46 protein-coding genes and 1 pseudogene (1 of these 47 running past the window's edge) are annotated in these 57,671 nt (G+C 58.8%); 30 read left to right on the top strand and 17 right to left on the bottom strand.

All coding sequences use genetic code 11. The features are described from left to right. The 7 genes from DVJ77_RS20430 to DVJ77_RS20400 form a co-directional block, all read left to right on the top strand. Nucleotides 1-379, top strand: partial view of a methyltransferase gene (locus DVJ77_RS20430; RefSeq protein ID WP_114847381.1) — the end only. The gene continues 647 nt to the left of window position 1, outside the view; 379 of the gene's 1,026 nt are visible here — the last part of the coding sequence; its start codon lies off the left edge, out of view; its stop codon occupies nucleotides 377-379. Nucleotides 380-563: 184 nt separating this feature from the next. Further along, nucleotides 564-968 (top strand): antibiotic biosynthesis monooxygenase family protein, encoded by a 405-nt coding sequence (locus tag DVJ77_RS20425; RefSeq protein WP_114847380.1) that lies wholly within the window; start codon nucleotides 564-566, stop codon nucleotides 966-968. Nucleotides 969-1,206: 238 nt separating this feature from the next. Next, on the top strand, nucleotides 1,207-2,490 hold the full coding sequence (locus DVJ77_RS20420) for an FAD-dependent monooxygenase (RefSeq protein WP_114847379.1): 1,284 nt from the start codon (nucleotides 1,207-1,209) through the stop codon (nucleotides 2,488-2,490). A gap of 35 nt (nucleotides 2,491-2,525) precedes the next feature. After that, entirely contained in the window at nucleotides 2,526-4,151 is a 1,626-nt protein-coding gene (locus tag DVJ77_RS20415; RefSeq protein WP_114847378.1) for a flavin-containing monooxygenase, read from the top strand. Between the two features lie 820 nt (nucleotides 4,152-4,971). Then, nucleotides 4,972-5,694, top strand: a complete 723-nt coding sequence (locus tag DVJ77_RS20410) for a helix-turn-helix transcriptional regulator (protein ID WP_162791622.1) — start codon at nucleotides 4,972-4,974, stop codon at nucleotides 5,692-5,694. Nucleotides 5,695-5,868: 174 nt separating this feature from the next. Further along, on the top strand, nucleotides 5,869-6,060 hold the full coding sequence (locus DVJ77_RS20405; protein ID WP_114847376.1) for a hypothetical protein: 192 nt from the start codon (nucleotides 5,869-5,871) through the stop codon (nucleotides 6,058-6,060). A 266-nt stretch (nucleotides 6,061-6,326) separates the two neighbouring features. Next, on the top strand, nucleotides 6,327-7,724 hold the full coding sequence (locus DVJ77_RS20400) for a serine hydrolase domain-containing protein (protein ID WP_114847375.1): 1,398 nt from the start codon (nucleotides 6,327-6,329) through the stop codon (nucleotides 7,722-7,724). Here the strand turns inward: DVJ77_RS20400 and DVJ77_RS20395 are convergent. Beyond that, nucleotides 7,703-8,632, bottom strand: a complete 930-nt coding sequence (locus DVJ77_RS20395) for a LysR family transcriptional regulator (protein ID WP_114847374.1) — start codon at nucleotides 8,630-8,632, stop codon at nucleotides 7,703-7,705. The genes DVJ77_RS20400 and DVJ77_RS20395 overlap by 22 nt on opposite strands. Nucleotides 8,633-9,080: 448 nt before the next feature. Between DVJ77_RS20395 and DVJ77_RS20390 the strand changes: the two genes are divergently transcribed. From DVJ77_RS20390 to DVJ77_RS21570, 3 genes and pseudogenes are all read left to right on the top strand, one after another. Then, entirely contained in the window at nucleotides 9,081-13,475 is a 4,395-nt protein-coding gene (locus DVJ77_RS20390; RefSeq protein WP_114847373.1) for an RHS repeat-associated core domain-containing protein, read from the top strand. Further along, a complete protein-coding gene (locus DVJ77_RS20385) occupies nucleotides 13,475-13,888 on the top strand; it encodes a DUF4279 domain-containing protein (RefSeq protein WP_114847372.1) in 414 nt (137 codons plus the stop codon). Before DVJ77_RS20390 ends, DVJ77_RS20385 begins: the two co-directional genes overlap by 1 nt. 562 nt (nucleotides 13,889-14,450) lie before the next feature. Continuing rightward, nucleotides 14,451-14,693, top strand: a pseudogene (locus DVJ77_RS21570) (OB-fold nucleic acid binding domain-containing protein); the annotation flags it as partial. Nucleotides 14,694-14,751: 58 nt separating this feature from the next. Here the strand turns inward: DVJ77_RS21570 and DVJ77_RS20375 are convergent. Further along, nucleotides 14,752-15,525: an AraC family transcriptional regulator gene (locus tag DVJ77_RS20375; protein ID WP_225428120.1), complete on the bottom strand. Its 774-nt coding sequence runs from the start codon at nucleotides 15,523-15,525 to the stop codon at nucleotides 14,752-14,754. A gap of 960 nt (nucleotides 15,526-16,485) precedes the next feature. Between DVJ77_RS20375 and DVJ77_RS20370 the strand changes: the two genes are divergently transcribed. Next, a complete protein-coding gene (locus DVJ77_RS20370; RefSeq protein ID WP_114847371.1) occupies nucleotides 16,486-19,557 on the top strand; it encodes a TonB-dependent receptor in 3,072 nt (1,023 codons plus the stop codon). A 125-nt stretch (nucleotides 19,558-19,682) separates the two neighbouring features. Here the strand turns inward: DVJ77_RS20370 and DVJ77_RS20365 are convergent, their stop codons facing one another. From DVJ77_RS20365 to DVJ77_RS21265, 3 genes are all read right to left on the bottom strand, one after another. Then, nucleotides 19,683-20,336, bottom strand: a complete 654-nt coding sequence (locus tag DVJ77_RS20365; RefSeq protein WP_114847370.1) for a glutathione S-transferase family protein — start codon at nucleotides 20,334-20,336, stop codon at nucleotides 19,683-19,685. A 405-nt stretch (nucleotides 20,337-20,741) separates the two neighbouring features. Then, nucleotides 20,742-23,375 (bottom strand): collagenase, encoded by a 2,634-nt coding sequence (locus tag DVJ77_RS20360; protein WP_114847369.1) that lies wholly within the window; start codon nucleotides 23,373-23,375, stop codon nucleotides 20,742-20,744. 831 nt (nucleotides 23,376-24,206) lie between these two features. Next, entirely contained in the window at nucleotides 24,207-24,362 is a 156-nt protein-coding gene (locus tag DVJ77_RS21265; RefSeq protein ID WP_162791619.1) for a hypothetical protein, read from the bottom strand. Nucleotides 24,363-24,515: 153 nt separating this feature from the next. Here DVJ77_RS21265 and DVJ77_RS20350 point away from each other — a divergent pair, with 153 nt between their 5' ends. Beyond that, the gene (locus tag DVJ77_RS20350; RefSeq protein WP_114847367.1) at nucleotides 24,516-25,904 is read left to right on the top strand and encodes a metallophosphoesterase family protein; all 1,389 of its coding nucleotides are present in this window, start codon (nucleotides 24,516-24,518) and stop codon (nucleotides 25,902-25,904) included. Nucleotides 25,905-26,046: 142 nt separating this feature from the next. On the opposite strand, the gene DVJ77_RS20345 is transcribed toward DVJ77_RS20350, so the two are convergent. Next, nucleotides 26,047-26,604, bottom strand: coding sequence for a sugar O-acetyltransferase (locus tag DVJ77_RS20345; protein WP_114847366.1), 558 nt, complete (start codon nucleotides 26,602-26,604; stop codon nucleotides 26,047-26,049). 213 nt (nucleotides 26,605-26,817) lie between these two features. Here DVJ77_RS20345 and DVJ77_RS20340 point away from each other — a divergent pair, with 213 nt between their 5' ends. Next, the gene (locus DVJ77_RS20340; RefSeq protein ID WP_114847365.1) at nucleotides 26,818-27,171 is read left to right on the top strand and encodes a RidA family protein; all 354 of its coding nucleotides are present in this window, start codon (nucleotides 26,818-26,820) and stop codon (nucleotides 27,169-27,171) included. 20 nt (nucleotides 27,172-27,191) lie between these two features. Here the strand turns inward: DVJ77_RS20340 and DVJ77_RS20335 are convergent, their stop codons facing one another. Together DVJ77_RS20335 and DVJ77_RS20330 are read right to left on the bottom strand one after the other, a co-directional pair. Continuing rightward, nucleotides 27,192-27,824 carry a hypothetical protein gene (locus tag DVJ77_RS20335; RefSeq protein WP_114847364.1) on the bottom strand — a complete coding sequence of 211 codons (633 nt, stop codon included), beginning with the start codon at nucleotides 27,822-27,824 and terminating at the stop codon, nucleotides 27,192-27,194. 81 nt (nucleotides 27,825-27,905) lie between these two features. After that, on the bottom strand, nucleotides 27,906-29,198 hold the full coding sequence (locus DVJ77_RS20330; RefSeq protein WP_114847363.1) for a hypothetical protein: 1,293 nt from the start codon (nucleotides 29,196-29,198) through the stop codon (nucleotides 27,906-27,908). A 285-nt stretch (nucleotides 29,199-29,483) separates the two neighbouring features. Here DVJ77_RS20330 and DVJ77_RS20325 point away from each other — a divergent pair, with 285 nt between their 5' ends. Continuing rightward, the gene (locus tag DVJ77_RS20325) at nucleotides 29,484-30,401 is read left to right on the top strand and encodes a LysR family transcriptional regulator (RefSeq protein ID WP_162791617.1); all 918 of its coding nucleotides are present in this window, start codon (nucleotides 29,484-29,486) and stop codon (nucleotides 30,399-30,401) included. Nucleotides 30,402-30,628: 227 nt separating this feature from the next. Here the strand turns inward: DVJ77_RS20325 and DVJ77_RS20320 are convergent, their stop codons facing one another. Next, a complete protein-coding gene (locus tag DVJ77_RS20320; protein WP_225428119.1) occupies nucleotides 30,629-31,240 on the bottom strand; it encodes a hypothetical protein in 612 nt (203 codons plus the stop codon). A 197-nt stretch (nucleotides 31,241-31,437) separates the two neighbouring features. Here DVJ77_RS20320 and DVJ77_RS20315 point away from each other — a divergent pair, with 197 nt between their 5' ends. The 3 genes from DVJ77_RS20315 (at nucleotide 31,438) to DVJ77_RS20305 (ending at nucleotide 32,588) form a co-directional block, all read left to right on the top strand. Next, nucleotides 31,438-31,812, top strand: a complete 375-nt coding sequence (locus tag DVJ77_RS20315; RefSeq protein WP_114847361.1) for a glyoxalase superfamily protein — start codon at nucleotides 31,438-31,440, stop codon at nucleotides 31,810-31,812. Nucleotides 31,813-31,878: 66 nt separating this feature from the next. Continuing rightward, on the top strand, nucleotides 31,879-32,073 hold the full coding sequence (locus DVJ77_RS20310; protein WP_114847360.1) for a DUF1737 domain-containing protein: 195 nt from the start codon (nucleotides 31,879-31,881) through the stop codon (nucleotides 32,071-32,073). A gap of 287 nt (nucleotides 32,074-32,360) precedes the next feature. Further along, nucleotides 32,361-32,588: a hypothetical protein gene (locus DVJ77_RS20305; protein ID WP_114847359.1), complete on the top strand. Its 228-nt coding sequence runs from the start codon at nucleotides 32,361-32,363 to the stop codon at nucleotides 32,586-32,588. Between the two features lie 376 nt (nucleotides 32,589-32,964). Here DVJ77_RS20305 and pcaD read toward each other — a convergent pair whose 3' ends face one another. Continuing rightward, on the bottom strand, nucleotides 32,965-33,771 hold the full coding sequence (gene pcaD, locus DVJ77_RS20300) for a 3-oxoadipate enol-lactonase (protein ID WP_114847358.1): 807 nt from the start codon (nucleotides 33,769-33,771) through the stop codon (nucleotides 32,965-32,967). Nucleotides 33,772-33,835: 64 nt separating this feature from the next. Continuing rightward, nucleotides 33,836-34,816, bottom strand: coding sequence for a zinc-binding dehydrogenase (locus DVJ77_RS20295; protein WP_114847357.1), 981 nt, complete (start codon nucleotides 34,814-34,816; stop codon nucleotides 33,836-33,838). Nucleotides 34,817-34,919: 103 nt separating this feature from the next. Here DVJ77_RS20295 and DVJ77_RS20290 point away from each other — a divergent pair, with 103 nt between their 5' ends. Beyond that, the gene (locus DVJ77_RS20290; protein ID WP_114847356.1) at nucleotides 34,920-35,888 is read left to right on the top strand and encodes a LysR family transcriptional regulator; all 969 of its coding nucleotides are present in this window, start codon (nucleotides 34,920-34,922) and stop codon (nucleotides 35,886-35,888) included. Nucleotides 35,889-35,915: 27 nt separating this feature from the next. Here DVJ77_RS20290 and DVJ77_RS20285 read toward each other — a convergent pair whose 3' ends face one another. Together DVJ77_RS20285 and DVJ77_RS20280 are read right to left on the bottom strand one after the other, a co-directional pair. Further along, the gene (locus DVJ77_RS20285) at nucleotides 35,916-36,635 is read right to left on the bottom strand and encodes a DUF899 family protein (RefSeq protein ID WP_114847355.1); all 720 of its coding nucleotides are present in this window, start codon (nucleotides 36,633-36,635) and stop codon (nucleotides 35,916-35,918) included. A gap of 476 nt (nucleotides 36,636-37,111) precedes the next feature. Continuing rightward, on the bottom strand, nucleotides 37,112-37,561 hold the full coding sequence (locus DVJ77_RS20280) for a hypothetical protein (RefSeq protein WP_114847354.1): 450 nt from the start codon (nucleotides 37,559-37,561) through the stop codon (nucleotides 37,112-37,114). A gap of 620 nt (nucleotides 37,562-38,181) precedes the next feature. On the opposite strand from DVJ77_RS20280, the gene DVJ77_RS20275 reads away from it, so the two are divergent. Both DVJ77_RS20275 and DVJ77_RS20270 read left to right on the top strand, forming a co-directional pair. Beyond that, complete coding sequence (locus DVJ77_RS20275; RefSeq protein WP_114847353.1) at nucleotides 38,182-39,000, top strand: energy transducer TonB; 819 nt, start codon at nucleotides 38,182-38,184, stop codon at nucleotides 38,998-39,000. Nucleotides 39,001-39,088: 88 nt separating this feature from the next. Further along, entirely contained in the window at nucleotides 39,089-42,895 is a 3,807-nt protein-coding gene (locus DVJ77_RS20270; RefSeq protein WP_114847352.1) for a M48 family metallopeptidase, read from the top strand. Between the two features lie 92 nt (nucleotides 42,896-42,987). On the opposite strand, the gene DVJ77_RS20265 is transcribed toward DVJ77_RS20270, so the two are convergent. The 3 genes from DVJ77_RS20265 to fliK all read right to left on the bottom strand — a co-directional run bounded on the left by DVJ77_RS20265 (nucleotide 42,988) and on the right by fliK (nucleotide 46,148). Further along, complete coding sequence (locus DVJ77_RS20265; protein ID WP_114847351.1) at nucleotides 42,988-44,331, bottom strand: hypothetical protein; 1,344 nt, start codon at nucleotides 44,329-44,331, stop codon at nucleotides 42,988-42,990. Between the two features lie 390 nt (nucleotides 44,332-44,721). Further along, the gene (locus DVJ77_RS20260) at nucleotides 44,722-44,976 is read right to left on the bottom strand and encodes a flagellar biosynthesis protein (RefSeq protein WP_225428118.1); all 255 of its coding nucleotides are present in this window, start codon (nucleotides 44,974-44,976) and stop codon (nucleotides 44,722-44,724) included. A gap of 5 nt (nucleotides 44,977-44,981) precedes the next feature. Beyond that, complete coding sequence (gene fliK / locus DVJ77_RS20255; protein WP_114847349.1) at nucleotides 44,982-46,148, bottom strand: flagellar hook-length control protein FliK; 1,167 nt, start codon at nucleotides 46,146-46,148, stop codon at nucleotides 44,982-44,984. Nucleotides 46,149-46,334: 186 nt separating this feature from the next. Here fliK and DVJ77_RS20250 point away from each other — a divergent pair, with 186 nt between their 5' ends. The 10 genes from DVJ77_RS20250 (at nucleotide 46,335) to DVJ77_RS20200 (ending at nucleotide 56,749) form a co-directional block, all read left to right on the top strand. Next, entirely contained in the window at nucleotides 46,335-46,658 is a 324-nt protein-coding gene (locus DVJ77_RS20250) for an STAS domain-containing protein (protein WP_114847409.1), read from the top strand. Nucleotides 46,659-46,671: 13 nt separating this feature from the next. Beyond that, nucleotides 46,672-47,034, top strand: a complete 363-nt coding sequence (locus DVJ77_RS20245) for a response regulator (RefSeq protein WP_114847348.1) — start codon at nucleotides 46,672-46,674, stop codon at nucleotides 47,032-47,034. A gap of 4 nt (nucleotides 47,035-47,038) precedes the next feature. Beyond that, entirely contained in the window at nucleotides 47,039-49,012 is a 1,974-nt protein-coding gene (locus DVJ77_RS20240) for a chemotaxis protein CheA (RefSeq protein ID WP_114847347.1), read from the top strand. Nucleotides 49,013-50,110: 1,098 nt separating this feature from the next. Further along, complete coding sequence (locus tag DVJ77_RS20230) at nucleotides 50,111-50,638, top strand: chemotaxis protein CheW (RefSeq protein WP_114847345.1); 528 nt, start codon at nucleotides 50,111-50,113, stop codon at nucleotides 50,636-50,638. A gap of 11 nt (nucleotides 50,639-50,649) precedes the next feature. Continuing rightward, on the top strand, nucleotides 50,650-52,362 hold the full coding sequence (locus DVJ77_RS20225; RefSeq protein WP_114847344.1) for a methyl-accepting chemotaxis protein: 1,713 nt from the start codon (nucleotides 50,650-50,652) through the stop codon (nucleotides 52,360-52,362). 3 nt (nucleotides 52,363-52,365) lie between these two features. Then, the gene (locus DVJ77_RS20220; protein WP_114847343.1) at nucleotides 52,366-53,262 is read left to right on the top strand and encodes a CheR family methyltransferase; all 897 of its coding nucleotides are present in this window, start codon (nucleotides 52,366-52,368) and stop codon (nucleotides 53,260-53,262) included. Continuing rightward, entirely contained in the window at nucleotides 53,259-53,924 is a 666-nt protein-coding gene (cheD, locus tag DVJ77_RS20215) for a chemoreceptor glutamine deamidase CheD (RefSeq protein ID WP_225428117.1), read from the top strand. The genes DVJ77_RS20220 and cheD overlap by 4 nt, the downstream gene beginning before the upstream one ends. Before the next feature lie 138 nt (nucleotides 53,925-54,062). Next, nucleotides 54,063-55,160, top strand: a complete 1,098-nt coding sequence (locus DVJ77_RS20210) for a protein-glutamate methylesterase/protein-glutamine glutaminase (RefSeq protein ID WP_114847342.1) — start codon at nucleotides 54,063-54,065, stop codon at nucleotides 55,158-55,160. A gap of 15 nt (nucleotides 55,161-55,175) precedes the next feature. Beyond that, nucleotides 55,176-56,387 (top strand): methyl-accepting chemotaxis protein, encoded by a 1,212-nt coding sequence (locus DVJ77_RS20205; RefSeq protein ID WP_114847341.1) that lies wholly within the window; start codon nucleotides 55,176-55,178, stop codon nucleotides 56,385-56,387. A 56-nt stretch (nucleotides 56,388-56,443) separates the two neighbouring features. Beyond that, the gene (locus DVJ77_RS20200; RefSeq protein ID WP_191983729.1) at nucleotides 56,444-56,749 is read left to right on the top strand and encodes an STAS domain-containing protein; all 306 of its coding nucleotides are present in this window, start codon (nucleotides 56,444-56,446) and stop codon (nucleotides 56,747-56,749) included. A gap of 288 nt (nucleotides 56,750-57,037) precedes the next feature. Here the strand turns inward: DVJ77_RS20200 and DVJ77_RS20195 are convergent, their stop codons facing one another. Beyond that, the gene (locus DVJ77_RS20195) at nucleotides 57,038-57,400 is read right to left on the bottom strand and encodes a hypothetical protein (RefSeq protein ID WP_114847340.1); all 363 of its coding nucleotides are present in this window, start codon (nucleotides 57,398-57,400) and stop codon (nucleotides 57,038-57,040) included. Nucleotides 57,401-57,671: the final 271 nt, after the last annotated feature.

Genomic DNA, 57,671 nt, shown 5'->3' with positions numbered 1-57,671 from the left:
ATTAGCCCTCGCCGGGGTGGCAGAGCGCTGCAGTACGGTCGGTGGCGATTTCTTCGTCAAGGTTCCTGCAGGTGGCGATGCGTATGTGCTTTCCCTGTTGCTGCACGATTGGGACGACGAGCGCAGTGTGACTATTCTGCGACACTGCCGCGAGGCGATGCCCGCGCACGCGAAATTGTTGATCGTCGAACTCGTGTTGCTGCCGGGGGAGGAGCCATTCTTCGGCAAATGGCTGGATCTGCACATGCTCGTACTGTTGGGTGCGCGTGAACGGACGGTCAGTGAATTCGAGGCACTCTTTCATGCCTCTGGATTCGAGCTGTCGCGCATTGTCCCGACCAGCAGCGGCCTAAGCGTGGTGGAGGCAGTGCCGGTCTGAAATCGGTGATGGGGCTGTTAGCGATGCAGTGACCTTTCGGCGCGGGCATGGAATATGCCTGCGCCGAATGGCTTGGTGCATCGGAATGATTTTTGCTTTTACGTAATGCATGGTTTTCTGCAAAGACCGCCGATCTATCGTAGAAAATACAGATGTGCCGATGATTGCTCCGCAATAACTTTGCATGGAACGGCATCGTAAGCGGGTCTGGCGTGCCGTGAACCTGTTGTATGACATTTACGATCACGTAGGAGTATTCATCGTGCCAAAGAAGGAAGCAGTCATTCGCGCCGACGACACAGTGACTTTCATTAATGTTTTTGATGTTGAACCATCGAAACAGCAGGAGCTGATTAATGTCCTGAATGAAGGTGTCGAAAAAGTAATACGCAAGCGTCCGGGTTTTATTTCGGTGAGCATCCTCGCCAGCAAAGACGGCACCCGAGTCGTCAATTATGCTCAATGGCGCAGCTTGGACGATATCAAGGCAACGCGTGAGGACCCTTCCGCCGCGCCTTATGCACAAAAGAGCGCCGAACTGGCGAAAGCGACGCCGCACGTTTATTCGGTGGCCTCGATCCATAGCTGACGTTTGCTGCGGCCTGGCGACGGATCCAATGTTCCGGCAAGCGATGCCTCTGCTGCTTAAGTAGTGGCGGCATTGCTTTTCGCTTGCGAACCCTGCGAGGCCAGCGTCGCGCAAACCCGGTACTTCGCAAACACAGCATGAAGCGGATGAAGGGTCCCGCGGCAGTCAAGCGAGGGCTCTCGCCCGTCATCGGTTCGACCATCGTTGCGCAACCTGCATTGGGAGCTTAACCGTCGCTATGAGCACCGTTACTCATGCTGATGTCGTGATCGCCGGCGCAGGCATCGGAGGCCTGACTGCCGCATTGGCCTTGCACGCGCAGGGGGTCAAGAAAATTCTGGTGCTGGAGGCCGCGAGCGAAATCCGTCAGCTCGGGGTGGGTATCAATATTCAGCCGCCTGCCATTGCAGAGCTGACCGCATTAGGGCTGGGTGGTGCGCTAGCCGCTATCGGTATCGCTACCCGTGAGCTGCGTTATCTCGATCACGCCGGAAAAACACTTTGGACTGAGCCGAGAGGCATCGCTGCCGGTAATAAGTTTCCGCAGTATTCGATTCATCGCGGCAAACTGCAGATGCTTTTGTTCGATACCGTGCGCGAGCGGCTCGGCGTCGACGCGGTTCGCACCGGCATCCGCCTGCATACCTTTGAAGAGATGCGCGACGGCATCCGCGTCTACGCGCACGACCGGGTGGCCGACGCGACGGTTACCTTCGATGCCGGCGCATTGATCGGCGCCGATGGCATGCATTCGGCGGTGCTCTCGCAACTCCATCCCGAGCGGACTCAGTTGTCGGCGGCGAAAGTACGGATGTGGCGCGGCGTGACCGAGACGGGCGCTTTCCTCGATGGGCGCACGATGATTGTGGCGAACGACGAACACTCGTCCCGGCTGGTTGCCTATCCGATTTCGCCCAGTCATACCAAAGAAGGGCGCGCGCTGGTCAATTGGGTTTGCCTGGTTCCCGATGCCACCCATGGTTTGCCGGTCGACACCGACTGGAACTATACGGGGCGGCTGGAGGATGTGTTGCCGCATTATGCGAACTGGGATTTCGGCTGGCTCGACGTCGCCGATCTGCTTATGCGCAGCAACTTGATTCTGCAATATCCGATGGTCGATCGCGATCCGCTGGGCAGTTGGGGGACGGGCAGGGTGACCCTGCTCGGCGATGCGGCCCACCTGATGTATCCCGTTGGCGCCCACGGTGGCTCGCAAGCCATTGTCGACGCGATCACTCTCGCCGCCGAGCTTGGTCGGGCCGAGCTGACCCAGGCCGATGACACGGCAGCCGCGCTGCGCCGCTACGAAAACGTCAGGCGCCCGGCGACCAGCGAGGTTATCCACGCCAACCGCAACAGAGATAGCGCCGAGCGAGCTGTGGCCAAACGCACCGACCCCGACAAAACCGCTGCTTTCGAGGCGATCACGAGCACCTATAGCACCATCGTTGAACGCCCGAGCGCATCGGGTGAACAGGTGGTTTCCAGAAACTACTCCAACACCGCGTCTGCCGATTGACCAGGCGCGGAGAAGGAGCATCAAGGAGTCAAGCTGTGGCCACTAATATAAAGACCGACTTCGACGCCATCGTTATCGGCACCGGGATCGCCGGTATCTATATGTTGCACAAGCTGCGCAATGAGCTTGGTTTGAAAGTGCGGGCCTTCGATAAGGCCGGTGGCGTCGGCGGCACCTGGTATTGGAATCAGTATCCGGGCGCCAGGTCGGACACCGAGAGCTTTTTCTATCGGTACTCGTTCGACAAGGAAACATTCGACGGCTGGGACTGGCGCAACCGCTACGCCCATCAGCCCGAGATGCGTGCTTATCTGAATGCCATTGTCGAGCGGCACCATCTTGGTGGGGATATTCAGCTCAATACCGGCATTCATTCGGTGGTATTCGACGATGCTCGCCATATTTGGACCCTGACCACGGATAAAGGCGAGGTATTCACCGCGCGCTACGTGGTCAGCGCGGTGGGTGTGCTGTCGAAGACCAACTACCCGGAGATCAAGGGGCGGGAGACATTTCGCGGCGAGCTGGTACACACCAGCGGCTGGCCCGCGGATCTCAAGCTGGAGGGCAAGCGCGTAGGCATCATCGGTACCGGGTCCACTGGCGTCCAGTTCATCTGCGCGGCGGCGAAAACGGTCAAGCAATTGACGGTATTCCAACGCTCGGCGCAGTACTGCGTCCCGGCCGGGCCGGATAGGGTCAGCGATGAGTATGTGGCCGACTACAAGGCTAATTACGAGCAGATCTGGGACAAGCTGCGAACCACGCGCATCGGTTGCGGTTTCGATGAGGGCGCCGTCTCTGCGATGAGCGTATCGGCTGAAGAGCGCCAGCGCGTGTTTCAGGAGCACTGGGATATCGGCAACGGCTTCCGCTTTATGTTCGGCACCTTCTCCGACATCGCGGTGGACCCGGCCGCCAATGATGCTGCCGCCGATTTCATCCGCGCCAAGATCAAAGAGATCGTGAAAGATACCGAGACCGCGCGAAAGCTGACGCCGACGGATCTCTACGCCAAGCGCCCGGTGTGCATCAACGGCTATTACGAGACCTACAACCGCGATAACGTGACCCTGGTCAGCCTGAAGGAGAATCCGATCAAGGAGATGACGCCGAACGGGGTGATTACCGAGGACGGTGTCGAGCACGAGTTGGATGTCCTGGTATGCGCCACCGGATTCGAATGTGTCGAGGGCAGCTATGGACAGATGGACATTCGCGGCCGGCGTGGCGAGAGTTTGCAGCAGCACTGGAAGGATGAGCCGAGCAGTTACCTGGGCATCGCCACCTCCGGGTTTCCGAACTTGCTGATGATCCTCGGTCCCAACAGCGTCTTCAGCAACTTGGCGGCGGGCATCGAGACTCAGGTCGAATGGGTTGCCGAGATGATCGGGGCGGCCGAGAGCGGGTCCAAGTCTTTGATCGAGGCCACTCGGAGTGCCGAGGACGAATGGACTGCCACCTGCAAGGAAATTGCCAATTACACGCTTTTCCCGCAGGTCAAATCCTGGATCTTTGGCGCGAACATCCCCGGCAAGAGCAATAGGGTGCTGTTCTACTTTGGCGGGCTCGGTGCGTATCGCCAAAGGCTGCGCGAAATAGCCGACGCCGACTATGACGGTTTTGTTATGGACAGCAAACCTTCGTCGATGGTTGCTTAAGTGCTGCAATGATGGCGCCCGGCATCGGCCGGGCGTCATCCATGCCTTATATAACTTGATCGCTATCGCTTGGGTCGCCCGATTCGTCGGGTCGGCCCTTTCGTGCGTTCTGGCGGTCGCCGGAATGCAGTCCGGCCGTCAGCGGCATGGCAAGGGTAATGATTAATAATTTAATCTGCTTATCTGCGGTTAATTATTTTATATAACTTAACGGGTGTTTGCGGATGGACGTTTTGTTCACGGCCTTTTCATGCGATCGTCAAACGAATGGTATGAACGATGACGAATTAACCAAAATTTGGTAATTGCTTGGCATGTGCGACACATTTTTTATAACTTTGCCCTGATAAGCTGCGCTCGCTTATGCAGTTGTCTGCACTGGTGCAAGGTAATGGGTATTTGTAAATAGATCGTTTGCTGTTAACGCTTCACTTTGGCGTCACGCTGCTTTCGATCTTATTGCGGGCATCAGGCAAGCGTTGCTTGCGAGCACGGTTTATTTAAAGCGTGCCTGCGTATCGACAGCGTCCCCATGTGCGATACGGCCGTGAATGGTTCAGGCGTTCAGCTCGGGCAATGTGGCCTGGTAAGTCATCTGCGCGCCCCTTTAAGAGGTGCTGCAAAGTCCGGCTGATGGTCTTGTTCGCGCAATATAAATAATGATGAATAAGCCTTCTTCATCGATATGTCAGTTTGATTTTCACCTATATGAATGAACGTGTTAAAGGCGGGTTTTTACGGATCAATTCGATGGAAGGAGTCAGGCACGTTCCGTCACATAAATTTGACGATTACTATGACTTTGCAAAGGGTGTTAAAGATGACAGTACCTATCAGTTCAGCGCTTTCATCCATGATCGATCAAATGCCTGGCGCATGCGCATGTAAAGACCAAAATTCCAAATTTTTGTACGCCAATGCCGAATTCAAAGAGCTGGTCGGCATTGATGCCGATAAATCGGTCGAGGGCCTTACGGATTTTGACCTTCCGGGCGAAATCGCTTCGCACGGAAAAGTATTTCGCGATCAGGACAAATATGTCATGGAGAGGCAGATTTCCATAAGGACGCTGAACGTGCATCGCGTCAAGTACGCGAAGTGGAGAGCTTTTCTGGTGGTTAAAAAGCCGTTCTTCGATGAGGGCACCAATATCCGGGGCGTCCTTTTTCATGGCACGGATATTACGGCGATCAATGCGGGCGCGCTCAGATCCTACTTCAGCAACATGCGGCCGACGCATGGATCAAGCAACAAGATCTCCGAAGGAAGCTTTGTCATCGACAGCGCCGGGTCTCATGTCGATATGACGCGTCGTGAGTATGAGGTTTTGTTCTTCTTGCTACGAGGTGGGACAGCGAAACGCATAGCGGATTTCTTGTCTATTTCATCGCGCACCGTCGAACAGTACATCAACGTATTAAAGGATAAATTTGATGTGTTTACGAAGCCCGATCTTATAGAGAAGGCCATGCACATGGGCTATTTCTATGTGATACCCGACTCGCTTTTCATGAAGAGCTTTTCAAAAATGATCGATTCATGATCCGAGGACTGTCGGCGATTGAGAGTACGATCGCCGCAGAGGGGTATCCGTGGGAGGAGGGAACGTATGATGCGTCACGTCACGTTATCTGTATGCCTGGCAGTCACCGCGATGTTGGGGGCGGCGGGTACTGCTCGCGCCAACGTGTAGCCTTGCTCGTTTTGCGAGGCCGGCGTGCAGGCTTGTGTCGCCGATGGCGACAGCCTGGCCAATTGCCGGGCTGCCTATGCCAGTTGCTTCCGTATATGTACCAATGAAGTGCGAAATGAGGGTGCGGAGTTGGCGCTGACTCCAGCGCCGGTGCGGCCGATTCATCCAGCCATTTCGCGTGAGGCGCGCCTGACGGCGGTACTCAAGGCGCCATAAGACTGCGTAGTGATTTCAAGAAAGCCTCGCTCAGCCGGGGCTTTTTTTGCGCTTGCTCCTCCCCCTGCGGGCAGGGGAGGGGGCCTAGTGACGTGAGCTTGTGCGTGCGTGGTTTTGCCCCTCCCCCTGCTTGTAGGGGGAGGTTGGGAGGGGGTACGCCCTGCGGCAGATGTCATCTCTCCCTGTAAGTAGGAACATAGCGGATCACATCGGCACTGCTACCAGACGCCAACGTGACCGAACCAACTCGCAGGGGGAGCATCAGCATGGTTTCTCGCACTATCAAGATAGTCAGCGCCGCCGTGTTGGCGTTGGCCGTTGCCGGCAGCGGTTTTATAGCGGTATCGGGCAAGGATCTTTTTCATGTCGCCACCCATTCGGTGAGTCGCTCGCTTTGCGCGGCGGCATTCGTTTCGCAGGTTGACCCGGACCGGATGTTCAAGGACGAGCAACTGCCCAATATGCGCAGCATCGGATGGGCCGTGCACTATCAGGTGGACCGCGAGAAGCGCGAGGTGCGCACCACGGTGCTGGGCGCTTTCGCCGCACGCGCCGTCTATCGAGAGGGTATGGGCTGTGTGCTTGTGCATGACGGTGACCCGGTACCTGAGCTTGCAGGTTTCAAGGACGCTCCCATACCGGGTGCGTTCCCTGAGTCGGGTGTGGTGGAGCCCGCCGATCCGGCATTGCGCCAGGCCCTTGATCTCGCTTTTGCCGAACCGGACCCGGCGACCCGGCGACTGACCAAGGCCGTTGTCGTTTTGCACGATGGCAAACTTATCGCGGAGCGCTACGCCCCTGGCTATGGGCCGGAAACGCCGATCTGGGGTCATTCGCTGTCGAAGTCGATCACCAGTGCCTTGATCGGCATCCTGGTGCAGCAGGGCAAATTGCGCTTGGATCAGCCGGCACCGATCGCGGCGTGGGCCGCGCCGGGCGATCCGCGTCACGCCATTACCATCGATCAACTGTTGCGGATGGATAGCGGGCTACCTTTCGATGAGACCGATGGGCCGGTCAATCCGATGACGCGCATGTTTTTCCTTGAGGGCGACATGGCCGGTTATGCGGTGAAGATGCCGCTCGCCCATCCGCCAGGTACCGTTTGGGCTTATAGCAACCTTGGCTATGTGCTGCTTTCCCGCATCGCCATGAACACGGCTGGTAGCGATGGTGCCGTTGCTGCCGAACGCTTCGTACGCAGCGAGCTGTTCGCACCGCTGGGCATGCGCAATGCCGTCATCGAAACCGACGCCGTCGGCACGCCGGTCGGCTCAAGCCATGTCTATGCATCGGCACGCGATTTTGCCCGCTTCGGCCAGCTCTATCTTGACGATGGTGTCGTCAACGGACGACGCATTCTTCCCGAAGGGTGGGTGGACTACAGTCACTCGCAGACACTCAAGACCGGCTACGGTGCAGGCTTCTGGACCAATCGGGTGAGCGACAGCAAGGTGCCGGTATGGGACGCGCCCTGGGGTATCCCACAATTACCTAAGGACATGTTCTACGCCCGCGGCGCACTCGGCCAATACATCATCATCGTGCCGTCCGAGCGACTGGTGGTCGTGCGCCTTGGCATCAGCCTCGACTATGGCACGGCTATCGGCGATGTCGCCGCGCAAATCATCGCGGCACTGCATCACCCATCGGCACCGTCGTGACTCTTTGCTCCCTGCACATGCGCGCGCAAGGCATCGATGAAAACCTTGACCTTGAGCGCGCGTTGCGTCGACGCCGGGAATACCGCGTAGATACCGCCTACCGGCAGCTTCCATTGCGGCAGCACGCGGATCAGCCTGCCGGCTTCGATGTCCTGGCTCACGGCGAAATCAGTCATCACGCCAAACCCGGCGCCGGCCAGTACCACTTGGCGCAGCGCAACGACCGAGTCGGCGGTGAACATCGGGTCGAAGCGAACGTCCTCGGTTTCTCCCTGCGGCCCAGCGAAGGTCCAATGAACCGGTTTGTCGAGTACCGAGAACGCGGCCATCGGGCGTCCCGACAAATCTCGCGGGCGCTGCGGCACGCCGCCGGCGCGCAATAACGCCGGGCTGGCTACCAGCCACAGCGCAAAGCTGCCCAACTTGACCGCCTGATGGCTGGAATCAGCCAGCCAACCGAGGCGGATGCCCACATCGACCCGTTCGGCGACCAGGTCCAGTACGCGGTCCGCGGTGACCAGATCGATGCGCAGCGATGGATGCAACTGAGTCAATGCGGCAGCCACTGGTGCTATCACCGCCCCGGCATAGTCCATCGGTGCGGTGATGCGCAGGGTGCCGGTGGCTTCGCCGCCATGACAACGTGCGGATTCGATAGCAGCCTCGGCTTGCTCGACGATCGAGCGACTCGCCTCAAAGAACGCTTTGCCCGCTTCGGTCAGATTCAAGCTGCGAGTCGTGCGCACCAGCAACGTGGCGCGAAGCTCGGTCTCAAGCTTTTGGATATGCGCCGTGACCAACGCCTTGGCAACGCCAAGCCGTCGCGCGGCTCCGGCCAGGGTCCCCGCTTCGACCACGGCGACAAACACCACCAGCCGATTGAGGTTGATATCGCCGACTTCTTTCATCTCATCGTTCGCTTATGGTGATGTCTGTATCCAGCGCCGGCATCTTACGGCCATTGCGCATACTCACCACCATCCCAACACCTCAATTTGCGCGGTCGGTAGGTTGGGCTGAACGAAGTGATGCCCAACGTTGCGCAACGTTGAGGCTCGCCCTGATACCCAACATGGCACAACGTTGAGGTTGCGTGCGCTCACTCCAACCTACGATCCGTGGCGTCCACTAACAGGCAAGCCTGCTTGTCATGATCTCGCTATGGTGAGTCACATCGGCTGATGGACTTACGTCTCTGGTATAAAGTCGCTCATCAGTGGGTTTGCGGTACTCGCTAGCAGACGACAATCAAACAAGCGCTCATGCGCGCCATTACGCCTGTTTAGCCGCACCAGCCCTGAGAGCCTCAAAGTCCCACTCTCCAAGTAGTGCATTCCAATGTTTAGGGATTGAACGATGATGAAGTATTTTTTCTGGCTGGTAGCCATTTACTTGCTGAGTGCGACCTGTCCGCGTCTTAATGAAGCCCAGGCGACGACACATCAAGAAGCATCCAATGGCTGTGCTCAATGGTGGAGCGTTGTTAACGGGCATCAGGGCTGGACGGGCTACTGTCAGGATCGTTACACCCCGGCCTTTAGCTGGCAGCGCGTCGTCTACATGTGCAGTTCAACTCAGACGGACGGTGCCGGTGGGACTTGTGAGATTCAGGGTGGCTACTTTCCTGGCAATGTGGGGCCGTGGCTTTGGGACATTGACCCGGCCAGCCCGGATCCGGGAAAGAATCTTGGCGGCGGCCTATGTGGCTGCATGATCGGAAATCCCATCAGCCTGGGTATTGGCAATAAGTTTCAAAAAGAGCAGGACATCGATCTTGGCCTGCTGACGTTCTATCGCTACTACAACAGCGACATGACGGTACTTGAGCGCGGCTTTGGGCATCATTGGCGCAGTTCATACAGCCGGCAGGTGAGCTTGGCGGGAAACGGTCGCCAAGTGAGCGCTTATCGTGACGATGGCCGTGTCATTACCTTTTCAACCCTCGACGGTATCGCCTGGGTCACCGATGCGGGTGTGGGCGACACCTTTAAACGGTTGTGGGACAGCAACGGAAATTATGCCGGCTGGGCTTACATCGTCTCCAGCTCAAGAGATACCGAATACTACGATGTGAGCGGCCGTTTGCAGCGCATCGTCGATCGCGATGGACGGCTGATGACGTTCGCTTATAGCGATGCGCAGACACCCGTGGGCATCGCCCCCGCACCTGGGCTTTTGATTTCTGTAACGGATGCTTTAGGGCGAGCGTTATCGATCATCTACGATGCCAGCCAGCGCATTAGTCAGGTCGTGCTACCGGATGGCACTGCGCTTCAGTACAGCTACGACGCTGCCGGCAACCTTGCCACGGTGACTTATCCCGGTGGAGCCGGCCGGACCTATGTCTACAACGAAACCCCTTTAGTCGCTGATACTCATCAGCCCTCGGCCTTAACGGGCATCGTGGACGGATTGGGTGTCCGCTATGCCACGTTTGCCTACGACATTAACTGGCGCGCGATCTCCACATCGCATGCTTTAGATACCAACCATTTCTCGGTTCAGTACAACGGCGATCAGGGGCGACAAATCCTATTTCCCAGTGGACTGACGGCGTCATATAGCCTAACCATCGTCAATGGAGTGGCCCGGATGGGGGCGGTGAGCAGTCCCTGTGGGTCCGCTTGCGGTTCGCTGCCGGCCAAGTCGACTTACGATGCCAATGGCTACCCCGCCTCGACCACCGACTTCAGCGGCAACGTCGCGACAACGACCTACGACGCCAGCGGCCTGCTCAATCAGCAAGTCGACGCGTCGGGCACCAGTAACCAACGCACGACCCGGACGACGTGGGACACCGGGCTGCGCACGCCACTGACCCGCACGGTGCTCGACGCCAGCGGCACCACTGTCGCCCAAAGCGCCTGGGTCTATAACGCCATCGGCCAGACACTGGCCCGCTGCATGGTCGACCCAGCGATTCCAGCGGCTGCGTCGTATACGTGTGCGGCGACCGGCACCCCACCGGCCGGTGTGCGCCGCTGGACTTATACGTATTGCAGCGCTGTCGATAGTACTCAGTGCCCCTTCGTCGGCTTGCTGCTTAGCGCCACCGGTCCACGTACCGACATCAGCGACATCACCAACTACCGCTACTACCTCACTACCGACGAATCCGGCTGCGGCACCGCCGGTGGCGCCTGCCATCGCGCCGGTGATCTCTATCAAGTCACGGATGCCCTCGGTCATGTGGCTACCACGGTGGCCTACGACAAAAACGGTCGCGTGATTCGCCAGCGCGATGCTAACGGCATCATCACGGACCTCACGTATCACCCGCGCGGTTGGCTGCTCACCCGTACTGTGCGCGCCAATGCCGATGGCTCGGCCTCCGCACAAGATGCCGTCACCCAGATCGCCTACGACGCCACGGGCAACGTCACCAAGGTCACCGACCCCGACGGCGTCTTCACCAGCTACACCTTTGATGCGGCGCATCGCCTCACCGACATTACCGACGCCCTGGGCAACCGCATCCACTACACCCTCGATGCCGCCGGCAACAAAACCAAAGAAGACACCTACGACAGCACCGGCACCGTGCGTCGCACACTGTCGCGCAGCTACAACACCCTGGGTCAGCTCACCGCCATTACCGATGCGCTCAACCGCACCGTCTTCAACGCCGGCTATACCGATAGCTACGACGCCAACGGCAACCTCGTGCATACCGCCGATGCCTTGGGTGTGCAGCGCAAGCAAAGCTACGACGGGCTGAATCGTCTGGTGAGCACGCTCGACAACTACAACGGCACCGACACAGCAACACAGAACACCCCCAGCGTGTTCGCCTACGACGCCCGCGACAACCTCGAAGGCGTCAGCGACCCGGATGGCCTCAACACCACCTATAGCTACGACGGTCTCAACAACGCGACCACCCTGCAAAGCCCCGATACCGGCACCACCAGCTCCACCTACGATGCCGCCGGTAATCGCCTCAGTCAGACCGATGCCCGTGGTGTCACCACCAGTTTCAGCTATGACGCGCTCGGAAGGCGCATCGCACAGAGCTATACCGACACCACGCAGAACGTGAGCTACATCTACGACGAGGCGGATAGCGTCACCGGCTGCACCGGCTCGTTCTCCATCGGGCGGCTAACGCGCATCGTCGAAGGTAATGGCACCAACACGGTGTATTGCTATGACCGCTTGGGCCGACTGGCCTCGAAACAGCTCACCGTTGCCGGTACCCCGGCCACCACCCGCTACAGCTACACATCGGCGAGTCGCCTTGCCGGGATCACCTATCCCAGCGGTGCCCAGGTCAGCTACACCCGCAACAGTGGCGGCCAGGTCACGGCGGCTACGCTGACTCCGGTCGGTGGTGGTGCGGTGCCGCTGGTCACAGCGGTGACGTATCAACCGTTCGGCCCCATCGCCAGCTACACCCTGGGCAACGGTCACGCCGTTACCCGCAGCTTCGATGCCAACGGCCAGATCAGCGGCGTCACCAGTCCCGTGCTTAATCTGCAATGGACACGCGATGCGGCAGGCAATATCACGGCACTCGCCGGGGCTAACAGCGAGAGCTACAGCTACGACCCGCTGCAACGCCTTGCCGGTATCAACGACGCCACGGGTAAAGCGGTTGAGGCTTATACCTATAACAAGACCGGGGATCGGCTGAGCAAGACGGGTGGGCTATGGGCTACGGGTGCGTACACCTATGCCAGCGGCACCCATCGCCTCACCGCGACCGGTGATGCATCACGTACCTACGATGCGGCCGGGAGTACGGTGACCAGTCAGCTGGGTGGCGATCAGTACGTGTATCGCTACAACGCACGTCACCGGTTGGAAACGGTCAACCGCAATGGTCAGGATGTGGCGAGTTATGTCTATGACGCTAACGGGCAGCGGGTGCGCAAGACAGCGACCCTTCCAGCGGCTGTCGATCTGCGCTTTGGTTATGACGAGGCGGCGCGGTTGCTGACCGAGCAGTCCGCAACCGGGTCACGTGACTATGTGTGGCTCGATGAGCTGCCGGTGGCGGTAGTGGACGCGACAGGCACGGCCAGTACGGTGAGCTACATCCATGCGGATGGCTTGGGTACACCACGTGCGGTGACGGATACGGCGGGGGCGACGCTGTGGCAATGGAGCTATGCGGGGAATACGTTCGGGGAGCAGGCGCCAACGTCAAGCAATGGCTACATCTTCAATCTGCGCTTTCCGGGGCAATACTACGATGCGGAGAGTGGGTTAAATAACAACGGCTATAGGACTCGAGACTCGAGCATAGGTGGTTATCTGCAATCTGATCCGCTAGGTCTCAGAGGTGGAATTGATTCCTACGTCTATGGTTTTAACAGCCCTTTGAATTATATAGATCCATTGGGTCTGCAAGTTGTTATACCTGTTCCCGGGAATCGTCTAGCTCCGCTACCTTGGATACCTGAGGTGCCGCAGCCGACAAGAACCAATCCCAAGGATGACTGGGGCGCTCTATGTGCTGCTGGGGGACCTGTCTGCATAGTGCCCTCACTAGCTGCAATAGAGTTGGGAGCAATGATGGCAAAACCCAAGCCGGGGTCGAAGCCAAAAGATTGCCCAGCAGGAACTAGGCCAATTGATCAAGTTCCTGGATTAAGTAAAGACGATGTTCACGGTATTAAAGAGGGCGTTGGAGCAGGTCCGCGCGACTGGACCGGCATCGCCCCAAATGGTGATGTGATTACTGGGGATCATGAAGGAAATGCAATAAATAACGGACCCAAAGGTAGCTATTTGCCAGGTGGAGATTGATGAACGCATTTCGATTCAAAATGTCATTGCGCTTTTTCGGCACATCCTTTGATCCGGCTGAATTAAGCAAGGAGCTGGGAATGCAGCCCGTTCACATGCATAAAGTTGGTGATCAGCGTACAACCCCGGCAGGGGCGGAGCTGGAGGGCACCTACAAAGCAAGTTACTGCACGTTCAACATCGATCGGCGTGATAACGATGAGGATCTGCATGTGACTCTGAATCGGGTCTCGGCTGATTTATCGAGGCATATGGCGTTATTTAATAGCATTCGTGAAAAAGGTGATCGCGTCGAGTTTTTCGTTGGATGGTTTTCCGATGGGAATACTGGGGATACGTTGCCATTCCATTTGCTCAGATTGCTCGGTGAAATGAAGATTGACTTGGCGCTCGATGTTTACGGATCGGATTGATAATTCGGCGTGCACCCACCCCTAATATATGGGACGTAAAAGGGACTAGGCGGTTAGGTGGCAAGTAGAGTGGCTTGATTGAAGCGGCACCCAACATGGCTTGCTGATGTTGGGGTTCGCTTGTGCTCACCTCAACCTATCGCGCTACCGCCAAGCGATGGATCCACGCAAACGAAGCCTGCCTAGGCGGGCTTCGTGCGTTACCGGCTTAACTTTCCTCTTTCTCTTGCTCTTCCTTGTCCAGTAAGGCTCCAGGCACCGATATCGCCCGCTCGGTCAAAACATGCGGGGCGATAAACAAGCCCTCGGTGCGTAGGTTGGGCTGAACAAAGTGATGCCCAACGTTGCGCAATATAGGGACTCGCCGCGATACCCAACATGGCATGCTTTTGGGGCCCGCCGTGATACCCAGCGTGACGCAACGTTGGGGTTCGCTTGTGCTCACCCCAACCTACGCTCACTCCAGCGGCGTCTTAACTCGGGTGTCGGTTGCGATCCAGTTGATCTCCGAGGTCTTGCTGCCGTCATCAAATTCACCACGTCCGCTCTTGAACTCGCCGATCGTGGGCAAACGGCGAGCGGTGTCACCTTTATTACGTTGGAAGACGAGTACGGACCGATCAATGTGGTGGTCTGGAGCCAGGTCGCCGAGCGTCAGCGTCGCACTTATCTGGAGGCGCGCCTGCTGGGGGTGGATGGGCGCTGGGAGCGAGTCGATGGGGTTAGTCATTTGATTGCGCATCGATTGATCGATCTGAGTGCGTTACTCGGACCGCTCGATAGCCGGTCGCGCGACTTTCACTAGCCGCAACTTTGCGGCTTATGTCGTCAGCTTCGCCAAAACTGCGAGTGCGGGCGCCGTGTCATATTTTTTGCAAAGTAAGGAAATCTCTAAAGATCCGCCGATACTGGCCTGGCGTCATGCCAGTCACGCGCCGGAATGCGCGAGACATAAGACTCTGATCGAAAAACCCCACCTGATAAGCGATCCCCGAGATCGATTCTTCGCTGTGTTGCAGCAGGCGCGTGGCGGCATCGATGCGTACTTTCATTAGATATTGTCCCGCTGAGAGCTGAAAGATACGTTTCATACGCCGCTCGAATTGCGCCTCGGAGAGGCTCGCCCGTTGTGCGAGATCCGGCACCAGCAGTTTTTCCATGAAGTGCTCGCGTATATGGTCGATCGTATCTGCGAACACGTTGTCGATCATACGTGCGCGGCTTGGTTCGATGAGATCGCGCGAAACGCAGGTCAAGCCGACGATGGCCCCTGTGAGGTCCCATAACGGTTGCTTCGTCGACAGACACCAACCCGTACTGCCGTCGTTGTGAACGGTCAGATCCAGGCTGTCGATCAGCGGCTTGCCCGTCTGGAACAAGCGTTCATCCTGATGGCAGTAGCGCTCGGCCATCGGTTTTGGAAACAGTGCGAATGCGGTCTTGCCGATCGCCTCCTCCTTGCAATTCAAACCGCACCGCTTCACGCACGCCTCGCTTATCAACACGTAGCGCCCCTGGCGATCTTTAATACTGAACACTACGTCCCGCAGGGGATCGAACATGGTCTGAAGAACCTTGCTCAGGGCCATTCCCGATAGAAATGCGTTGCACCAGCGGATTTGTTCTTGCGGGGCCATGACATGCTCTCATCAAAGACTGGGTGGGATTCATGCTCGATCTGCGGCGACGACTGTTACGGGAAACGCCGATATCTCAGGGGCGCCTTTGCATGCCGCTGTCGTCGACTGCTGGCTGTTCTCTCCCGGCAAAGAGAATGACATTGCCCTAGCGACAGAGATGCAAAGTAGCGCACGCGATTCTCGGCCCGCGTGGCTTGCGATCACCTTGATTCTTATGCTTTCCCCAGCTTCCGCTTTCGACGCCCCACCAAGTCACGGACGCAATCCCCTGGGCTCTCCGGCCCGCGTCAGTCACTCCAACGTCCCAGATAAAGGGCACAAAACAACGTCAGCCGCACAAAGCTAGTGCCACGCAAACCTGGCCGTCTTGCAGGATCAGGGCGCTTTGAGTGCGAATTTCGGCACAAATTCACGTGCCTTTGACAGCATCCTATGGACGGCCATCGCGAGCTGAAAATTTGCGAGTTACGTCACGAAAGTAAGCGGCGTTTTTTCTGTCCCCATAACTCGGCAACACAACTCGCGCGCTCCCCTTAAGGCTAATCAGCTCCCCTCAAGGAGTGGACGGGCTCGCCATTGGTTTTGGCAAATTCATCGCAGCCCGCGAATATTTTTGCCTATCTCTCGATCACCTATAGCCCCAATGATGCAAAGCGGTTCCATTCAACCGCGCAGGGGTGCGGATAGAGCGCAGCGATGATTGGATAGGGACTGTGCGCATCGACGCGCTGGGCAGGCGTTCTTACTGCTCTTGGCTAAATCATCGAACGGGAGATACACCGACGTGAGCTTGGATGGATGTGGCAATGCTATGCGCGAGTCTCGTTGACCGGCGCCTTAAAGCAACAACTTTTGCAACGGTAACGATCAGGGTGAGCCTACATCACCTCGTTACGATCATTAACACGATGGATGTCAGCACATCGAAGCCCAGTGGGCTTTTCCGGGGAGATCTAAATGTCTATTCGTTCGTTGAATGGCAGCTATCTGCGTCATTCGGCGCTGGCGGCTGCACTGATGGTGGGCTTGGTCAGTATCGCCGGCACAGCATTCGCGCAAGCCACCAGTGGCACTATTTTCGGCCAGGCTGAAGCTGGCGAGACGGTCATCATTACCAGCGCTACGGGTCTTACCCGCCAAATGCCAACGGACTCGAAGGGGCGCTACCGTGCCGATAATCTTCCGGTAGGCACTTACACCGTATCTCTGCAAAAGAACGGTGCTGTAGTGGATACGCGAAAGGACGTCGGTATCAATGCCGGCTCGGGTACCGATATTTCGTTTGCCTCTGCGGCAAACGCTTCGTCGCTTTCGGCCGTGACAGTGACGGCAAACGCGCTACCCGCCATCGACGTGTCGGGTGTCGATTCCCGTACCGTCATTACCGCTCAGCAATTGGCACGTTTACCGCTGGCACGCAGCGCCGAAGCTATCGCGCTGCTGGCGCCGGGTGTCGTCGCGGGCACTACGCTTTTCTCTGGTACGACCACTGGCAACAGTTCGGTCGTGTCGTTCGGTGGTTCGTCGGTTACGGAGAACGCTTACTACATCAATGGCTTCAACGCGACGGATCCGATCAGTGGCTTCGGTGGGCTTACGCTGCCTTATGGCGCCATCGAGCAACAGGAAATTCTGAGCGGCGGCTACGGCGCGGCGTATGGCCGTTCCGATGGCGGTGTGATTAGCCAGGTCGGCAAACGCGGCACCAACGAATGGCATTTCGGCGGTCAGATTCTTTGGACTCCGACCGATCTGCAAAGCGACCCGAGAAATTATTACTACGTCAGCGGTAATAAAGCGGGTCAGATTTTTCGTACCCGCAAGGACATCAAGGCCTGGACGACAACGCTCGACGGCTATGTCGGCGGTCCGTTGATAAAGGACAAGTTGTTCTTCTTCGCCGCTTATGAGGCAGAACGCCAGCAGGGCCAGAGCACCGGCGCAGTCACGTCGCCCTTTGTGACCCATTACCGCTACGATAATCCGAAGTGGTATGGCAAGGTCGATTGGAACATTACCGACAGCAATATCCTCGAACTGACAGGCGCGTCAAGCAAGTCGTCTTATCAAGGCGTGCTGAATAAATACAACTACGCCACGGGTCAGGAAGGCGGGTTCAACAGCAACGGTACGTCGGTCAAGAACGGTGCCGACCTGTATTCGGCCAAGTTCACCAGCTATATCACCGACGACCTGACTCTTACGGCCCTCTACGGAAAAATGAAGGGCACGTATTTCAATCAAACCCCTGGGTACGATCCGACGTATCCATTCTTGATTTCGCCGGACAAGCAAAACCCAGCGCTGACGGGCGGCGGCATCATTAACAACAGCCAGACGTTGCAGCAGTTCGTCAACCCGGCGCATACATCCAAGAACACCAACCTGCGGATCGACCTGGCCTATAAATGGGGTTCGCACACGCTGACCGCGGGTATCGACAACCAGAACGTGCGTGACTTGAACGATGGCCAGATTACCGCTGGCCCAGGCTATGCGTGGCAGTACAGCAACGGCAATCCCAATAACTTCATCACCGGCGGTCCAGTCGCGAACGGGCCGAACTGGCAGTCCCAGCCATGGGTAGCCGCGCCGGGCGCCTATCCAGGTGGTTCGACGGGCTACTACGCCTCCAAGTACATCTTCACCACCAACTCGTCGGTTATTGTGACCCAGCGCGCCCAGTACCTTGAAGATGCCTGGCAGGTCAACGAACGCTGGCTGGTCAAGATCGGCCTGCGCAACGACCAGTTCACCAACTACAACGGCAACAGCGAGCCGTACCTGCGCTTGACCAAGCCTCAGTGGGCGCCGCGCGTGGGCTTTGCGTGGGACGTCAACGGCGATTCAAGCTTCAAGATTTATGGCAATGCCGGTCGCTACTACCTCGCGCTACCGGCCAGCGTGGCCCTGCGCAACGCGGGTGCAGCGACCTATACCAATGAGTACTTCACTTATACCGGGATCGATGCTCACGGTATTCCGACCGGCTTGACCCCGATCAAGACCAGCACGGGTGGCCCGATCTCGGCGAATCTGGCATACGGCATCCCGCCCGACCCGAAGACAGTGACCGCGCAAAACATCAAGTCCGAACACCAGGACGAGTACATCCTCGGCTTCGACAAGAAGCTGGGCGACTCATGGGTGTACGGCGCAAAGGCCACCTATCGCGACTTGCGCGATGGGATCGACGACTTCAGCGATACCGGGCGCATCATCGACAAGATGAACGCGATGGGCATCGATCCAAATAGCTACAATTCGAACACGGTGCTCGGTGCCTATCTGATAAACCCAGGTCGCAATCCGACGCTTCGCGTGCCCAAACTAGGTGGCGGGTACTATCTTGTTCCGTTGGACTGGCACAAGGATCTTGGTTTCAACACCACCATGAAACGCCATTACTACGGCCTCGAGATGTACTTGGAGCATCCGTTCGATGGCAAGTGGTACGGAAAAATCGACTACTTGTTCTCGCGTAGCTATGGCAACAGCGAAGGTCAGGTGAAGTCGGATGTCGGCCAGACTGATGTGTCGGCTACGTCCGATTGGGATTACTGGCAGTTGATGGATTATGCCAATGGTTACCTGTCAAACGACCGTCGTCATCAGATCAAGGCTTATGGCTCTTATCAAATTGCTCCTGAGTGGATGCTCTCGGGTAATGTGGCCATTCTGTCGGGCGCACCTAAGGAGTGCCTGGGTCTTTACGGTCCAGCCCAGACCAACCCAGGTCTTGGTTATACCCCCGGCTACTACCACTGGTGCGACGGCAAGCCGTCCGTTCCAGGCTTCGCGCGTCAGCCGTGGACTTACTTGCTAAGTCTGAGTGCCGAGTATCGTCCTGAGTGGGCGGATAAAAAGCTCGGCTTCAATGTGATGGTCTACAACGTACTCAACAAGCAACGGATCACGCAGACCTATGCGCTGCATGGCTCGTCGGATGCCGTGATCCCCAGTTACGGCCGTCCATATTCATCGCAGACTCCACGCTATGTCCGATTCGGTGTGACATACGATTTCTGATAGCCAAGGCTGTATCGGACAACGGTTGTCCAGCGGGTACCTGCTGTTTTGAGGTACTCGCTGGATAACCTTGTACCGGATTCTTGCTATCGCGTAGCACTTCAATCTGCATCGTAGGCCCGAACTCAGGCTGCGACGGGTACGTTACGTGCGTAGTCGGCCATTTGGTTGCGTAAAGCAGTCTGGAACGCTGGACGCGCCTCACAACGCTTAACGTAGGCGTCAATCCGTGGGAATTCGGCCACGAGATCCGTATGCCGGATGAACCTCAGCGCGGTGGTCATCAAAATGTCGGCTGCCGTGAAGCAATCCTGTAGATAATCGCGACCGTCTAGCCATGCGGACAGCGCGGCCAATCGAGCTTTCACTTCATCAACAGCGCCAGGGCGTCGCAGCTTTGCCCATGCTTCGTCAGGGTGCAGCAGGTCGATCACGAAAAGATTCCAGACCGGCGGCTCGACCGTATTGAGCGCAGCGAACATCCAGCCGAGCGTTTTGGCGCGCTGGTCGGCAGGCATTAGCGCCTCGCTATGTTCGGCAATGGCATAGACGATTGCGCCCGATTCGATCATGGTCCCTTCATCGGATTCGAGCACAGGCACCAATCCAAAAGGATGCTTGCGCCGATAGGTATCGGAGTGTCGTTCCTCGACGCCGACCCACCGACTTTCATAGGCAAGCCCCGCTTCTTCGAGCGCCCAGCGCACACGCAGATCCCGCACCAGTCCTTGGGCAAATGGCGGCGCCCAGTCAACGCCCCACACCGTAATCTTTTTCATATCGTTTCTCCTCACATGGCCGTCTTGTCGGCGCCGGTAGTCGCCGGCGCGATCGTTGGTGGTCGTGGGAGAGACTGCGACCAGAGCGTCGAACGGTGTGAGTGACAACTGTGGCGCGATTGCGGTGAGCTATAGAACGCAAGGTTGCGATCCGCCGCAGATAAGCCAGGGTGGGGCAGGGAGGGGCGGAGATGCTGGAGCTGCGCGTCGATGAACTAGATAGATCGAACACGCGCTTGGAAATCAGCTCGATGGAAATCGGCTCGATCAAACCACGAGTCGATCACCGGATACTGTCTGCGAGATGATCCGCATGTTCTGCGTCTTACGCCGGTGCCATCGGGCCGGCCCTTTCGGAGCCGGCCCGATGACGGTCTAGAGTATGGACCGATTGCCCTTTGGTAATTACGGATGCGACCCCGTCATCGACCAGGCTCCCGACCCCGTGGTGGCTTGTACGAAGAAGTTGTAGCTGTTCCCTGCGACGGCGGGGAAGGCGATCGTCAACGGACCCGTGCCGTCCTGTTCCGAAATGGCTTGGTTAGTGGTGGCGTTGTCCGCAACCCATCTCCAACTGGTGCCTGCGGGGACATTGAGCGTTGCAGTAACCGTTCCCGTGCCACTCGTGAAGTTCGGGGTGTAGATGTATCCACCCTGTGACGCAATCGTTCCCGAGAAGCTGATGTCACCTCCGCCCGTGCCTCCCGTGCCGCTCAAGGCGGAAGTCTGCGCGCCGCCGCTAGCACTGTCGGTCACGGTCAGCGTGCCGCTGGACGCGCCATTGGCTTTGGGTGAAAACAGAACCCAAACGGTGCATTGGGATCCGACTGCCAGCGATGATCCGCAAGCATTGGACACAGTGAACGGACCGGTTGCCGTGGCACTGCTGATAGATACCGCCGTGGTGCCCGTGTTGGTCAGCGTGAATGCCTGCCAGTTGCTGTAGCCATTCACCGCGACGTTGCCGAAGTTGAAGCTTGCCGGACTCAGCGTGGCAGCGCCGGTAGAACCACCACCAGTGCCGCAGCCGCCGGTACCGCTATTGCTGTTGAAGCAAGTTTCGAACGACTCGAACTCCGACGTGTAGCTATTGCGGATACCGTCAAGAAAGGTGTGATAACTGGTGCTGAAGTTGCCCGCGCGGAAGATGCCCAACATCGTGTCGATGTCGGAGCGGTGGTTGTTAATCATGAAGTTGACGGCAAGATAGCCGCCTGGATACGCCGCTTCCTGATAAGAAGCCATGTCGTAAGTATTGTTGAACAGCCGTGGAAGAGAATACGTGTGATTCCCGGCGACGGGGACCGCCCCCGAATCGACCAGGTTGCGATAGGAATAGCTTACATACTCGGCGATGCCTTCGATCCACCACACCTCTGAATAAGGCAGGTCGGCATTCGACGTCGGCTCATCGCCGAAAGAGCCCTTCTGGTTGTACTTGCCATCCATATAGTGCGTGAACTCGTGCCAGAGATTCCAGATCTCCCAGTCGGCGGTAATCCACTCGGCGTGATAACAGTAAAAATGGGCGATGTTGCCAACCTGCGAAGGGTCGCCTTTGATACTCAGGCCACCATTATTCGTGTTGATGCCGTAGAGATAAGAGCCGTATGTCGCGTAGTCGGCGGAGCTGTTGAATACGTCGACTTCCAGGCCTACGGTGTTATCGCTGGCGATTTGACCGGGGTCTTTGAACAGGCCGTGGATGTATCCGACTTCGTTGTGGAGTGTGGCGCAGGTGTCGCTGAACTGCTGCGTGGTCATGTTCTGCGCGACGATCTTGATCGCATCGCTCGGGCACTGATACGACTGTCCCTGCACACTGGCCATGACCTGTGACTTGGTGGCGCAGGTGCCGTAATAGCTGCAATTCGTACCGTCGTAATAGTCTTGACCGGCCACCGCAGCGATGAAGATCGAAATGCCGTTGTTGCTGAAGTTGTATGTTTGAATAACCGTGCGCACCAGCGGCTTGGCCACATTGACAACGTTCGATGCGTACGTATTGCCATCGAGAAAATGTGCCAACTCAGCAGCGGCATCGCGCGTGAGCCATTCGTCCGGGGCATTCGCATTGAACTTGGCACGCGTGACGAAATTGTTGAGCGTGCTGATGACTGAGGTATCGGAGTTCACCAGACTCACCCAGGCCGGATTCCAGGCGCCGAGGTAGTAAGCACTGAAGACCTGGTCGATCGATCCCTTCATGTTGTAGAAGGCGTTGTAACTGCTGTTATATCGGTCGAGGAGACTCTTGTAAGTACCCGCGTAGCGAGCCTGCTGGGACGAGCTTGCCGTGAGTGTAAGTACCTCACCGAGAACCGCGCCATGGTTGTCATTCACGTCGTAAAAATGCGAGTTTGCGACGAAGGCGTCCAGGTATGCGTCTACCGCCGTCGCGACGTTTGACGAATAGGCTGGAACAGCAGTCGGGTTATTGAACTGCACGTAATAACCGGCACGTAGAAAGGTCGCAAACTGCTCGACGCCGGTGCTGTCATCGCCCGGATAACTCACAGCGTAAGCTTTCGCGTAATTCGCAACCGCGATCATCTTGCCCTCGGAGAACACCGCGCCGGCCGTGGTTCCTGTCAGGCTGAAGAGCGTGTTGATACAGGACCAATCAGCGGTCCGAATCAACTCTCCGACCGTGTTCGTCGATGCGTTGGCGAACGCGTTCGCGTCGCAAGTAGCCGTGGCAGCAGCAACGCTCTTGCTAGCCATCTGTGCGAAGTGCCTTACCTTCGAAGGCTCGTCATGAATGAAACGCGCGGAGGAGGTTTCCGGGCTGTAGTCATAATCCAGATAGCGCTCAGGGATCCGCACGCCATCGGGTGGTGCTGGGCGGAAGTCGGGAGCTGCGGACTTAACATGCACAATCGGCTTCAACGAATGTGCGCCCGCAGGCGGTGGGGGCATCGCCGCCGAGTGGTCGTTAGCGCCCGATGCAAAGACGTTGAGCGTGAATGTAGCGAGAAAAATGGCAAGCAACGATGTCTTAAACCCTGCAATGGGTATGGGGGTTTGTGTACCGTGCATACTGAAATCTCCGGTGATGGAGCCGATATTCAGAGCCGGCTCCGATTTATGAGAGAACACACGAACATGGCAACCGTAAATCCCTGCATTTTTGATGCAGCACGCACCAAGGCCGCGGACTTCTCGCGAGCTCGGTCGTTTTCAGGACGTTCCTGCAAATTTATCGAGGCGTGAACGGATGTCATTCACGGCGCGACCCACCCCAAATCGTTGGACACGATCGTGCGTACATGCTCTACATCTCAAATGCCGAACTCTGCGTGCGGACCATCGACGTCGACCGTATCTCGACAAACGCGTAATCCGCAGCAGCCCCTAGAAACAGCTTTGAAATGCAGGCGTTAACAATGCAAACGTAATGAATGGAGATATAGGAATAAATATCCGTATCGTTCGACGGATTTGCCAAATACGTGTTTCATACAACTTGAAGGGGCCATCAAATCTATGCGGCGGCGATAGGTGCTGAAAATCGGGCGGGTTGCGTGGTGTATCTCTAGCTGCGCGCACTTGCGATGTAAGCCGATCAAGAAGGCAGAAAAATAGCCAAATGCATCACATAAGAGCAGGTCGCCGCGACCACGTTCGTGGCCGCAAACACCCCCGTCGAGAAGATTCGCGCGGCATAGGACGCGCTGCAGCGTGCGCTTGGCTGAGGCGAACTTCAGGCCGATCTGGATCTCGAGGTGTAGGTGGGTGTGATCCACGGCCCGATTTTTCATCGCGTGCTGATGGAACATAACTTACTAAGCGATACCTTCATGGAACAGGTTCTGCGGATTATGTCGAATAGCGCAGGCGCAAAAGGACGAATAACACGTTTTATCTGTGTCAATCACGCGCGCTTAAATGCTCGGGTGTGCGATCACGCGCGGTAGGTCGTGGTTCGCTTTGCTCAGCCCAACCTACGTCGGTTTGATCCACTTGTGCTGCAGTCAGGGCGCTCTTGTGCCCCATCAGGCGCTTGTCGTAAGTTTGCGTCGACATTGAAAGTCCTGCGCTGAATCGACTTGAGGCTGTCATCGAACTCATTGATTCTGCGCAGTGCGGCACATGGATTTGGCATGCCGCTCTTCGACCCGTGGATCGGGCCTATCGTATCGTCCAATGCCATGGTGGTTTCCCTGCCCAGGAGACGTTATGAAGCGGACCAAGCAAACGAGCAAGCGCACTAAGCGCAGCAGCCCGGCCGCCGCCGTTGGCGGCACGGCTGCTGCCAACGCGCCTTCAGTGCGCACCCTGCAACAGCCGGTATTTTCGCAGCCGGGACCGACGCCCGATCCGACGACATTCGTCGTCAATCATCCGTCGGACGGCCCGGCGTATACGGTGATCGACCAGCTCAATAAAAAACATAAACTGCAGCCCTTGCCTTATCCGCTGCCGCGCGGCGGAGTGGAGCCGCAACTGACGTTGGAGCAGGTGATGGGCGGTAATACCGCTGCGATCAAGCGCATCACTCAGGGCGGCCAGCTCGTGTTTCATGCCACCGGCGATTGCGGCAGCACACGCGGGCCCGCCACGCAAAACCAAGTAGCCGACAAGATGACCAGCGACTTCCAGGAGAGCGATCCGCGTGAAGTGCCGCAATTCAATCTGCTGCTGGGCGATATCGTCTACAGCTTCGGTGAAGCCGTCTACTACTACGATCAGTTCTACGATCCGTATCGCGATTATCCTGCGCCGATTCTCGCGGCTGCCGGCAACCATGACGGTATGGTGTCGCCATTGGCGCATGCCCGCACACTCGACGCTTACTTGCGCAACTTCTGTGCTGAGAGCTTTATGGTTACGCTTGAGGCTGGTGGCTTGTCGCGCACTGCGCAAATCCAGCCTGGCGTGTTCTTCACACTTGAAGCGCCGTTTGTACGCATCCTGGTGCTCTACAGCAACACGCTGGAGGACCCAGGCGTGATTGCCGACCCTACGATTGGCAATGCGCAACTCGCCTTCGTCAAGGCGGCGCTACAGCGGGTCAAGGCCGAAAAGTTTAAAGGCGCATTGCTCTTTGCCGATCATCATCCGCCTTACACCGTGTCTCGACATGGCTGGAGCATCAGTCTGCTCAAGCAGTTGGATCAGTTGTGCGACCAGGTAGGTGTTTGGCCGCACGCCTTTCTGTCCGGCCATGCGCACAATTTCCAGCGTTTCACGCGCACGCGCCAGTCCGATGGTACGCAGATTCCCTATCTGGTCTGCGGTAACGGTGGTCACGGCTTGCAGAAACTGAGTGCGGCGGGTGCCGCCGTGCTGCGCGCGCCTCAAGTGATCCAGAAAGCATCGGCCAGCACCGACCAAGTGGTCTTGGAAAACTACGACGATACAAACTACGGCTATCTGCGCCTGATCGTCGATGCCAATCAATTGCGCATTGAATACCACCCCGCTTCAGACGGAGCGCAAACCAAGACGCCGGATGATTTCGTCACGGTGGACCTGGCGACCCGCAAGCTGGTGCACTACACCGCCAATGATTTGGGTATGCCCGCGCAAGCAAGACAGATACGCAAGCTTAGGCGCGGAGGGTAGCGTGCTGCCTGCGGCATAGAAGTGCGTTTCGTTTCGCAGTAATGCGAGTCCGGTTTGTTCGCCGGGAGTCACATCGCGTCCATCTAGTCTGGCGCTGATGGCGAACAGCTTTTCACTGGTTTTGTCCCTTTCGGAGGTTCCGTCAATCGGCAATCGAGCGAATGACCCGCGCCGGATTTCCCCCGACAAGCGTATTCGGGGGAACGTCCTTGGTGACCACCGAGCCCGCCGCGACGACCGAGTTCTCGCCTACGGTGACGCCACCGATGATGGTCGCGTTGGCTGCGATCCAGACGTTCCTTTCAATCACGATGGGCTTTGCAATGACGAAGCTGTGTCGCTGGGAAGGTTCGACGGGATGGCTGGTCGTGATGATGCTCACATTCGGCCCGATCATTACATCGTCGGCAATGTCGAGCCCGCCAAGATCATAGAAAGTGCAATTCTGATTTACGAAGACATTGCGACCAACGCGGATGTCGACTCCGCCTGCTGTATAGAATGGCGGTATCAATAAGAAGCTGTCGTCGACCTTCTTGCCGATGAGGTCGCTGAACAAGGCCCGGACTTCATCCGCATCGTCAAACGTCAGACGGTTGATAGTGGCGGTGATCGCCATCGCCCGTTTTACGTTTGCAGACATGGCCGCCGATTCGGGTGTTCTCCTTGGAATTGTCCTGGTGCGATCGTCATTCGTCATTCGTTATTTCCCTCCGGGCGCGGTCGAGTGAGCGTTCGGAGCATGACGGCCGCACCGAGATTCGTTGAGCGTGGATGGCCTCTTCGGCCAATGACCCAAGCTTGCCGGCAATATCGGCGGACGGCAATGTGTGCTTGACTCAACACGGTTCAACAGCGGCGACTTGTTCGGCCTCGGCCGAAAGCGGTGTCCAGCGAAGCTGGAATCCGCAGGATGGTCCAGCCCTTTGTTTCACGAAGGCTTGTGTGCCTGCATCCCGTAGGGTGGGTGCGGGTAAGGGGCATCACTGCCGGTGGTGCCCGGTCGGATCAAGTGGCCAAGATCACGATCTATGTTGTCAATCATCGGCGTGAGTATGTGCCGCTGATCGAAAAAGCGAGGGTGGCGCTGTTCGGCAATTACAAGCCGCCCGATACCCTGGTGGGAGTGGCGACACTGTCCAACCCCGATTACCTGATCGAGGTTGACGCGGTCGCAGTGATTGACGATGCGACGTCGCTCCCCATGCGGCGAACAAAAAGGTGCACTGACATGGTCTCTCTTTTACGCCTTTTCGCCACTCGCTAGTTTGAGAACCTGTGCTTGAATCAGCCCGAATCGACCAGGGTCATTCCACCCGACTGATCGGTGCGCCAACTGACGACCACATACGAGGGTCTGGCAAATGCCAGTGCCGCCGATCGGGCGGCGTCTTGCGAGCGGAATATCGGGGTCAGCTTCAGCTCACATTGCGCGACGGTGTTGTCCACGCCACCGCCGATAAATAGCGCCATCGAGTCGTTGATGCCCATATCGTTCAGTAGCTGCTGCAGGGCTATGGCATCGGCTTGCAACGCCTTGTCTGGATCATCGAAGTGGGTCGTCGCATTTGCCGACAGATCGACGAGAAGGAGAACTGCTCCGACAATCGTGCTGGCGAAAGCGGCCTCAACGATGTCCTTTCCTATCAGCACGGCTTCAAAGCCCGCGGGTACCAGATCCGCCGTGGCCGGTGACTCTTTGTGCAGGTCTACGCATGTATCCGTAAGAACGTCCAGGCCGTTAGTAGCTGCTTGCTGCCCGGCGAGTACGCCTTGCTGGAAGGCATCAGCATCTTCCTCGTTCGCCGGTGTGGTTACCGATGCCGGCGGACCTTGAAACCCGAAGACGAGACCACGCCCCCAACTACGGGACTTTGGCCCTTCAATTTGAGGTGGAGTTAAAAATGGATTCTGCAGCATCTCGACATCTCCGTGCGTTCGGGCGACTGTGCCGCCGCAGCTTTGTCCAATCAAAAGGAAGGCATTTTCGGACGATTGTCATTAGTTATAGTAGGTAACTGTTACTGAAAATCCTGGTGGCACTTTTTGGTTCGCTGGGGGCACTATGCTGATTACATTGCCTCTGCTCGTTGCTGTGTTTCGATCGTCGTCGGTACCTTGCCCGCCAACCACGTAAATAATGTTGAGGCCAAGATCCGCGGCGCTGGGCATATCAGCCGAGGACCGCTGGACGTCTTCGATGCAGCCCCAGTTCGGAATGGCGACAAATGGCTTCTTCTTTTTGAAGTTCAACGGTGGTGGAGAAGGGTTTGCAACAAAGGTCTGCGGTGGGTTCATCTGTCCAGTCGAGACTTTGATGGCATGAGCCATTAGTGCATTGAGTGCGGACCGATATTGACCTTGCATAATCGATAGGTCCGCGATGGGCGGAGGGTTATCGAAAAATATCCGTGTATCCTCACCCATAATGAAATCCAGGTCGGCCACTGCCTTCAGAAATCCCATTTTCTGATTAAGACAATCCTGCAGGATGATCTGGCGATCTTGAGATTCTTCAACGGTAGGCACCGGAAGGGGTATGGTGTTGTAGCTTGCCAGTTCAACTTCAAAGCCGACGGGATGCTGATGCACAAGAGCCGGAAATTCACTCAGGCGCTGAAGAATTTTCGTTGCATCAGACCCGGTGAACGATGCCTGCTCACCGATGCCGCCGGCTTGACTCATAAAAACCGTTACTTCGGTGTGATTGCTTGAGTCGGACGTTGCGCTCTTGAACGACGCGGAGAAGGAGACGTCCGATACAAGGCCGTTATATTCCGCCTGAAGGCTTGCCGACATCTGAGTTTGATGTTCTTCGCTCACCGAGGTAATTCGCGCAACGACATCGAATTCACCGCCGGTTTTCAAAGAGCGAACAAACATGTCGCCAAATGCGGTCTTGAATTCATCCATTCTCTGCGTCGTCACCAAGGCCGTGGCCGTCTCGCTTAAGGTGAATCCATGACCGTGTCGGATCGCGTTGTTCACGACGCAACGCCCCGCGACGAACGATGAGTAGGAGTTGACGGCGTGACTTTGCGCAAAGTCCATTTTTGCGCCGCCGGCAAACAAGCCGTAGCGGACATCGAGCGAAGCGGAAATCCCCAGGGACTCCATCAGGTTTTCCTGCGAGGTCACGCTTTGGAAGAAGGTCGTTACCTGCTGCCCGTCCACGGCGGGATCTTCGGAGATGTTGGCGACGGATAAGGCGGTGCCGACGGTCTCGTGTGTCTCGGAATTGTATCCTTGGCCGACTTCTTGTCCGTCATACGGAATGGTAATGACCTGAGGCATCAGCGTGCTCCTTTTTTGAAAAGCGTTCGGTCAAAGGCCCCTCAGAAGCAATGAACATCCCAACCGTGGAGGTTGCGAGATCGGCTGGAGTTGGGGGTGACAAATGCATGCATACCGCGCGGCTACCAACATGCGCTGTCGGTGGTTCGGACCCATGGCCTTGGTCGACGCCACCTTTTCATCGTTGTTTTTTGCTGCCTTACCCAACGAAATGGTGCTCGCTCACCCCTACCACAGTAAATGACGCAAATTGATACACTCTGGGCGTAATTCGGAGACAATCGCTTGGTCGCGCACCGCATGTCGCTGGATCGACTTCATGCCTTTCTGGCCGTTGCGGAAGCCGGCAGTTTTACGGCGGCCGCGAAAAAGCTCGGCATGGGCAAAAACCAACTTTGCCTGCAGGTGGCTCGGCTGGAGAAGGAGTTAGCCACGGCTCTTTTTATCCGCACCACCCGACGCGTGGTTCCTACCGAAGCCGGCATCAACCTGCAGCTAGCCTGCACGTCACCCTTGCAAAATCTGTATACGGCAATCGGCGAATTCGTGGACGGCACCACGCGTCTATCCGGTGTCTTGCGGGTCACGGTACCGTCCGACTATGCGATGTCGGTTATCGGGCCGGCCTTTGCCGCGTTTTCATTGCTGCATCCTCAATTGCATTTGGAGCTGATTACCGAGAGTCGCGTGCTGGATCTGGTGAGCGAGCGCATTGACCTGGCCGTGCGGTTGGGCTGGCCGGAGGACTCCTCGATGAAGTCGCTTAAAATCGGCGAGTTCGCGCTATTTGTAGCGGCGGCACCGGCCTATCTCGCGCAAGCGGGCACGCCTGAGCATCCCTCGCAGTTGGCGAATCATCGCTGGGTCGCACTGACCTTGTTGCGAACCCCGTTGTGGTGGCAGTTCAAAGGGCCTGATGGAGCCCATTGCGACGTGCGCATGCGCAGCGGACTCAGCACCAATACCCCGGAAGGCCTGCTTGGCTTGCTGCGTGGTGGCGCAGGTCTGTCGGTAGTCACGGATTTTTCCGTTGCGCACGATCTTCAATGTGGAGCGCTGCGCTGCGTGCTGCCCGATTGGCAACTGCCCACATGCGGTATTTATCTGATATGGCCAAACACTCGCAACGAACAGCCCAAAGTTCGCGCGCTGATCGATTTCTTGCGCTCATGGTTTCTCGGTAATGCGGGTGAGTTGTCTTGAGGGAGCATGGTTTGGTTGAACGAAGCGATAGCCAACCATCCTGCCACGGCAGAACCATCGCAGAGGAGCGTAGGTTGGGCTGAACAAAGTGATGCCCAACGTTGCGCAATGTTAGGGCTCGCCGTGATACCCAATAGGGCATGCTTTTGGGACTCGCCGCGATACCCGATGTGACGCAACGTTGGGGTTCGCTTGCGCTCACCCCAACCTACGCTCGCCGCAACTGCTCATTCCTGCGGTGCTTTAACTCGGGTGTCGGTTGCGATCCAGTTGATCTCCCAGGTCTTGCCGCCGTCATCGGAGAACGCTTGCTCAAAGTGGCATGAGTCTGCGGTGATATCCGAAATGACGAATCGAACGAGGATGGTCCGGTCGTTGAAGGTTTCCTGGTCGATAAATTCACCGCGTCCGTTCTTGAACTCGCCGACCGTGGGCGTGCCCAAGCTGCCGCTTTTGCTGCTGGTAACGTTGAGGCTCCATTGGTGCGCTTGCGGGTTGTATAGGCGCAGGGATAACAGTTCGAGGTGGCCGGCAGGGCCATCGGCTTCGAGTTCCACCAGGTTTGCGCGGCCGTTCCACAGCTTGCGCACAACGCTGGTGCCTTCATAGGCAGCCCAGGTTTGGGAGCCGCTCAAGGGGTGAACTAGCCGCTTGAGCTGGGTTTTCCAGGTGCCAATGTGAAAGTCGAAATCGTGTTGCCCATCGCTGCGGGTGGGCACGCTGGCTTGAGGCTGCGTGAGAAGGGTAGGGTGCGTTTGCGCGAATAGATGGCTGGGGAAGAAGAGCCAACTCATTGCACACCATGCACCAAGCAGGCTGATGCTCTTGTAAGTCACCATGTTGACACCCTCTTTGTGATGCAAGCTCAGGTGCAAAGCACGCTAGGGCATGCATGGGACCTCCACAAGAACCACTTTGGCATCGCGCGGCAAGCCACTTTATAAAGATAGCGAACGCATTCGAGCGGACCGGATATCATTCGAGCGGACCGGATATCATCGGGCGCCGCCATCCACCGTGCTTAAGAGGGAATGCCATGAGCCTCGGAACCGTCACGCCCATCCTTCGCATGTTCGATGTGGATAAGACCAAGGATTTCTATGTGGGCTTTCTCGGGTTCAACGTCGATTGGGAGCATCGGTTTGAAGAGGGCCTGCCGCTGTACATGCAGGTTTCCAAGGATGGTTGTGTGCTGCACCTTTCCGAGCATCATGGCGATGGCAGCCCCGGCTCCGCGATAAGAATCGCGACGACCGATATCGACGAATTCCACCAGCGGCTTCTCGCTAGCGGCTATAGGTATAGCCGCCCCGGCGTGATGGACACCGCTTGGAAGACCAGGGAAATGACCATTCATGATCCAGCGAGTAACCGATTGACGTTTAGCACTGCTGTGGATGTCGATCAATAACGTCGGCTGTCTGCTTTCCATATGGCAGACGTCGACTGCCTTAAGTACCTTGAAGGAGCCTTCCCTATGTCTGATTCACCGCCCGATGGTTTTCCGCGATATCGATTGCTGACCGGCAAGGACGATGCATCGTTTTGCCACCGTGTTTCCGAAGCCCTCGACCTCGGCTACTCGCTGTACGGATCCCCGGCGGCGACGTTCAATGGCGAGCATGTGGTGGTCGCCCAGGCGTTGCTCTGGCCGGAAGAGCAAAAGGGGTAGAGTGATTACCTCCCCCCCGGATTCTGGCCAGCGAATGTTAGGTGCCTTATGAAGATCCCGCTTGCGAGGGTCGTGGCTGCTGTGCCGCTAGAGCGAGTAGATACAAGCGTTGGCGATGGTAGCTTTCCGCAAATCGGCGATATCGCTGAAGTTGATCATATGTACACGTCAGCATCTGGCGACCAGATGCACATTGTCGTATGCAAAGCACAAGACGGTCATGTTCGTTGGGTCGCTGATATGCTCAGTTCCGAGATTACGCCGGTACCAAGAGATACGTTTCGTATATGAAACCAGCCGATCTTGGCCAAGCCTTCCTCAATCGCGAGGCGATACCCGGCGTGGCGTTCATGCATAACGACTATGTCCAGGTTTTATCGGGCGAGTCAGTCGGCTCGTTTGGCTCGCTCGTGACCGTGCTAGAACTGAAGCCTGAGGCGATATATATCTTGGAACTCGAAACAGGGTTGGATATCCAGGTGAGTCAATCCGACATTCGACTTGTTGATAGGTAGAAAGGGGGCAAGAGTCTGAGGTATCCCCGCGTTTTCATGCCGGTAGGCGCGCATAAGCCCGTGGCTGCATGTGTCGTCAGGCAACCCCAATCGGCTGCGCTTCCGCTCCCCTAGTTACAGTCCACCTTCGCGGATTCGCATCATGCATCTTGAGTTGCCCAAAATGCGCCTTCGTTCGTTCAAGGATTTTGCCAAGTGCTATCTGATGCTCGTGCTGAGCATTCTTACTGGAGGCATGGATCGAGCACGCGAATCACTGAGCGCGGTGTTGCCTCATACGAGCCGCGACGCCGGCAAGCCGACGCCGCTTAGCGATGCCCATGCACGAAAAGGCCGCCTTGCGGCAGCCCTTTCAATATCTCTGCGCCTTGTGCCTTCAGTCTTTCGATGGCGAAAGCAGGCATTCGAGCATAGCGCTGAGAAATTCGGCGGGGTACTCGATATTCGACAGATGCACTGCCGGCAATATCACGAGCTTTGCTCCCGGTACGTGAGCGGCAATCCATTCACTGTGACTGGGTAGCGTCACCGTATCGTACTGACCGGCGATCACCAGTGTGGGGCGGGGGATAAGTGCGACGGTGCGGCGCATGTCCATGTCGCGGACGGCGGCGTAGCAACCGGCAAATCCTTGGGGGTCCATGGACAGCAACACCGCGCGAATCGAATCGACGATGGCGCTCTGTGCCTGCAGCATATGCGGCGGAAACCAATAGCTGAGGAACATCTCGGCGGTTTCGGACATGTCCTTGGCCTGCAGCACGGAGGCTATGCGCTCATCCCATTGTTCGGCGGGACCCATAAAGGATGAGGTATTGCACAGAATCAGGTGGTCTATGCGCTCAGGGGCGTAAATGCCCAGCCACTGGCCGATCATGCCGCCCAGCGATAGCCCACAGAAATGCGCGCGGCTGATATTCAAGGCGTCGAGCAGCTCGATTACATCCCGGCCGAGCCGGTCGAACGAATAAGCTCCGGCTGTAACGCTTGAGCCGCCATGGCCTCGGGTGTCGTAGCGCAACACGCGAAAGTGCTGCGACAGCGCCTCAATTTGCATATCCCACATATTCAAGGTGGTGCCGATGGAGTTTGATAGCACCAGCACGGGCTTGTCGGCTGGGCCATCGAATCGATAGGCGATGCGGCATCCGTCGCCGGTGGTAAAGAAGGCCAAGTGGTTCATGGGCTCTACATCATGGTTTGGATACGGCTTCATAAAAAACTCCGAATAAAAACGGTGGGGGATTTCAGATGCAAACCACCAGCTTGCCGCCGGCCTGGTTCGATTCCATCAAGCGATGCGCGTCGCGAATCTGCTCGAAGCGAAATACGTGCGCCGGCTTGGCTTGATACGTGCCGTCGGCAACACGCTCGACGATGGTTTGTAGCGGTACATCGGACAGCGGATAGGCCGGCGTGCCGTAGGCCATGGCGCTACCGAAGAAACTGAGCTGCACGCCGCTTGGCATGTGCTGCAGTGGGTTGAATAAAGCCAGCGGTTCGCCGCCGCCGAGAAAGCCGACTTGGCAGACGCGTCCATCCGGCCGCGCCATGGCGAGCGAGTCGAGCAATGCGCTGTTGCCGATAATGTCCAGCACCGCATCGATGCCGTCGGGGTGCCATTCGCGAACGCGCTGCGCTAGCTGGGATTCCTCCAGCAACACTTGCTTCGCCCCGAGCTGTAATAGCCCGGCTGTGTGTTCGAGGCGACGTGTCGTGGCGATGACATATGCCCCGGCGTGCGCGGCAATATTGATGGCGGCTCGCCCCAGCGCCGAGGTGGCGCCGCGAATCAGCAGGGTCTGGCCGGGAGCCAGTGCGAGGTTGTGGTGCAGGCTGGTCCAGGCGGTAGCGTAGGATTCCGGGATCGCCGCCAGCGCTTCCCACGGTAATTCGGTTTGCAGCGGCACCACGTGGTCGGCCGGCACGCTCACATACTCGGCATAGCTGCCGGGAATGCTTCGCCCCATGCCACCCAGCAACGCGGCTACCTTTTGGCCTGTAGCGAGGCGGCCGGCCGGATCGGCCTTGACCAGCCCGACGCACTCGATACCGCTGATGTCCGCCACCTCGCCCCAGGCGCCACGGCGCATATAGATCTCGGCGCGATTCAAGCCGAACGCGCGGACTTCGATCAGCACCTGGCCTGGCTGCGCCTGCGGATCTGGGCGTTGTTCAATCGATAGCTGATCTGCCTCGCCGTATTGCTTCCTGACAATGGCGCGCATCGGTATTTGCTCCTGCAACGGCGGATGCCGTGGAGCAAATCTAGTTGCGGGGTCGATCAGAAGATATTACAAAGTTCGCACAATCTCTGTAGATAAAACGGACATGAGCGAATTTACTCTGCACGATCTGCAATGTTTCGACGCCGTGGTGCGGGCCGGGGGCTTCCAGGCTGCCGCGACGGTGCTGCATCGCTCGCACCCGGCGGTGTTCGCTGCCGTTGCCAAGCTGGAGCGCCAGCTTGGCTTGAGCCTGCTCGATCGCAGTGGTTATCGAGTGACCCCGACCGAGGCGGGACATTCGTTTCACCGCAGGGCGCAGTCGTTGCTGCGCGACATGGCCGATCTGCGCACCCATGCCGCGCAGTTGGCGATGGGCGAGGAAAGCGAGTTGCGCGTGGTGATCGGCGACTTGTGCCCGTTGCCGCAAACGTTAGGCTTGCTGAGCCGTTTCTTCGCCGCATGTCCCGGTACGCGGCTGCATCTGCATTTCGAGGCGATCTCCGGCCCCTGGGAGCGATTGTTCAATGGCGATGCCGATCTGATCCTGCATCACATCGACAAAAGCGACCCACGCATGGAATGGGTGGATCTATGCAAAATCTCGTTCGTGCCGGTGGTGGCGCCGGGTTTTCTGCCTTTTCCGATATCGCGCTCGATCAAGCCCGAGCAGATGCGCGATTTCACTCAATGCATCATCCGCGACACCGCGCGCGATTCAGCGCCGCGCAGTTACTTCATCATCGAGGGCGCACACCAGTGCACGGTGGCCGATCAGTTGATGAAAAAGGAAATCATCTTGCAGGGCATGGGCTGGGGTCATATGCCGCGCTTTCTGGTCGAGCAGGAGTTGCGCGAGGGGCGGCTGCAATCGATAGGCGGCACTTACATGCCTGGCAACGTGCAGCAACTGGTTGCGGCGCGGCGCGGCGACCGGCCGCAGGGGCCGGTCGCCAACCGATTGTGGCATTACATTCGCGAGCAGGCGCCGCCATTCCGACTCGCCACCAAGGCTGCGGCGCCGGGCAAACCAGCCAAGACACATGGGGCAGCTCCGCGTGCCGCGCGTCGCTAGTGTCCGGGAAAGAAGGCCGCAGCGGATTCAACGCGCCTGGTCGGGGTAGTCGAGTTGGGGGTACCAGTCGCTGCCTCGCCCTTCCGGCGTTACGTCAAGAATGGTCCAGATCGGCATCAGGTCGGGTGCCCCGCGCGGGTCCTGGCCGGGGTCGGCGGACTCGAAGCCCATTTCACCGCTCCAGAAGTGACGGATGGTGCCGTCGCGGCGGGTGAATACGTTGAATGCCGAGTCATCGCCGCCGTCCTGGTCGACGCCATAGTAGTCGCGGCTATAGCTGCCGTCGGTGTCGGAATACAGGGCGAGGTCGCGCCAGCCGCGTTCCTTTTTGAATGCGATGAGGCGCTCGATGGGCGAGCGCGCAACAACAGCCAGCGCAACCCGTTGCCCTATATCGCGCGCCTCGCCCTCCCAGGCGCTCAGTAGCGATGTACACATCGGGCAGGGACGTTCGCGCTGCGGGCCAAACATATAGCTATAGATGACAAGGGTTTGTTTGTCGCCGAAAAGACCGGCGAGATCGAGCGGTCCGTGCTCGCCCTGAAAATGGTAGCTGCCGGTTACCTCGCCGCCGGGCGGCAGCGCGCGACGCTGCTCGGCGACGCGTTCAATATGCCGGCGCAGTTCGATCTCCTCGATAAACAGCGCATTGCGGGCGCGACGGTAGTCGTCACTTTCATTGGGAAAGGTCCGGCCGTTGCGCTTGGCAAGCTCGGCGGCGGGGACCAGTGGCGGGACGTGCGTCATAACCAATCTCCTGTGGATGCGGGGTGCGCGATGGTGCAGGTGAAGGCGGTCTTCATGACTAAAGACGAACGAGGTTCGGGGAAATCGACATGTAGTGGGGCCCGTTGCCGTGGCGCCAAATGGGGGGCGCTTCACGGGCAGGCGTATCCGGCCTCAGAGACTCTTGGCCATCGGGTCGCGGGTTACCCATGGTGCCGAGGATAACGTTTCCGATGACTACGGCGCTTCTCTTGCAGAAGCGCGGCAAGTGCTGCGTCATCGAATGGAGGGTACGTATTACGTAGGTTGGGGTGAGCGCAAGCGAACCCCAACGTTTCGCCACGTTGGGGCTCGCGGTGAGCCCCAAAAGCATGCCATGTTGGGTATCACAGCTAGCCTCAGCTTTGCGCAACGTTGGGCATCACTTCGTTCAGCCCAACTACATGTTTGCTTGATGTTCGAAGGCGTTGCCGTTGGGGTTCGCCGGTATGGCGGCCTTATTGGGGTTTGAGACCGAAATAGGCGTATGCCGCGGCCACGGCCAGGCCAAACCATGATTGCCCGACGCTGGTAAGTGGCGGCAGCTTATTGGGGCTATTCATGCCGACCATGAAAGCCGCCAGGCCAGCGAGTAACCACACCAGAATGTAAAGCCCGGTGACCCACATCAATATGTTTTTTGACCTGGCGGACGCATCCACGGCCAGAACCCGCGCAACCGGGGCTTCGCCCGGTTTGGTGATGGCCAACTCGGCGATGACAAGTGCCGATACCAATCCACCGATCACCGAAAGAGTCTGGGACATGACATCGTTGAAATGTGCGGGTATTTGGGCATCAGCAGCGGCCCCGGCCTGAGAGCCGACCAGGAGGCACCCAGCAACAATGAGATACACGTAGATGGCCAGCAATACGATGGCAATGGCTCCACCAGCGGTAGCTTTCATGTCGTTCTCTCCTCAGGTTGCGATGGGGTGCAACATTGCAGATGCACCGGCTGTATGGGTGTATTTGCGCAGGAAAAATTCGGCATCCGGGATATGGAGGCTTTGGATCTAAGCGAGTGCCAATAGATTATCTCTATATCCACTTAATTGCATGTGATATTAACGCTAAAGATAGATCGCCGCGGCCAGGGCTGGAGGTCGGGCCTGCTTAGGTAGCCGATATTTGATATCAAAGTGACACGGTATTTTCACGGCAATGAGGAATTACTGGTTCCTCTAACCGTTTTAGGTGGGTTGGCCAGGCGGCGTATTGATATGGGACTCGATATCTACGGTCCGAAAGAGGCGCCCGCTTAATCGTAGGTTGGGGTGAGCAAAGCGAACCCCAACATTGCGCAACGTTAGGCATCACAACGAATTCCAAAGACACGCCAGTTGGGTATCGCGGCGAGCCTCAGCATTACGCAACGTTGGGTATCACTTCGTTCAACCCAACCTACGTTGTATGACCTCGATGTCGGTTGAACGATAACGAGTCGGCGCATATCCTTGGCCGGTGTCCCGATCAAGGAGGCCTTGCCACTGCAAGGCGTGAGTCGAGGCGCCTCGGGGGAATATCAATGTGGAAGCAACTGTTTGCGCTGGCGCTGACTGCCGGCCTCTCGACGGCTGTCGCACAAGATGCGTACAAGTCGGAAACCATCGCGAATCAGCTCTTGTCGATGGACAAGCAAACGGCTAATCGTGCACCTCCCCCGAGCTATCCGCCGATTGCAGCTACGCTCAACGCGGAGGGCATGGTTGTTCTGATGACATTGGTTGGCAGCGATGGCAGGCCGAAAGACATCAAGGTGGAACGGTCGAGCGGTTATCGCATCCTGGACGCAGCGGCCATTAATGCGGTCAAGGACTGGATATTCTCCCCGAGCATCAAAGACGGCCGGCCTATAGAGGCTTATGCCCGAATTCCAGTCAATTTCAGTGCAACAAATAGGGGCAAGCGACCGCTAACGCAGCAAGGCAAACTCGCTCCCATTCTCGATGGCTACATGAAGCAAAACGGTCTCATAGTGGATACCGACCTCTTCTATCCCATGCCTTTCGACTCGGCTCAGCAAGGGCTTGATGCGCTGGCTAAGTCGTCCGATACCTATCGGGTCGAATTCGATGACCCGGCGGATGGCGTCATCATCTACAAGGCTGATGTCACCGGTGGTCTGTCTCAAGCCTTCGAAGCGTTTACCGAAGGGAGTCCGTTCTATCCTTCGGTAGTGAGAATGCGCTTTGTGCTGAAAAACGATCATTTGGAGATTTATCGCGCCATTCTTTGTGGCGCCAACGGCACTGCGTGTGAATCTTTGCACCGGTTTCTCAATCAGATGGACAAGAAATGCGGCATCGCTGTTCCGGGATGTCCAGGCTCAAAGGCAGTCTCGTAAGCTCAGAGGCGGAGAGCTGATGTTGACAGGGGGCGGCGATGTCGATCGTCGCGCGTGATTAAGACAATAGCGAACAGCGAATCATCATATGGAAACGATGTATCCCACCGGGCCGACCGAAGTGCCGGCTGCTTTTACGCGCCCAGGTCCGTCCTATCGGCGTCATGCATGGCTTGCTGTCGGCGGCCTGCTACTTTTTATGCTGCTCTACTTCGCGCTGACCGCATGGTTTGTGATGACCGGTCTGGGCGAGTTGATGAAGCTCAATTCAGATGGGGGTTTTGCGCAGGTTGCCGTCGGCGTCGGCAGTCTGTTTCTAGCGTTCTTCATGATAAAGGCGCTGTTCTTCATCAAGAAGGGCGGACGCAACGACGGTATCGAGCTGACCCGCGCCGAGCAGCCGCGCCTGTTTGCCTTTCTAGAGCGGATTGCCGATGAGGCGGGCGCGCCGCGACCGCACAAGGTTTATGTCACCGGGCGCGTCAACGCGGCGGTGTTCTACGACCTGTCGTTGCTCAACCTGCTTTTTCCTTCGCGCAAGAATCTGGAAATCGGCCTGGGTCTGGTGAATATGCTGAACCTCGGCGAGTTCAAGGCGGTCTGCGCCCATGAATTCGGCCATTTTGCCCAGCGCTCGATGGCGGTGGGGCGTTGGGTCTATACAACCCAGCAGATCGCCGCGCACATTGTCGGCCGGCGCGATGCGCTGGACACGTTTCTGCGCCAGCTATCCAGGATGGATCTCCGTATTGCATGGGTCGGCTGGCTGCTGGGCCTGGTGATCTGGGCGCTTCGCGCGGTAGTCGATGTCACGTTCCGATTGGTGGTGATCGCCCAGCGTGCGTTATCGCGTGAGATGGAAATGCAAGCCGATCTCGTGGCTGTTTCGCTGACAGGCAGCGATGCGCTGGTGCTTGCATTGCACCGGCTGCAGGTCGTCGATGACGCCTGGGATCGGACCATGATTTTCCTGCGCGGCGAAGTGGCCAATCAGCGTCCGCCTCGCGATGTGTTTGCCGTGCACCAGGCATTGGCCGAGCGTTTGCGTTTGATCTACAACGATCCCGATTACGGCAACCGTCTACAGGTGCCGGGTGAGGGTGCTGCCGCGTTCCGTGTCTTCAACAGCGAGCTCGCGCAACCTCCGCGCATGTGGTCGACGCATCCGATGAACCATGAGCGGGAGACGAATGCCAAGCGCATCTATCTGTTTGCGCCGGCCGACGAGCGCAGTGCGTGGGAGGTGTTCGATGACAGCCTGGATCTGCGTGAGAGGATGACTCGCGAGCTTGCCGGCAAGACCGAACACGCGATTGCCGAGCCAGCCGAAACGCTGAAAAAACTGGACGAGCAATTCGGCCGTGAACACCTGAAGCCGCACTACCGTGGCATCTATCTCGGATTCTCCGCCGTGCGCCAGAGCGCGCGCGTCGAGGATCTGCATGAGCGCGCCCTCATCACAGGGCCGCTGCACCTGGAGATGTTGTATCCCGAAAATATTGGCGATGAGCTGGGGCAGCTACGCTCGCTTGAGACCGAGCATGCACTGCTGTGCTCGCTGCGGGATCGCATCTATGACGCGCCGGATGGAGTCATCCGCCATCGCGGACGGATCTTGAAGCGTAGTGAGCTGCCGGCCGCCATTGCAGCCGTCGACGTGGAGCGCGCCGCCACTCGTGCGGGACTGGAAACGACACTGAAGCGCGTACGCAGCCTGCATCTGGCCGCGGCGGCAAAGCTCTCGCCCACGTGGCAGGAATATCTGCAGGGCTTATTGCAACTACTGCACTACGCCGATCACAGCGAAGCCAACGTACGGGATGCGCACGCTGGCCTGGCACGCACCTGGCAGCACGCTACCGCACGCGGCAGCATCAATGAGCGTGGAGTCCGCCACATTCTGGCGAGTGCGAACGATGTTCACCGCGCGCTGACTCAGGTGTTCAGCCTTGCGTCCAGCGTGCGCCCCGGAGCCAAAATTCTCGCCGAGCTTGGCGAGGAAAGTTGGCCGGCACTACTCGGAGGGTACGGTCTCAATGCGCCTGTGCGAGCCAATATTAATGAATGGCTGCGTCTTATCGATCGATGGGTCAATCACACCGCAGGATGCTTATCGGCACTGCGGCGCGCAACGCTCGACGAGCTGCTGCTGACCGAGACCACGGTTGCCGCCGCGACCCATGGCACGCCTGCTCCCGTGGCGCCCGACCTGGCACCGACGATTCCCGATACCTATCACACGCTGGCGCCGGGCAGCGAGCGTGGCCGCCACGAGAAGCTCGACTTCTGGCATAAATTTCAGACGGCTACCGGTTTTTTCCCTGGCCTCGCCCGTGCTGTGGTCGCCATCGCTATCGTCGGCTCCGTGCTTGCGGTGGGCTGGATCGTGGGGCGTACCACGGTCACCGTATACAACGGCCTGGCTCGCGCGGTGGTCGCAACGGTGGATGGTCATCGCGTGGCGCTGGCGCCGCATGCGCATGCGGACGTGTCGGTGGCATCGCGTGGCGATATCCACGTCACCACGCTGGCTGACGATGGCGAGCTGATCGAGGACTTCACCGCGCCGGTCAGTCAGTCCGACACGCAGCTCGTCTATACCGTGGCCGCCGCCAGCCCGCTGCGGCAATGGACGGCTGTTTACGGCAACTGGACAGCAGCTCCACCCCATATGCTGGCGCCCAAGCGTTGGCAGGCGGTGTCGGCCGAGAATATGTTTACCACGCCACCCGATCGTATCCAGTCCAAGAGTGGCGGCGGCACGCGCACGGTACTTGATGCCGGCGATGACGATGCACCCGAGTATTTGGTCAATCAGCTTCAGGACAAGCACGCTGCTGAGGGCATGCTGCTGGCGCACGTGCGTTTTGACAAGCCGGACTCGCCTCATCTGCTGAGCTGGCTCGGATTGGCTGCGTCGGTGCCTGGTTTCGATACTGCATTCGCCGCGCGCCGTGCGCATTTTCCCGTCGAGATCGTCGCCATGCGGGCCGAGCAGGACTTGGCCAAAGGACCTGCGCACGATGTGGTCTGCTCGCGGCAGCGTGCACTGGCCGACGCGTCGCCGACGCAGTCCGACTTGGCTTATCTGGTGACGCGTTGCATGCCGTCGGGTCCCGCGCGGGACCAGAAGTTTGCAGAGGGTTACAAGCGCTGGCCGGATTCCCCATGGTTCGCCAACGCCGCCGCGAGCATGGAAGGTGAACATGCCAACTATCAAGCGGCGTTCGCCGCTTACCAGGTCGCTATGTCGAAGAGCCTGGTGCTACGCCCAGGCGCGGCACTGCAGGCGTTGCGCTTGTTGCGTCTGCTCAACCCGGCCGCCGCGAGGCAGCAGCAGGGTGATTTCGCGCGCGCCTCGCCAGCCGTGAGCAACATACTGTTGGCCGAGCCGGGTGCGGCCGTGCCCAACGGCCCTGGCCGCTCGTTGGTCATGTTGTCCAATGGTCAGCTTGACGACGCCGTAACCGCTGCCGCAAACACGCCGATGGCGGGCCACGTACTGCGCCTTGCGGCAAGCTCGCAGGGAGCCTCTACTGCATTGCGTGCACGCGCCGCCCGGTTGCCTCCCAGCGAGGGGATAGACGAGCAGACCGTGTGGCTGGCTATCGCCGAAGGAGAGGATGCTGGCAGTCCGGCTATCGCCGCCGTACTTGAGAACATTGAAAAAGAGTACGACACACCTGGTGCGGTCGCCAAAGTGCAGCGCTTCTTGGCCTTGTCCCGCAGCGGTAACGCGGTAGCGGCCGAGCAGGCACTCGACGGTGTCCCGTTTCTGCTACGTGCCCAGGCCTATATTGCCGGCAGCCATCTGCTAGGCGATCGCGCGCCACCGAACTGGCGGATTTATGCGCGAGGTATTTTGTTCGCCGTGGAGCGGCCATACCTGGGCTGACCAGGATTCGCGATCAAAATAAAATCAGGCCGAGCTGGAAACAGCTCGGCCTGATTCGTTTTTCTCTTGCTTCATGCTTAGTGCAGCAGTGCTTAGTGCAACTGCTCCAGCACCTGGTCGCGTTCGACCTTGTAGATCGTCGGCGGTGGCGTGACTGACTTCATCAGCTTGAGCTTCAGGTTGGTGTGCTGACAAGCATTGCCACCCTGGACAAATACACCATCCTGGGTGCATTTCCATTCGTAGAAATTGGCGATGCCGCCGTCCAACTGCAAGCTGAAATCCGTGCTCTTTGCTGCCGCGTCGAACGGGGTGCCGGCTTCTTCATTCTGGAACCAGCGCATCCATTCCTTTGAGCCGATCGGCGGGACCTTGTCAGGAGCCTGGAAGGTCGGGTTCATCGGCGAAAGCTGCGGGCTTTCGGCCGTCATATGGCAGCTCAGGCAGGCGCTTACCGGGTTGTCTACCGGGCCGTCCAGACGGCCATTCCAACCAAGATGGGTGGGTGGAAGTTCCGGTTTGGCATTGATGGCGCTTTGCTTGATATCTGGGTTGATCTTGGTGACGGTCGGTTGCTTATTGGTGTAGCTGTCACCGGTCTCCTCCGGGTCGTTACCCCACATCACGCCCACGGGCACCAGGTTGTCCCAGCCTGGCTTGCCGGTGACTGCGCCGTTGTACTGGAAGGTGCCGAAGATCCAGCCGGTGCCCGGAACGCGGCTGTCGCGCACGGCGAAATCCATTTGAATCAACGCTACCGGCTTGATGCTGCGATTGGCCGAGTTGAAGCTGTCGGTGACAAAAGCCTGCCACAACACCGGGTTGACCAGGAATGGCACTTGCTTCAAGTCGATGTCGGCGAAAAGCGGCTTACACACGACCGTGCCGTTATGGAAGCTGTTTGGCTTGGAGGTCACCGACGGGTCGGGATTCTGCGAGTCTTTCCATACCTCGCCGATGGTATAGCCGCCTATATCGTTATAGATGCCGACGGCAAAAGTCTGGCCGGTGGTGGTTTGCGTAGGCGCCAGTTGCTTGGTCTGGATCTGCGCCTCTTTAGTGAGGCCATGGATACCCTCGCGGCCCAGTGGTCCGTAGTGCTGCCACGGCACGTGATACCACTTGCGGACGGTGTTCTTTTGCACGTACCAGTCGCTTTCTACGTTGCCTTCGAGGCAGTATTTTTTCGCCGCTTCCGCGTAGGGCCGCCATTGTTCGAAGTTGTTGGTAAGCGGGCTGGGCAGCAGCTTGAAGAAAGCGGGCAGCTCGCCGGTGGGTAGTTTTTGCGGATAGCTTTGGCTGAGCTGGAATATGGGCCCGGTGTAGCTGGACGGTGGCTTATATCCAAAATCTGGAAATGTGCCGGCCTGAGCTGCCCCGGCGAAAACTACAAGTGCGCTGACGGCACCTATGATCCTGCTTCGTGCGACATGCATGATCTACCCCCTGTATGACTCTAGTCTTTTCAACACGCAAACCTTGCGCTTGCGTGCAACGGTGTCCGGCCTGCTGTATAGGCCCCGGACCGGCCATAGCCAGGCGTCCGGCGATGTGATCGCCGGATACGCCTACGCGGTGGATTCCCCTGTAAAGCCTTATTGATGCAAGTTGTCGCCTTCGCGCGGAGTCGATAACTCACTAAAACCAAACGTTTGCATTGTGGGGCAGTCATAACGTAAGGAAACGTGAAGACACGTCACTTCGATTTGACTTGATTTGCCGTGATTTCTTGCGGTTTTCGACTGTCCCCGACGGGGCTTCACCCAGGTCTACGGGTGCCAATGGGCGTTGATGTTAGCGCGCCGATCGGGCCGATGGGTGCACTGTCAGTCCCATAACGCTGCTGCGTCATAAACACAGCTCAATACCGCCGCTGCCGCTGCATAGAGCGCAGGCGGTACGTCGTCACGCATGCGCAATGCGGCGAGCAGGGCGGCTACTTGTGGGTCGTGGTGCAAAGGCAGGCCGAGTTCGCGTGCTCTGGCGAGCAGGCGCTCCAGCGCTTCGGGGGGGAGGGCAGGGGGCGTGCTGTCGCTGCTGCTGATGCGCAGGCTGACCTTGCGTTGGGGCGGTGGTGGCATGGCGTTCATGCGGTGGTTTTCAGCAGTACGGCGTGGCGTGACTGGCCAGTCTGCGGCAGACCTACCTGACAGCTCAGTTGATCCAGGCTGAGGCCGTTAGCGGCGACCGCATGGCGCAACTGAGTGAAGCGGTCTTCGAGCTTCTGTACGGTTGCGGCGTGTTGCGCCCACAGCCGTACACTCAAGCGCAAACCGCGTAGCTGCAGCTCGCCTTGCAGTGGGCCAAGCGGTGGCAGGTCGAGGGCGAAACCCAGGGTCCACGAGGCGGAATCTTCGCTGCTTGCACTATGTTCCAGTTGTAGTTGCAGTACGTCCTGGCCGTGCTCGCCTTGCAGCGGTATCTCGACGATCCAGGCCGCGGTCGCGGTCGATTCCAGTTGCGCTACTTCAAGACGTGCCAAGGCGGCATGCACATCGGCATGTAGCCGGCCCAGCAATGGGTGCAGATCGATCGGCTGATCGTTTTCGACAAGGTTGTCGACAAGCTCGGCGATGACCGGCAAGGCGCGCGGCTGTGCTTGTAGCCCGCGATGTTGCAATGGTGGTGCTGTCTCCGGGCCGCCGGTTGCCGGTTTAGGCACGTGGCCGCCGGCTTGCAGCAAACTGCTCAGGCGTAGCAGCGCCGCCTTCCAGTCGTCCTCGCCAAGTGCGGCATCCGGGCTGTCCGCGCTGGCCAGTTGGGTTTCCAGAAACAGCCCGCTGCGCAGTACCGCTTCGCGCAGACCTGGGCCACTGCGAATTTCCTCGGGAGTACGAATGCTGTGTTCAAGCAAGGCGAGCGCTGTGCGTAGCGGTGGCGGCAGTTGGCGTAGTACGGGGCGTTGAGCGAGGGTCGTTAACGTGGCCAGCAGCGGCGCATAACCATTTTGCTGCGGCAGACGCTCGCGTAATACTCGCTGCACTGCCTGCTCGGGGCTGGCTGGCGCCAGCACTTCCAGCAACGGCTGTGCGCCAAGGCTTAGCACGCGCACCTGAAACTGAGGCGGCAGCGGGTTGTCCGGCGTCTCTGTAGTTACCGTCAAGGCGCCGATCTGCAATACCAATAAGCCCTGCGCACTCGTGCCCAGCGGACGTGCCAGCAGCACGTTGCCAATGCGCCAACTTTCGGCGCTGCTGCCTGCTGCCGCACCTGCCCAGGTAAGCGCGGCAAGACTGGTGGGTTGAATAATCAAGCGAGCTCCTCGAAGAGAGGCTGCGCCGAATGCGCACGTGAACTAAGGAATCGGCACGGCATGCAGGAACTTGAGCGCTGCATGGCGGGCAGGTCCCGATGTGTCGCGCGCAGGCAAGCAGCTAAAGCCGGCAACACGGCTGCCGATAAGCACTGCAACCACAATGCTGAAGGTCGCGGGGCAGGCATGGCGAACAAGAAGGCGAGCATGAAAGAGCCGGCAGCGGATGGACAGCTCGTCGAGTTGCCGCAGGATTGCCGCATGGCTGCACTGCCGGCATTGCAAACGCAGTTGCTTGCCACGCTGAAACAGCCTCGCTGCATCTTGGCCGCCGCCGAGGTAGCCCGTGTGGATACCACGGCCCTGCAATTGTTGGTGGCCTATCGGCGCGAGGCAGCGGCGGCGGGGCGCGAAATTCATTGGCAAGGCGTTAGCGAAACCTTGCGCGAGGCAGCGGCATTACTCGGCTTGGCACAGGTATTGGAACTGCCGGCACCCATACCGGCTTGAACTGAGGTGGACGATGGCAAAGATTTTGGCGGTGGACGATTCGGCGTCGATGCGCGGCATGGTGGCATTTACCCTGCGCGGTGCCGGGCATGAAGTGAGCGAGGCCGAAAATGGTCAGCTTGCCCTGGATGCGGCACGCGGTACGCGCTTTGACTTGGTGTTGGCCGACGTCAATATGCCGGTGATGGACGGCATCAGCATGGTGCGCGAGCTACGTGCGCTGAATGAGTACAAAGGCGTGCCGATGCTGATGCTGACTACCGAGTCGCATACGGATAAAAAGATGGAAGGCAAAGCGGCCGGCGCAACCGGCTGGTTGGTCAAGCCGTTCGATCCCGAACAGTTGCTGGCCACAGTTAAGAGGGTGCTGGGCTAAACCGATGACCAACGTCAGCCTCGCACAGTTTCATCAGACCTTCTTCGAGGAAAGCGCAGAAGGGCTCGCCGCGATGGAATCGGCGTTGCTGGCGCTGGACGATGGCGGCGACAGGGAGTTGGTGCACGGTATTTTTCGTGCCGCCCATTCGATCAAAGGCGGCGCGGCCACCTTCGGCTTTCCCGACATGGCGGCCTTTACCCACGAGGCGGAATCGCTGCTCGATGAATTGCGCGATGGCCGTCGTGCCGTCGATGCCGGCATCGTCGAGCTATTGCTGCGTACGGTCGATTGCCTGCGCGGCATGTTTGAGCGGGCGCAGAGCGGGCAGCCGCTGGCCGATGCCGAAAGCGAACAATTGCGCCAGGCTCTGGCGGCAGCGATGCAGCACGGCGTCGCCGTGACAACGTCGGCGCGCAGCGAAGACGGAAAAAACAAAGTCGATCAGGCCGATGCCTGGAAGATCTTTTTCCGTCCGCACCCGACCATGCTGGCCGGCGGCAACGATCCGCTGCGCATGCTGCGTGAATTGGCTGAACTGGGCCGGCTGGACGTACAGCCCAACCTGGAGCAGCTACCGATGCTGAGTGCGCTGCAGCCCGACCAATGCCATATCGGTTGGCAGATCGAGCTATATGGCGCCACCCATCGTGCGGCGATTGCCGCGGTGTTCGAGTGGGTCGAGGACGAATGCGAGTTGCGCATCGAGCCGGTGCTGGCGGTGCCGGCAGCTATACCCATGGCCGTGCCGGCAGCAGGCGATGTTGCGCCACGCGGCACGCGCGAGACGACCGGCGGCGAGAGCGGATCGGTGCGCGTAGGCATCGACAAGATCGACAGCCTGATCGATCTCGTCGGCGAACTGGTTATCACGCAATCCATGCTCGATACCTTCCGCGAAGAATTCGATATCACCCGGCTGCATCAATTGCAGCAAGGGCTGGCGCAGTTGGCCAGGCATGCACGCGCGCTGCAGGAAAGCGTCATGGGCATCCGCATGCTGCCGATCAGCGCGGTATTCAATCGGTTTCCGCGCCTGGTCCGCGACCTCAGCCAGAAACTTGGCAAGCAGGTGAAGCTGGATCTGGTGGGCGAGCAAACCGAACTCGATAAAACCGTGCTGGAAAAGATCGGCGACCCGCTGGTGCACTTGGTCCGCAATGCGATCGATCACGGTCTGGAATTGCCGGAACGCCGTCGCGCCGCCGGAAAAGGCGATACAGGAACCTTGCGCCTGGAAGCCTCGCATCGAGGCGGCTCCATCGTGGTCGAAGTCAGCGACGACGGCGCCGGCCTGAATCGCGATGCCATTGTCGCCAAAGCGATCCAGCGCGGTTTGATTGCGTCGGACGAACAGATGAGCGACGAAGCCGTCGCCGAGCTGATCTTCCAGCCCGGCTTCTCCACTGCCGCGACGACGACCGATCTATCCGGCCGTGGTGTGGGTATGGATGTGGTTCGCCGCAACGTGGTCGATCTCGGTGGCAGCGTGAATATTCGCAGCCGCCCCGGTGCGGGCACCTTGTTCACCATCACCTTGCCATTGACCCTGGCGATTATCGACGGCCTCACCGCCGCCGTGGGCGACGAGCGCTACATCGTGCCGCTGGTATCCATCGTCGAATCCGTGCAACTGCGCGCCGAGGCGATTCGCAGTGTCGTGGGTGGTGGCGAGTTGTTTCGCTTCCGCGATGCCTATGTACCGATCATTCGTTTGCGCGAGGCGTTTGGCGCTGGCGGTGTAAGCAATATCGACGAGGGCGGTTTAGTCGTCGTGGTCGAAGGTGAGGGGGCGCGGGTGGGTTTGCTGGTTGATGAGTTGATTGGTCAGCAGCAGGCGGTGGTGAAGTCGCTGGAGGCTAATTATCGCCGTGTGAATGGTATTTCGGGGGCGACGATTCTTGCGGATGGTTCGGTGGCGTTGATTGTGGATGTGGCGGGGTTGGTGCGGATGCAGGGGCGGCGTAAGGCGGCTTAGGCTGTTCGTTTATGTGTTCGCATTTGTGTGGTGTTGTCGCTGGCTGGTCGCCTGCGGCGGTTTTCGAACCCCTGCCGGGGTCCGAGTCACTTTTCTTTGCTTGCTCAAAGAAAAGTAACCAAAAGAAAGAGCACCCCGATGCAGCGCTCTACGGGCATCCTGCCCTGCGAGTGCGTGAGGCTTGGCCGGGCTTTTCGACAGGGCTTCCTGCCCTGGCGAAAAGTGGCAGGCATCCATGCCTGCCACCCTGCGGGCCTTGTCGTCCAAGCCTCACCGCTGCAAAGGGGCCCCGAAGAGCAGCGCGCGTCCTGCGCGCACTCGGGAGCGACTGCCAGCAGTCGCCGATATATGAAGCGCACGCTGCACAGCCCCCTCCCCTGCTTGCAGGGGAGGGTTGGGGAGGGGTTCGATCTTGCGGCGAGGTTGCACCCCCTCCCAGCCTCCCCCTGCAAGCAGGGGGAGGGGCAAAAGCAATGCGCGCAGCCTTTGACGTTAGCTCTTGACCTTGCTTTTGATCTTGATCTTGGCTCTTGACCTTGGGGCCCCTGTGCGTCGGTGAGGGTCGGACGACAAGGCCCGCAGGGGCATCGACATGGATGTCGATGCCTTTTCGCCAGGGCAGGAAGCCCTGTCGAAAAGCCCGGCCGACCCTCACGCACCCGAAGGGCGACTCACCGGGGTGCTCTTTCTTTTGGTTACTTTTCTTTGAGCAAGCAAAGAAAAGTGACTCGACCACCGGCAGGTGGCCGAAAGCCCGCCGCAGGCGAGCCAGATCGCGATAACGCTCAATCAAGCGAAAGCCCGCCGCAGGCGAGCCAGGTCGCGATAACGCTCAATCAAGCGAAAGCCCGCCGCAGGCGAGCCAGGTCGCGATAACGCTCAATCAAGCGAAAGCCCGCCGCAGGCGAGCCAGGTCGCGATAACGCTCAATCAAGCGAAAGCCCGCCGCAGGCGAACAACCTCGCGTTAGCAACAATAAGCACAACACCCCCCACACAAGAATCAAAAAGAGAATACCCATCCCCATTCAAGCTTCCCCCACCCCTGCCGATACCACCCTAGGGGATAGGGACAACGTGTCCCGTCAGTGGAAAGCACATGAGTCAGCCATCGCGCGGCATCGCCGCACCCGTTGCCGACGCAACAGCCGTTACGCAATACCTCACCGTGAATCTGGCGCATGAGGAATACGCCATCGACATTCTTGCCGTGCGGGAAATTCGCGGCTGGACGCCGGTAACGCGGATTCCACAAGCGCCACCGTACGTACTTGGCGTATTGAATCTGCGCGGTGCGATTGTGCCGGTGCTGGATCTGCGGCTGCGCTTTGGCCTGGCTCGCGAGGAATACAGCGCGACTACGGTGACGGTGATTATCACGGTGGCCGGGCGCTATTTTGGTGTGGTGGTGGATGCCGTCTCCGATGTGCTCGATGTGCGGGCGGGCGAGGTCGAGGCGGTGCCGGACATGGGTACCACGGTCGATACCGAATATCTCAAGGGCTTGACCTCGGTCAACGAGCGCATGGTGTTGCTGCTCGACGTGGACAAGCTGTTGCAACCGCAGGACGCGCAAATGCTGGAGGCCGCGCTGACCGCGGCTGGCGACGTAAAAGCAGTGGCCTGACAGGAACGACCATGAAAATGTCTGCGATCAAATTGAAGATGCCTTCTCTCACTGTGCGTGGCCGCCTGATCGGCGTACTCGGCATGCTCGGTCTGATGCTTATCGGCGGGGCCGTGATTGGCCTGGGCTCGATGTATTTGCAAAACGATGGCATGCGCACGATTTATGAAGAGGAGATCGTGCCGACCGAGTTAATCAGTCATATCAGTACGCGCTCGTTGATGTCATTCATTGTGTTGGGCGAAGCGGCCAATGTGGTGAGCAAGCCGGATCAGCTCAAGCAGAAGCTGGCTGAGTTCGTGAAGTATCAAAGTGAAATGGCCGAGTACAAGAAGCAGTACGACGCACTACCCAAAAGTGCCGCACTGCTGGTGCCGTACAAGGCATGGCATGCCTCGGACGATGAATATAGCCAGGCCAAGAAAGACATGGTCGAGGCCCTGGGCCAGGGGGATACCGGCGCGGGCGATATCCTGGAAATGCAGATCCGCCCCTTGCTGATGGAGCGTCAGGCGGCACTTGGCAAGCTGGTGGAGATACAGCGCACCGAGGCGCAGCAGATCTATCACGCGCAGTTAAGCCGTTATCAGTATGTGCGCGCGATCAGTATCAGTGCATTGCTGGCGGGTTTGCTGGTGGCGCTGATCGCGGCGATATTCCTGATTCGTTCGATCACCGGCACGCTCAGCTATGCGGTGCAGGTGGCGCATGGTATTGCCGACGGCAAGCTCGGTCACGATGTGCAAGTGACGCGCCATGATGAGCTGGGTGCGCTGCTGCATGCCTTCCGCACGATGGACGAAAGGCTCAGCACGATTGTCGGAGAAGTACGTCATGGCGCCGGTTCGGTAAGCACGGCGGCGCAGCAGATTTCGCGCGGTAATGACGATCTCAGCCAGCGCACGCAGGAGCAAGCCTCCAGCCTGGAGGAAACCGCTTCGTCGATGGAGGAGATGACCTCTACCGTCAAACAGAATGCCGAGAATGCCAGTCACGCCAACCAGCTTGCCCGTGGTGCTCGCGAACAGGCCGAGCGCGGTGGCGAGGTGGCGGCGCAGGCGGTGACCGCGATGCGCGAAATCAATACCTCCAGCCGCAAGATTGCCGACATTGTCAGTTTGATCGACGAGATCGCCTTTCAGACCAATTTGCTGGCTTTGAACGCAGCGGTCGAAGCGGCGCGCGCCGGCGAACAAGGGCGTGGTTTTGCGGTGGTGGCCACCGAAGTACGCAACCTGGCGCAGCGCAGCGCGGGTGCGGCCAAAGAGATCAAGGGCCTTATCAACGATAGCGCCGACAAGGTGAGGGTGGGGTCGGAGCTGGTCGACCAATCGGGTAAAGCGTTGGCGGAGATTGTCGATAGCGTGAAGAAAGTGACCGACATCGTGGCGGAGATCGCCGCCGCCAGCCAGGAGCAGTCGGCGGGTATCGATCAAGTCAATCACGCCGTATCGCAAATGGATGAAATGACCCAGCAGAACGCTGCCTTGGTCGAAGAGGCCGCCGCGGCGGCGCGGGCCATGCAGGAACAAGCCGATGAGTTGACTCGGCAGGTGAATTTCTTTCGCGTCAGTGCTGAGGCGACTGCCGCGCAGAAGCCGCGTGTATCGGCGGTGGTGGCCGAGACGGAGGCAGTCTTCGCCGCGGTACGCCAATCGGTGCCGGCGACCGTCATTCGTCGTCAGGTCGAGCCTGCCGATGCCGGGGTCTGGAAAGAGTTCTGAGTGATGTCGACGCCTACCCTCGATGGACTCAATCAGGCCAGGTCGAATCGTGCAGAGTTACCGGCATCGAATGGGCCGGTACTGGGTGATGCGGATTTTCGCTTTCTGCGCGAGTTCGTCTTGCAGCATTGCGGCATCGCGCTGGGCGAGCATAAGCGCCAGTTAGTGCAAGGGCGTTTGCTGCGGCGCCTGCGTGCCTTGGGCTTGACCGAGTTCGGTAGTTATTGCGAGCGGCTGCGCAGCGATCCTGAAGGGGAGATGGGCGATCTGGCCAGCGCGATCAGTACTAATGTCACCTCGTTCTTTCGCGAAGTGCATCACTACGATTTCGTGGCCGATACGCTGTTGCCGCAATGGCTGCAGAGCAAGCGCGATGGCGGCCGTCTACGGCTGTGGTCGGCTGGTTGTTCCACTGGCGAGGAGCCATATGCCTTGGCGATGGTGTTGGCCGAGGTGCTGGAAAAACACGGCAGCACGCTGGATACCCGCATTCTTGCCACCGATCTCTCGCCGCAGGCGCTGGCGGTCGCGCGAGAAGGCGTCTACTCGCTGGAGCGTATGGGGGGTGTGAGCAGGGAGCGGCAACGTCGCTGGTTTCTGCGTGGCGAAGGCAGCTTTGACGGCTTGGCCCGCATTCACCCGCGCTTGCGCGAACTGGTCAGCATTCAGCCACTGAATTTGCTGCACGACTGGCCGATGCAAGGGCCATTCGATGCGATTTTCTGCCGCAACGTAGTGATCTACTTCGACCAGCCGACCAAGCAGAAACTGTTTCGCCGTTACGCCGGCATGCTGGTGCCGGGTGGGTATTTGTTTCTAGGCCATTCCGAATCGATGCACGGCTTGTCGGACGACTTCGAATTGATCGGCCGCACGATTTATCGCAAGCGCGGCGCATGAATCAGGCCATGCCAGCGGACTTGATGACGGCAGCTTGCTCAGCGGAAAGTGCGGCTCAGGTTTTGCCGGGATTCGAGCATGTGCGCCGTTATTGGGACCCGGCCCAGGCCTGCATGACGGCCAAGGTGCTGCCGGGCGAGTTCTACGTGAGCGCGCAAGACGAAATGATTTCCACCGTGCTGGGCTCCTGTGTGTCGGCCTGCATTCGCGATCGGCGCCTGTGCTTGGGGGGCATGAACCATTTCATGCTGCCCGAGCCGATGGGCGAGCGTGATGGCTGGTCGGCCACCGTGGGGCGCGCGGCTCGCTACGGCAACGATGCGATGGAGCAGCTCATCAACGCCATTCTCAAGGCCGGCGGACGTCGTGAGGATCTGGAAGTGAAGATTTTCGGCGGCGGCCGCGTACTGGCGCAGATGACCGACATCGGCCGGCGCAATATCGCCTTCGTGCGGCGCTATCTCGAAGCCGAGAAGCTGACCCTCAGTGCCGAAGACGTCGGCGACGTGCATCCGCGCCAGGTGCAGTTTTTTCCCCGCAGCGGCCGGGTCCGCACGCGCTTGCTGCATGGCTTGCAGCAGAGTCGCCTGGTCGACAGCGAACAGCATTACCTCAAGCGTTTGGCAAACGATCCGATAAAGGGAGAGGTGGAGTTGTTTTAGAGAGGGGCGTGTCGACTTGCCACAAGTCCTCACTCCCTCCCGGCCTCCCCCTACAAGTCCCGAAAAGGGGACTCCCTTCGGTCGCAGGGGAGGGGGCAAGACACTTCGCTTCACCTCAACCAAGGCGAGCAAACAGCAATGCAAAGAGTGCGTGTACTGGTGATCGACGATTCCGCGCTGGTGCGGAAGTTACTGTCGACCATGCTTGCCTGCGATCCGGCCATCGAAGTGGTTGGCGTGGCCGCCGATCCGCTGATCGCGCGCGAAAAGATCAAGCAGCTCGAACCCGACGTGCTCACACTCGATGTCGAGATGCCGCGCATGGACGGGCTGACTTTTCTCGAAAACCTGATGCGGTTGCGGCCAATGCCGGTGGTGATGGTGTCGTCGCTGACCCAGCAAGGTGCCGAGGTCACGCTGCGCGCGCTTGAGCTTGGCGCAGTGGATTTCTTCACCAAGCCGAGCAACGACCTGGCCAGCACTTTCGCGGCCGGCGCGCAGGAAATCTGCGCCAAAGTGAAGCTTGCCGCGCTCACTCGTCCGCGTGTGCGTACGATCGTGCGCAAGCTGGAAGTGGCCCCGCGGCTGAGCGCCGATGCCGTATTGCCGCGCGCGCAGACGCCTGATTCGCGTGGCGGCAGCCGCATCATCGCGATCGGTGCATCCACCGGCGGCACCGAGGCGATTCGCGTGGTGCTGGAGGCGATGCCGCCGGATGCGCCGCCGATCTTGATTACCCAGCATATTCCCGCGGCCTTTAGTGGGCCGTTCGCGGCGCGCATGGACAACTGCTCGGCAATGCGTGTGTGCGAAGCGCGCGACGGGCAACCGATTCAGCACGGCCATGCCTATATCGCGCCGGGCAGCCAGCACCTGCTGGCGATGTGGGATGGTGCGCGCTACGTATGCCGCCTGCATGACGGGCCGCCGGTCAATCGGCACAAACCCAGCGTCGATGTGCTGTTCCGTTCAGTGGCGGCCACTGTCGGCGCGCCGGCCATCGGCGCCTTGCTTACCGGCATGGGCGATGACGGTGCGCGCGGGCTCGCCGAGATGCGCGAAGGCGGCGCCATGACGCTGGTGCAGGACGAGGCCAGTTCGGTGGTCTGGGGCATGCCCGGTGCCGCCTGGAAGCTGGGCGCGGCCAGTGAAATGCTGCCGCTGGACCATATCGCTGCGCGCCTGCTCGAACTGGCGCGCCAACCGATTGCGCGCGCCATGCGCGCGGTCACCTGATCTTTGGACAAACCCATGTCAGTCATCACCCCCTCGCACGCCGCACGCCCTTTGCCAGCAGGCCCGCTGATCGGCTTTGCCGCCAGCGCATTGGCGTTGCTGCTCTGCCTGTTCTGGCATCCGATCTGGCTGGCGCCGTTGCTGGTGATCGCGTTGACCGCCGTGTGGATCGTCGAGGCGCGGCGCAGCGCGGCGCATGCCGACGTCATGCACAGGAGCGCGGGCGTCGCCGCGACGCCGGACAGTACACATGTGCGCGAGGCATTGGAGGATGTGCGCGGTGCGCTAGTGGATGAACTCGGTCACGCCTCACGCGAGTTGCATCAGGCGATGGATTTGCTGCGTGACGCGGTATCCGAGTTAGGCGGCGGTTTCGATGGCCTGTCGCAAAAGACCGGTTTGCAGCAATCGTTGCTCAAGCAAATCATCGATGCGCAGAACGGTGGCGTATCGATACAGGATTTCGCTGCGCGCACCGGCGACTTGCTGGAGCATTTTGTCGGCCTGATCGTGCAGCTTTCGCGCGAGAGCCTGCGCATCGTCTATCGCATCGACGGCATGGCCAAAGAGATGGATGCGGTGTTCGGCCTGTTGAAAAACGTCAATACCATCGCTGAGGAAACCAATCTGCTGGCATTGAACGCGGCGATCGAGGCGGCACGCGCGGGTGAATCCGGCCGTGGGTTTGCGGTGGTGGCGGGCGAGATTCGCAACCTGGCCAGTCATTCCAACCAATTCAACGAGCAGATCGGCAGCCACGTTGAGCGTGCACGCGCTGCGATGGAGCAACTGCGGGGCCTGGTTGGCGCCATGGCTTCGCAAGATCTCAATGTGGCGCTGTCGGCCAAGGGCGGCATCGACGCGATGATGGCTCACGTGACCGAAAGCGATGCGCGTACCAGTGCGGTGGCCGACCAGGTGGTCGAGATCAATCGCGGTTTGGGCAACGATGTTTCCACCACGATTCGCTCCCTGCAGTTCGAAGACATCCTGAGCCAGTTGATTAACCAGACTCGTACGCGACTGGTCGAGTTGCAGGAAGTGACCGCCGAATGTACCCACGATATCGAAGCCTTGGCCTGCAGCCCACTCGATACCGCCGTGCTGGCCGAACGCGCGCAAAGCGTGCGCTCGCGCCTCGCCGTACAACGTGAGAAGGCGCGTCTGCGTTCGCGTGGCCCGGCGCTGCAAAGCACGATGGATGCGGGTGAGATCGAATTGTTCTGAGAATGCTCTGCTCTTCCCGCCGCTGGGGGAGAGCCATCTACCAAGGAATCATGCATATGAGCCTGACCACGCACCACGACACCCAGCTCGACTGCCTGACTCTTCAGCTCGGCGAGCGTTTCGATTTCTCCGTACATCGTGATTTTCACGACGCCTGCCTCGGCGGCCGCGCACCCGTACGCAGTTACGTCATCGACCTGGGCGAAGTCAGCAGCATGGATAGCTCGGCCCTTGGCATGCTGCTCTTGCTACGCGAACACGCCGGCGGCGAGCGTGCCGAAATTCGTATCGTCAACGCCGGCGGAGAGTTGCGTGGCACGTTGCGGGTGGCCGGGTTTGATAAGTTGTTTTTGTTGCATTGAGTAGAGCGGGGAATGGGGGATGGGGAACGGGGAACATGCGGACTGATGTGTGCTTGCGGTGCCGCGTTCTTTTTTTGATTTTTCTTTGCTTTTGCTCTTGCTTTTTTGTTTCTGCTTTTTAGGCTTTTCCCCGTTCCCCGTTCCCCGTTCCCCGTTCCCCGTTCCCCGTTCCCCGTTCCCCGTTCCCCGTTCCCCGTTCCCCGTTCCCCGTTCCCCGTTCCCCGTTCCATAGCCAAAAAAATGGCCCCTCGCGGGGCCAAAGTTTTGCGGATTCGGTAGTACGGAGCGTTACCAGGTTTTTACGTCGGCGACGCCGACGGTGTAGTCCTGCATTTCGGACTGGTAGCGAAACAGGCGGCCCAGGTCAAAGGTCACCGACTGGCCCGGTGCGATGTTTGCTGTGCCGGCCGGCCAGCCCTGTTTGCTCTGCAGCACTTTGCCGGTGGCATCTTTCGCATCTACGCGAACCTGCGCAGCCGCAGCCTCGGCGCAATGGTTGACGAGCTGACCACTCAAGCTCAGACGCAGGCCTACACCGCTGCCGGTGGCCTTCATCTTGAAATCCTGAATAACGAAATCGGTGGGGGCGCAGGCCGCGTGGGCGGCTATCGGGGCCAGTAGGAGCAGGGCAGAAACAAGCAAGGTTTTCATGGGCGGCAATCCATCCAAATGAAGGTCGCGATTGCGACGTCACTGTGGGAATCGGCTGGTTTGGGTAAATCTTTAGTGGGGGGCGTGGCTAGGTTGTTCGCCTGCGGCGGGCTTTCGGACCCCTGCCGGGGTCCGAGTCACTTTCTCTTGAGTGGCCAAGAGAAAGTAACCAAAGAGAAGGCCACCCCCATGCAGCGCTCTGCGGGCATCCTGCCCTGCGAGTGCGTGAGGCTTGGCCGGGCTTTTCGACAGGGCTTCCTGCCCTGGCGAA

The sequence above is a fragment of the Dyella tabacisoli genome, from assembly GCF_003350925.1.
Classification (GTDB): domain Bacteria; phylum Pseudomonadota; class Gammaproteobacteria; order Xanthomonadales; family Rhodanobacteraceae; genus Dyella_C; species Dyella_C tabacisoli.
The sequence above is the reverse complement of the archived record's forward strand: the minus strand, read 5'-3'. Positions and strand labels throughout refer to the sequence as shown.

Excerpts from the sequence above, each read along its gene's own strand:
- DVJ77_RS20295 (WP_114847357.1), bottom strand. The coding sequence starts at position 34,816 with ATGCGCGCCATTGTCAGGAAGCAATACGGCGAGGCAGATCAGCTATCG.
- DVJ77_RS20375 (WP_225428120.1), bottom strand. The coding sequence starts at position 15,525 with ATGGCCCCGCAAGAACAAATCCGCTGGTGCAACGCATTTCTATCGGGA.
- DVJ77_RS20245 (WP_114847348.1), top strand. The coding sequence starts at position 46,672 with ATGGCAAAGATTTTGGCGGTGGACGATTCGGCGTCGATGCGCGGCATG.
- DVJ77_RS20365 (WP_114847370.1), bottom strand. The coding sequence starts at position 20,336 with ATGAAAAAGATTACGGTGTGGGGCGTTGACTGGGCGCCGCCATTTGCC.
- DVJ77_RS20350 (WP_114847367.1), top strand. The coding sequence starts at position 24,516 with ATGAAGCGGACCAAGCAAACGAGCAAGCGCACTAAGCGCAGCAGCCCG.
- cheD (WP_225428117.1), top strand. The coding sequence starts at position 53,259 with ATGAATCAGGCCATGCCAGCGGACTTGATGACGGCAGCTTGCTCAGCG.
- DVJ77_RS20225 (WP_114847344.1), top strand. The coding sequence starts at position 50,650 with ATGAAAATGTCTGCGATCAAATTGAAGATGCCTTCTCTCACTGTGCGT.
- DVJ77_RS20230 (WP_114847345.1), top strand. The coding sequence starts at position 50,111 with ATGAGTCAGCCATCGCGCGGCATCGCCGCACCCGTTGCCGACGCAACA.
- DVJ77_RS20210 (WP_114847342.1), top strand. The coding sequence starts at position 54,063 with ATGCAAAGAGTGCGTGTACTGGTGATCGACGATTCCGCGCTGGTGCGG.
- DVJ77_RS20200 (WP_191983729.1), top strand. The coding sequence starts at position 56,444 with ATGAGCCTGACCACGCACCACGACACCCAGCTCGACTGCCTGACTCTT.
- DVJ77_RS20250 (WP_114847409.1), top strand. The coding sequence starts at position 46,335 with ATGGCGAACAAGAAGGCGAGCATGAAAGAGCCGGCAGCGGATGGACAG.
- DVJ77_RS20335 (WP_114847364.1), bottom strand. The coding sequence starts at position 27,824 with ATGCTGCAGAATCCATTTTTAACTCCACCTCAAATTGAAGGGCCAAAG.
- DVJ77_RS20195 (WP_114847340.1), bottom strand. The coding sequence starts at position 57,400 with ATGAAAACCTTGCTTGTTTCTGCCCTGCTCCTACTGGCCCCGATAGCC.
- pcaD (WP_114847358.1), bottom strand. The coding sequence starts at position 33,771 with ATGAACCACTTGGCCTTCTTTACCACCGGCGACGGATGCCGCATCGCC.
- DVJ77_RS20280 (WP_114847354.1), bottom strand. The coding sequence starts at position 37,561 with ATGAAAGCTACCGCTGGTGGAGCCATTGCCATCGTATTGCTGGCCATC.
- DVJ77_RS20320 (WP_225428119.1), bottom strand. The coding sequence starts at position 31,240 with ATGGTGACTTACAAGAGCATCAGCCTGCTTGGTGCATGGTGTGCAATG.
- DVJ77_RS20345 (WP_114847366.1), bottom strand. The coding sequence starts at position 26,604 with ATGACGAATGACGATCGCACCAGGACAATTCCAAGGAGAACACCCGAA.
- DVJ77_RS20275 (WP_114847353.1), top strand. The coding sequence starts at position 38,182 with ATGTGGAAGCAACTGTTTGCGCTGGCGCTGACTGCCGGCCTCTCGACG.
- DVJ77_RS20290 (WP_114847356.1), top strand. The coding sequence starts at position 34,920 with ATGAGCGAATTTACTCTGCACGATCTGCAATGTTTCGACGCCGTGGTG.
- DVJ77_RS20205 (WP_114847341.1), top strand. The coding sequence starts at position 55,176 with ATGTCAGTCATCACCCCCTCGCACGCCGCACGCCCTTTGCCAGCAGGC.
- DVJ77_RS20340 (WP_114847365.1), top strand. The coding sequence starts at position 26,818 with ATGGTCCAGCCCTTTGTTTCACGAAGGCTTGTGTGCCTGCATCCCGTA.
- DVJ77_RS20390 (WP_114847373.1), top strand. The coding sequence starts at position 9,081 with ATGATGAAGTATTTTTTCTGGCTGGTAGCCATTTACTTGCTGAGTGCG.
- DVJ77_RS20330 (WP_114847363.1), bottom strand. The coding sequence starts at position 29,198 with ATGCCTCAGGTCATTACCATTCCGTATGACGGACAAGAAGTCGGCCAA.
- DVJ77_RS20220 (WP_114847343.1), top strand. The coding sequence starts at position 52,366 with ATGTCGACGCCTACCCTCGATGGACTCAATCAGGCCAGGTCGAATCGT.
- DVJ77_RS20385 (WP_114847372.1), top strand. The coding sequence starts at position 13,475 with ATGAACGCATTTCGATTCAAAATGTCATTGCGCTTTTTCGGCACATCC.
- DVJ77_RS20410 (WP_162791622.1), top strand. The coding sequence starts at position 4,972 with ATGACAGTACCTATCAGTTCAGCGCTTTCATCCATGATCGATCAAATG.
- DVJ77_RS20265 (WP_114847351.1), bottom strand. The coding sequence starts at position 44,331 with ATGCATGTCGCACGAAGCAGGATCATAGGTGCCGTCAGCGCACTTGTA.
- DVJ77_RS20315 (WP_114847361.1), top strand. The coding sequence starts at position 31,438 with ATGAGCCTCGGAACCGTCACGCCCATCCTTCGCATGTTCGATGTGGAT.
- DVJ77_RS20400 (WP_114847375.1), top strand. The coding sequence starts at position 6,327 with ATGGTTTCTCGCACTATCAAGATAGTCAGCGCCGCCGTGTTGGCGTTG.
- DVJ77_RS20270 (WP_114847352.1), top strand. The coding sequence starts at position 39,089 with ATGGAAACGATGTATCCCACCGGGCCGACCGAAGTGCCGGCTGCTTTT.
- DVJ77_RS20360 (WP_114847369.1), bottom strand. The coding sequence starts at position 23,375 with ATGCACGGTACACAAACCCCCATACCCATTGCAGGGTTTAAGACATCG.
- DVJ77_RS21265 (WP_162791619.1), bottom strand. The coding sequence starts at position 24,362 with ATGTCGACGCAAACTTACGACAAGCGCCTGATGGGGCACAAGAGCGCC.
- DVJ77_RS20260 (WP_225428118.1), bottom strand. The coding sequence starts at position 44,976 with ATGCCACCACCGCCCCAACGCAAGGTCAGCCTGCGCATCAGCAGCAGC.
- DVJ77_RS20370 (WP_114847371.1), top strand. The coding sequence starts at position 16,486 with ATGTCTATTCGTTCGTTGAATGGCAGCTATCTGCGTCATTCGGCGCTG.
- DVJ77_RS20425 (WP_114847380.1), top strand. The coding sequence starts at position 564 with ATGGAACGGCATCGTAAGCGGGTCTGGCGTGCCGTGAACCTGTTGTAT.
- DVJ77_RS20305 (WP_114847359.1), top strand. The coding sequence starts at position 32,361 with ATGAAACCAGCCGATCTTGGCCAAGCCTTCCTCAATCGCGAGGCGATA.
- DVJ77_RS20420 (WP_114847379.1), top strand. The coding sequence starts at position 1,207 with ATGAGCACCGTTACTCATGCTGATGTCGTGATCGCCGGCGCAGGCATC.
- DVJ77_RS20285 (WP_114847355.1), bottom strand. The coding sequence starts at position 36,635 with ATGACGCACGTCCCGCCACTGGTCCCCGCCGCCGAGCTTGCCAAGCGC.
- DVJ77_RS20310 (WP_114847360.1), top strand. The coding sequence starts at position 31,879 with ATGTCTGATTCACCGCCCGATGGTTTTCCGCGATATCGATTGCTGACC.
- DVJ77_RS20240 (WP_114847347.1), top strand. The coding sequence starts at position 47,039 with ATGACCAACGTCAGCCTCGCACAGTTTCATCAGACCTTCTTCGAGGAA.
- DVJ77_RS20395 (WP_114847374.1), bottom strand. The coding sequence starts at position 8,632 with ATGAAAGAAGTCGGCGATATCAACCTCAATCGGCTGGTGGTGTTTGTC.